57 protein-coding genes and 4 tRNA genes (1 of these 61 cut by a window edge) are annotated in these 55,933 nt (G+C 73.8%); 46 read left to right on the top strand and 15 right to left on the bottom strand.

The window, feature by feature from the left end; genetic code table 11:
• A protein-coding gene (locus FHL79_RS09990; RefSeq protein WP_246080582.1) for a branched-chain amino acid ABC transporter permease crosses the window boundary here: on the bottom strand, positions 1-392 show its 5' portion. 919 nt of this gene lie to the left of the window's left edge; the window shows 392 of its 1,311 coding nt (coding positions 1-392); it begins with the start codon at positions 390-392; its stop codon lies off the left edge, out of view.
• 255 nt (positions 393-647) lie between these two features.
• On the opposite strand from FHL79_RS09990, the gene FHL79_RS09985 reads away from it, so the two are divergent.
• Entirely contained in the window at positions 648-1,289 is a 642-nt protein-coding gene (locus FHL79_RS09985) for a GNAT family N-acetyltransferase (protein WP_171058099.1), read from the top strand.
• A gap of 8 nt (positions 1,290-1,297) precedes the next feature.
• Here the strand turns inward: FHL79_RS09985 and FHL79_RS09980 are convergent, their stop codons facing one another.
• Positions 1,298-1,720, bottom strand: a complete 423-nt coding sequence (locus FHL79_RS09980) for a PaaI family thioesterase (protein WP_138758444.1) — start codon at positions 1,718-1,720, stop codon at positions 1,298-1,300.
• A gap of 80 nt (positions 1,721-1,800) precedes the next feature.
• On the opposite strand from FHL79_RS09980, the gene polA reads away from it, so the two are divergent.
• The gene (gene polA / locus FHL79_RS09975) at positions 1,801-4,542 is read left to right on the top strand and encodes a DNA polymerase I (protein WP_138758443.1); all 2,742 of its coding nucleotides are present in this window, start codon (positions 1,801-1,803) and stop codon (positions 4,540-4,542) included.
• A gap of 194 nt (positions 4,543-4,736) precedes the next feature.
• Here the strand turns inward: polA and FHL79_RS09970 are convergent, their stop codons facing one another.
• Together FHL79_RS09970 and FHL79_RS09965 are read right to left on the bottom strand one after the other, a co-directional pair.
• Positions 4,737-5,579 carry an IclR family transcriptional regulator domain-containing protein gene (locus FHL79_RS09970; protein ID WP_138758442.1) on the bottom strand — a complete coding sequence of 281 codons (843 nt, stop codon included), beginning with the start codon at positions 5,577-5,579 and terminating at the stop codon, positions 4,737-4,739.
• 134 nt (positions 5,580-5,713) lie between these two features.
• The gene (locus FHL79_RS09965) at positions 5,714-7,204 is read right to left on the bottom strand and encodes an amidohydrolase family protein (protein ID WP_138758441.1); all 1,491 of its coding nucleotides are present in this window, start codon (positions 7,202-7,204) and stop codon (positions 5,714-5,716) included.
• A 203-nt stretch (positions 7,205-7,407) separates the two neighbouring features.
• On the opposite strand from FHL79_RS09965, the gene FHL79_RS09960 reads away from it, so the two are divergent.
• The 5 genes from FHL79_RS09960 (at position 7,408) to FHL79_RS09940 (ending at position 11,349) form a co-directional block, all read left to right on the top strand.
• Positions 7,408-8,604 (top strand): CaiB/BaiF CoA transferase family protein, encoded by a 1,197-nt coding sequence (locus FHL79_RS09960; RefSeq protein ID WP_138758440.1) that lies wholly within the window; start codon positions 7,408-7,410, stop codon positions 8,602-8,604.
• Positions 8,601-9,437, top strand: a complete 837-nt coding sequence (locus FHL79_RS09955; protein WP_138758439.1) for a citryl-CoA lyase — start codon at positions 8,601-8,603, stop codon at positions 9,435-9,437. Before FHL79_RS09960 ends, FHL79_RS09955 begins: the two co-directional genes overlap by 4 nt.
• Positions 9,430-10,293: a DODA-type extradiol aromatic ring-opening family dioxygenase gene (locus FHL79_RS09950; protein WP_138758438.1), complete on the top strand. Its 864-nt coding sequence runs from the start codon at positions 9,430-9,432 to the stop codon at positions 10,291-10,293. Before FHL79_RS09955 ends, FHL79_RS09950 begins: the two co-directional genes overlap by 8 nt.
• Before the next feature lie 73 nt (positions 10,294-10,366).
• Entirely contained in the window at positions 10,367-10,726 is a 360-nt protein-coding gene (locus tag FHL79_RS09945; RefSeq protein ID WP_138758437.1) for a hypothetical protein, read from the top strand.
• A gap of 92 nt (positions 10,727-10,818) precedes the next feature.
• Entirely contained in the window at positions 10,819-11,349 is a 531-nt protein-coding gene (locus FHL79_RS09940) for a GNAT family N-acetyltransferase (RefSeq protein ID WP_138758436.1), read from the top strand.
• Between the two features lie 7 nt (positions 11,350-11,356).
• Here FHL79_RS09940 and FHL79_RS09935 read toward each other — a convergent pair whose 3' ends face one another.
• Positions 11,357-12,214, bottom strand: coding sequence for a class I SAM-dependent methyltransferase (locus tag FHL79_RS09935; RefSeq protein ID WP_138758435.1), 858 nt, complete (start codon positions 12,212-12,214; stop codon positions 11,357-11,359).
• Between the two features lie 230 nt (positions 12,215-12,444).
• Between FHL79_RS09935 and rpsA the strand changes: the two genes are divergently transcribed.
• A complete protein-coding gene (rpsA, locus tag FHL79_RS09930; RefSeq protein ID WP_138735728.1) occupies positions 12,445-13,914 on the top strand; it encodes a 30S ribosomal protein S1 in 1,470 nt (489 codons plus the stop codon).
• Positions 13,915-14,113: 199 nt separating this feature from the next.
• Here the strand turns inward: rpsA and FHL79_RS09925 are convergent, their stop codons facing one another.
• Positions 14,114-14,371 (bottom strand): hypothetical protein, encoded by a 258-nt coding sequence (locus tag FHL79_RS09925; RefSeq protein ID WP_138758434.1) that lies wholly within the window; start codon positions 14,369-14,371, stop codon positions 14,114-14,116.
• 189 nt (positions 14,372-14,560) lie between these two features.
• Here FHL79_RS09925 and coaE point away from each other — a divergent pair, with 189 nt between their 5' ends.
• Together coaE and FHL79_RS09915 are read left to right on the top strand one after the other, a co-directional pair.
• On the top strand, positions 14,561-15,157 hold the full coding sequence (coaE, locus tag FHL79_RS09920; protein ID WP_138758433.1) for a dephospho-CoA kinase: 597 nt from the start codon (positions 14,561-14,563) through the stop codon (positions 15,155-15,157).
• Positions 15,158-15,236: 79 nt separating this feature from the next.
• Positions 15,237-15,728 carry a VOC family protein gene (locus FHL79_RS09915; RefSeq protein WP_138758432.1) on the top strand — a complete coding sequence of 164 codons (492 nt, stop codon included), beginning with the start codon at positions 15,237-15,239 and terminating at the stop codon, positions 15,726-15,728.
• A gap of 60 nt (positions 15,729-15,788) precedes the next feature.
• On the opposite strand, the gene FHL79_RS09910 is transcribed toward FHL79_RS09915, so the two are convergent.
• The 5 genes from FHL79_RS09910 to FHL79_RS09890 form a co-directional block, all read right to left on the bottom strand.
• Positions 15,789-15,998 (bottom strand): DUF4177 domain-containing protein, encoded by a 210-nt coding sequence (locus tag FHL79_RS09910; RefSeq protein WP_138758431.1) that lies wholly within the window; start codon positions 15,996-15,998, stop codon positions 15,789-15,791.
• Between the two features lie 125 nt (positions 15,999-16,123).
• Positions 16,124-16,195 (bottom strand) — tRNA-Val (locus FHL79_RS09905).
• Between the two features lie 52 nt (positions 16,196-16,247).
• Positions 16,248-16,318 (bottom strand) — tRNA-Cys (locus FHL79_RS09900).
• A gap of 44 nt (positions 16,319-16,362) precedes the next feature.
• A tRNA-Gly gene (locus FHL79_RS09895) sits at positions 16,363-16,434 on the bottom strand.
• Between the two features lie 121 nt (positions 16,435-16,555).
• Complete coding sequence (locus FHL79_RS09890) at positions 16,556-16,984, bottom strand: SsgA family sporulation/cell division regulator (protein ID WP_246080580.1); 429 nt, start codon at positions 16,982-16,984, stop codon at positions 16,556-16,558.
• A gap of 216 nt (positions 16,985-17,200) precedes the next feature.
• Here FHL79_RS09890 and FHL79_RS09885 point away from each other — a divergent pair, with 216 nt between their 5' ends.
• From FHL79_RS09885 to FHL79_RS09775, 23 genes are all read left to right on the top strand, one after another.
• Positions 17,201-17,827 (top strand): sigma-70 family RNA polymerase sigma factor, encoded by a 627-nt coding sequence (locus tag FHL79_RS09885; protein ID WP_246080578.1) that lies wholly within the window; start codon positions 17,201-17,203, stop codon positions 17,825-17,827.
• Positions 17,824-18,744, top strand: a complete 921-nt coding sequence (locus FHL79_RS09880) for an anti-sigma factor (RefSeq protein WP_138758428.1) — start codon at positions 17,824-17,826, stop codon at positions 18,742-18,744. The genes FHL79_RS09885 and FHL79_RS09880 overlap by 4 nt, the downstream gene beginning before the upstream one ends.
• 14 nt (positions 18,745-18,758) lie before the next feature.
• A complete protein-coding gene (locus FHL79_RS09875; protein ID WP_246080577.1) occupies positions 18,759-19,202 on the top strand; it encodes a TIGR02611 family protein in 444 nt (147 codons plus the stop codon).
• Between the two features lie 26 nt (positions 19,203-19,228).
• A tRNA-Val gene (locus tag FHL79_RS09870) sits at positions 19,229-19,300 on the top strand.
• Positions 19,301-19,406: 106 nt separating this feature from the next.
• Entirely contained in the window at positions 19,407-19,802 is a 396-nt protein-coding gene (locus FHL79_RS09865) for an HNH endonuclease (RefSeq protein ID WP_171058098.1), read from the top strand.
• A 52-nt stretch (positions 19,803-19,854) separates the two neighbouring features.
• Positions 19,855-20,424, top strand: coding sequence for an MOSC N-terminal beta barrel domain-containing protein (locus tag FHL79_RS09860; protein WP_246080575.1), 570 nt, complete (start codon positions 19,855-19,857; stop codon positions 20,422-20,424).
• A gap of 103 nt (positions 20,425-20,527) precedes the next feature.
• On the top strand, positions 20,528-22,567 hold the full coding sequence (gene thrS, locus FHL79_RS09855) for a threonine--tRNA ligase (protein WP_171058097.1): 2,040 nt from the start codon (positions 20,528-20,530) through the stop codon (positions 22,565-22,567).
• Positions 22,564-23,169: an HIT family protein gene (locus FHL79_RS09850; protein WP_218938410.1), complete on the top strand. Its 606-nt coding sequence runs from the start codon at positions 22,564-22,566 to the stop codon at positions 23,167-23,169. Before thrS ends, FHL79_RS09850 begins: the two co-directional genes overlap by 4 nt.
• Positions 23,170-23,832, top strand: a complete 663-nt coding sequence (pgsA, locus tag FHL79_RS09845) for a phosphatidylinositol phosphate synthase (RefSeq protein ID WP_138758426.1) — start codon at positions 23,170-23,172, stop codon at positions 23,830-23,832.
• Positions 23,829-24,806, top strand: a complete 978-nt coding sequence (locus FHL79_RS09840) for a phosphatidylinositol mannoside acyltransferase (RefSeq protein ID WP_138758425.1) — start codon at positions 23,829-23,831, stop codon at positions 24,804-24,806. The genes pgsA and FHL79_RS09840 overlap by 4 nt, the downstream gene beginning before the upstream one ends.
• On the top strand, positions 24,806-26,035 hold the full coding sequence (locus FHL79_RS09835) for a glycosyltransferase family 4 protein (protein WP_138758424.1): 1,230 nt from the start codon (positions 24,806-24,808) through the stop codon (positions 26,033-26,035). The genes FHL79_RS09840 and FHL79_RS09835 overlap by 1 nt, the downstream gene beginning before the upstream one ends.
• An 11-nt stretch (positions 26,036-26,046) precedes the next feature.
• The gene (locus FHL79_RS09830) at positions 26,047-26,586 is read left to right on the top strand and encodes a LemA family protein (protein ID WP_138758423.1); all 540 of its coding nucleotides are present in this window, start codon (positions 26,047-26,049) and stop codon (positions 26,584-26,586) included.
• A 51-nt stretch (positions 26,587-26,637) separates the two neighbouring features.
• Entirely contained in the window at positions 26,638-27,567 is a 930-nt protein-coding gene (pdxS, locus tag FHL79_RS09825) for a pyridoxal 5'-phosphate synthase lyase subunit PdxS (protein ID WP_138758422.1), read from the top strand.
• Positions 27,564-28,232, top strand: coding sequence for a pyridoxal 5'-phosphate synthase glutaminase subunit PdxT (gene pdxT, locus FHL79_RS09820; RefSeq protein WP_138758421.1), 669 nt, complete (start codon positions 27,564-27,566; stop codon positions 28,230-28,232). The genes pdxS and pdxT overlap by 4 nt, the downstream gene beginning before the upstream one ends.
• Before the next feature lie 76 nt (positions 28,233-28,308).
• On the top strand, positions 28,309-29,055 hold the full coding sequence (locus FHL79_RS09815; RefSeq protein WP_138758420.1) for a YebC/PmpR family DNA-binding transcriptional regulator: 747 nt from the start codon (positions 28,309-28,311) through the stop codon (positions 29,053-29,055).
• 124 nt (positions 29,056-29,179) lie between these two features.
• The gene (gene ruvC / locus FHL79_RS09810; protein ID WP_246078828.1) at positions 29,180-29,758 is read left to right on the top strand and encodes a crossover junction endodeoxyribonuclease RuvC; all 579 of its coding nucleotides are present in this window, start codon (positions 29,180-29,182) and stop codon (positions 29,756-29,758) included.
• Complete coding sequence (ruvA, locus tag FHL79_RS09805; protein WP_246080572.1) at positions 29,737-30,393, top strand: Holliday junction branch migration protein RuvA; 657 nt, start codon at positions 29,737-29,739, stop codon at positions 30,391-30,393. The genes ruvC and ruvA overlap by 22 nt, the downstream gene beginning before the upstream one ends.
• Positions 30,390-31,517 (top strand): Holliday junction branch migration DNA helicase RuvB, encoded by a 1,128-nt coding sequence (ruvB, locus tag FHL79_RS09800; protein ID WP_218938409.1) that lies wholly within the window; start codon positions 30,390-30,392, stop codon positions 31,515-31,517. Before ruvA ends, ruvB begins: the two co-directional genes overlap by 4 nt.
• A gap of 158 nt (positions 31,518-31,675) precedes the next feature.
• On the top strand, positions 31,676-32,020 hold the full coding sequence (yajC, locus tag FHL79_RS09795; RefSeq protein WP_138758419.1) for a preprotein translocase subunit YajC: 345 nt from the start codon (positions 31,676-31,678) through the stop codon (positions 32,018-32,020).
• A 14-nt stretch (positions 32,021-32,034) separates the two neighbouring features.
• Positions 32,035-33,729 carry a protein translocase subunit SecD gene (gene secD, locus FHL79_RS09790; protein WP_138758418.1) on the top strand — a complete coding sequence of 565 codons (1,695 nt, stop codon included), beginning with the start codon at positions 32,035-32,037 and terminating at the stop codon, positions 33,727-33,729.
• Positions 33,726-35,141, top strand: a complete 1,416-nt coding sequence (gene secF, locus FHL79_RS25395; protein WP_138758417.1) for a protein translocase subunit SecF — start codon at positions 33,726-33,728, stop codon at positions 35,139-35,141. The genes secD and secF overlap by 4 nt, the downstream gene beginning before the upstream one ends.
• On the top strand, positions 35,138-35,713 hold the full coding sequence (locus tag FHL79_RS25390) for an adenine phosphoribosyltransferase (protein ID WP_138758416.1): 576 nt from the start codon (positions 35,138-35,140) through the stop codon (positions 35,711-35,713). The genes secF and FHL79_RS25390 overlap by 4 nt, the downstream gene beginning before the upstream one ends.
• Before the next feature lie 87 nt (positions 35,714-35,800).
• On the top strand, positions 35,801-38,203 hold the full coding sequence (locus FHL79_RS09775) for a RelA/SpoT family protein (RefSeq protein WP_138758415.1): 2,403 nt from the start codon (positions 35,801-35,803) through the stop codon (positions 38,201-38,203).
• Here FHL79_RS09775 and FHL79_RS09770 read toward each other — a convergent pair.
• Complete coding sequence (locus FHL79_RS09770; protein ID WP_138758414.1) at positions 38,193-38,843, bottom strand: class I SAM-dependent methyltransferase; 651 nt, start codon at positions 38,841-38,843, stop codon at positions 38,193-38,195. The two genes, FHL79_RS09775 and FHL79_RS09770, sit on opposite strands and share 11 nt — an antisense overlap.
• Before the next feature lie 41 nt (positions 38,844-38,884).
• Positions 38,885-39,709 (bottom strand): peptidylprolyl isomerase, encoded by an 825-nt coding sequence (locus FHL79_RS09765; RefSeq protein WP_138758413.1) that lies wholly within the window; start codon positions 39,707-39,709, stop codon positions 38,885-38,887.
• Positions 39,710-39,869: 160 nt separating this feature from the next.
• Here FHL79_RS09765 and FHL79_RS09760 point away from each other — a divergent pair, with 160 nt between their 5' ends.
• Genes FHL79_RS09760 through aspS form a run of 4 tightly spaced genes read left to right on the top strand, consistent with a single transcriptional unit; the run spans position 39,870 to position 44,662 of the window.
• Positions 39,870-40,553 carry an MBL fold metallo-hydrolase gene (locus FHL79_RS09760; RefSeq protein WP_138758412.1) on the top strand — a complete coding sequence of 228 codons (684 nt, stop codon included), beginning with the start codon at positions 39,870-39,872 and terminating at the stop codon, positions 40,551-40,553.
• Positions 40,554-40,590: 37 nt separating this feature from the next.
• Positions 40,591-41,853, top strand: coding sequence for a histidine--tRNA ligase (gene hisS / locus FHL79_RS09755; protein WP_138758411.1), 1,263 nt, complete (start codon positions 40,591-40,593; stop codon positions 41,851-41,853).
• On the top strand, positions 41,850-42,851 hold the full coding sequence (locus tag FHL79_RS09750) for an aldo/keto reductase (RefSeq protein WP_138758410.1): 1,002 nt from the start codon (positions 41,850-41,852) through the stop codon (positions 42,849-42,851). The genes hisS and FHL79_RS09750 overlap by 4 nt, the downstream gene beginning before the upstream one ends.
• Before the next feature lie 44 nt (positions 42,852-42,895).
• Positions 42,896-44,662: an aspartate--tRNA ligase gene (aspS, locus tag FHL79_RS09745; protein ID WP_138758409.1), complete on the top strand. Its 1,767-nt coding sequence runs from the start codon at positions 42,896-42,898 to the stop codon at positions 44,660-44,662.
• 62 nt (positions 44,663-44,724) lie between these two features.
• Here the strand turns inward: aspS and FHL79_RS09740 are convergent, their stop codons facing one another.
• Both FHL79_RS09740 and FHL79_RS09735 read right to left on the bottom strand, forming a co-directional pair.
• The gene (locus FHL79_RS09740; RefSeq protein ID WP_246080570.1) at positions 44,725-45,615 is read right to left on the bottom strand and encodes a DUF559 domain-containing protein; all 891 of its coding nucleotides are present in this window, start codon (positions 45,613-45,615) and stop codon (positions 44,725-44,727) included.
• A 175-nt stretch (positions 45,616-45,790) separates the two neighbouring features.
• Positions 45,791-46,651, bottom strand: coding sequence for an aldo/keto reductase (locus FHL79_RS09735; RefSeq protein ID WP_138758408.1), 861 nt, complete (start codon positions 46,649-46,651; stop codon positions 45,791-45,793).
• A gap of 195 nt (positions 46,652-46,846) precedes the next feature.
• Here FHL79_RS09735 and FHL79_RS09730 point away from each other — a divergent pair, with 195 nt between their 5' ends.
• The 9 genes from FHL79_RS09730 to FHL79_RS09690 form a co-directional block, all read left to right on the top strand.
• Positions 46,847-48,205 (top strand): replication-associated recombination protein A, encoded by a 1,359-nt coding sequence (locus tag FHL79_RS09730; protein WP_246080568.1) that lies wholly within the window; start codon positions 46,847-46,849, stop codon positions 48,203-48,205.
• Between the two features lie 131 nt (positions 48,206-48,336).
• Entirely contained in the window at positions 48,337-48,762 is a 426-nt protein-coding gene (locus FHL79_RS09725; RefSeq protein WP_138758407.1) for a DUF948 domain-containing protein, read from the top strand.
• Complete coding sequence (locus tag FHL79_RS09720; protein WP_138758406.1) at positions 48,762-49,046, top strand: hypothetical protein; 285 nt, start codon at positions 48,762-48,764, stop codon at positions 49,044-49,046. The genes FHL79_RS09725 and FHL79_RS09720 overlap by 1 nt, the downstream gene beginning before the upstream one ends.
• 60 nt (positions 49,047-49,106) lie before the next feature.
• Positions 49,107-51,788, top strand: a complete 2,682-nt coding sequence (gene alaS, locus FHL79_RS09715; protein WP_138758405.1) for an alanine--tRNA ligase — start codon at positions 49,107-49,109, stop codon at positions 51,786-51,788.
• Between the two features lie 53 nt (positions 51,789-51,841).
• Positions 51,842-52,108: a hypothetical protein gene (locus FHL79_RS09710; protein WP_138758404.1), complete on the top strand. Its 267-nt coding sequence runs from the start codon at positions 51,842-51,844 to the stop codon at positions 52,106-52,108.
• Positions 52,098-52,580, top strand: a complete 483-nt coding sequence (gene ruvX, locus FHL79_RS09705; RefSeq protein WP_138758403.1) for a Holliday junction resolvase RuvX — start codon at positions 52,098-52,100, stop codon at positions 52,578-52,580. The genes FHL79_RS09710 and ruvX overlap by 11 nt, the downstream gene beginning before the upstream one ends.
• Positions 52,577-54,631, top strand: a complete 2,055-nt coding sequence (gene mltG, locus FHL79_RS09700) for an endolytic transglycosylase MltG (RefSeq protein WP_138758402.1) — start codon at positions 52,577-52,579, stop codon at positions 54,629-54,631. Before ruvX ends, mltG begins: the two co-directional genes overlap by 4 nt.
• Positions 54,628-55,452, top strand: a complete 825-nt coding sequence (locus FHL79_RS09695; protein WP_138758401.1) for a shikimate dehydrogenase — start codon at positions 54,628-54,630, stop codon at positions 55,450-55,452. The genes mltG and FHL79_RS09695 overlap by 4 nt, the downstream gene beginning before the upstream one ends.
• 7 nt (positions 55,453-55,459) lie before the next feature.
• The coding region (locus FHL79_RS09690) for a prepilin peptidase (protein ID WP_138758400.1) at positions 55,460-55,933 on the top strand (474 nt) is incomplete at its 3' end.

The raw sequence follows: 55,933 nt of genomic DNA, 5'->3' as shown, positions 1-55,933 counted from the left end.
TTCACCGGCTGGGACCGCCCGGTGTCGACCGTGACGTCGCGGCTCGCACCGCCGGTGCCGAGTGCGACGCCGTCGGGCAACGCGTCCTCGTCGAGGCTGATGGTGTAGGTCCCGGCCGCGGGCAGGTCGATGGCGAAGCGGCCGTCCTCGTCGGTCTCGACCGACGCGACCTCCTCGCCGGTCGCGGTCTCGACGGTCACCTCGACGCCCTCGATGGGGCCGCTGCGGCTGGTCTGCAGGGTGCCGACGAGTCGTTCGCCCTGGGCGCTGGCGATCCCGGGGACGAGCGTGGCCAGTGCCATGGCGAACGCGGCGACGAGCAACGCGAGGACCAGCGGCCGCCGTCCGGAGCGCCACCGCTCCGCGCGTCCGCCGGTCGTCGCTGGCGCCACCGGTACCTCTCCGGTGGAGCTGCGTCCACCGTGCCCTCGGGCGCGGTGCTGCGCGTGCGTCACTCGACCTCCCAGCCGTTGGTTGAGCCGGGACAGTAACCCACCCCTGTTACACACATCGACCTGCTGGGACGCACTGTGACCCTTCTGCGACACGCCGCTGTGACAGCAGCTGCCACGCCCCCTGTCGGCGCGTCACAGGCACTCCTCGTGTGTGATCGGACACTCTCGGTACAAACGTCCGAGGAGGGCCCGGTGCCGGTGCACGAGGATGTCAGCAGCGCAGCTCGGTCCCGGGTGTCGACGCGGACCGCACGTCCCGACGACCTCGCAGCGGTGCTCGGCCTGGTCCGTCAGCACCAGGCCGACGCCGGCTACGAGCGCGTGCTGACCGGTCAGACGCCGGGAGGAGCAGTGGCGGCCGGCTTCCGGCAGCTGCTCGAGGACCCCGGCCACCGGGTGGTGCTGGCCGTCGCGCCAGCCCCGCTCCCGGCCGCGGGTGGTACCGGGGCGATCGGGCTGGCGGTGCTCGGCACCGACCCGCTCCCGGCGGTACTCGGCACACCCCGGGTGACCATCGACTGGTTCGTCGTCCACCGGGACCACCGGCGCCGGGGGACCGGCGTCGCACTGCTGGCGGCGGCGGCCGGCTACGCCGCGGAGACCGGGGCCGACCACGTCGTGGCCGCGGTGACCGGCTCCGACGCCGAACGTCAGCGCTTCTTCTCCCGGATGGGCTTCGCCCCGCTGGCCACCCGCCGGATCGTCGGCCGCGAGCAGCTCACCCGCCGGCTGGCGGCCTGGCAGCGCACCGGCCTGGCCGTCCCGGTGCCGCGGCGACCGGCTCCTCGCCGTCCGGTGCGGCTGCTGACCGACCTCGCGGCCGTCGAGGGCTGACCGGGCCGTCAGGGCTGACGCGGGGTGCGGGCGGGGCGGATCAGGCAGGTCAGCCGGGCGCTGGCTGTCGGTCGGCCGGCCTCGTCGCTGACCTGGATGAGGTAGGTGGCCAGCGTGCGCCCGCGGCGCACCGGGGTGCAGACCGCGGTCACCACGCCGGACCGGGCGGCGCGCAGGTAGCTGGCGTTGAGCTCGATGCCGACGACGTCGCCACCGGGCCCGGCGTGCAGGATGGCCGCCCAGGACCCGATGCTCTCGGCGAGCGCGCACGTCGCGCCGCCGTGCAGCAGGCCGAAGGGCTGCTCGTTGCCGGCCACCGGCATGGTCGCGACGAGGCGGTCCGGGTCGAAGTCGACGATCTGGATGCCGAGCTTGTCGTCGAGGGGGCCCTGGCTCGCCGAGGGCAGCCAGTCCGGACGGGGGGTGGTCACCCGGGCACGGTAACCAGCGCACGCGCTGGGCGGCCGCGCGCCCGCCGGACCGTCGGTGCCCGCACATAGGATCCGTGCCGATGTCCGCACCGGTCAGCACCTCAGCGCCCGCTCCCGCCACCGCGCCCTCCGGCGCCCGTCCGCGGCTGCTGCTGCTCGACGGCCACTCGCTGGCCTACCGCGCCTTCTTCGCGCTGCCCGTGGAGAACTTCTCCACCACCACGGGCCAGCCGACGAACGCCGTCTACGGCTTCACGTCGATGCTGATCAACGTGCTGCGTGACGAGCAGCCCACCCACCTCGCGGTCGCCTTCGACGTGAGCCGGAAGACCTTCCGCAGCGAGATCTACGCCGAGTACAAGGCGAACCGCTCGGAGAGCCCGACGGACTTCCGGGGCCAGGTGAGCCTGGTCCAGGAGGTGCTCGGGGCGCTGCACGTACCGGTGATCACCGCGGAGGGCTTCGAGGCGGACGACGTCATCGCCACGCTCACCGTCCAGGCCGTCGAGCAGGGCATGGACGTGCTCATCTGCACCGGCGACCGGGACGCCCTGCAGCTGGTCAACGACCACGTCACCGTGCTGTACCCGCGCAAGGGCGTCTCCGACCTGACCCGGTTCACCCCGGAGGAGGTCGAGACCAAGTACGGGCTGACCCCCACCCAGTACCCCGACTTCGCCGCGCTGCGCGGCGACCCGAGCGACAACCTGCCCAGCATCCCGAGCGTCGGGGAGAAGACCGCCGCCAAGTGGGTCCGTGAGTACGGCTCGCTGGACGCGCTGGTCGACCAGGTCGACACCGTGAAGGGCAAGGTCGGCGAGAAGCTGCGCGAGCACCTGTCCTCGGTGCTGCAGAACCGCCGGCTGACCGAGCTGGACCGCGCCGTGCCGCTGGAGCTCGGCCCGCAGGACCTCGCCGTCCAGTCCTGGGACCGCAACGAGGTGCACACCCTCTTCGACAACCTGCAGTTCCGGGTCCTCCGGGACCGGCTGTTCGCCACCCTCTCCGCACCGGAACCCGAGGTCGAGGGTGGGTTCGACGTCGCGGTCGACGAGGTCCCGGTCGGCGGGCTGGGCGACTGGCTGGCCGCGCACGCCCGCACCGGCCGCACCGGTCTCGTCTTCCGCGGCAGCTGGGGCCGGGGCGCCGGTGAGCTGACCGGGATCGCGCTGGCGGCGGCCGACGACCACGCCACCTTCGTCGACCTCGGCCCGGGCCTGGACCCCGCCGACGAGCAGGCGCTGGCCGGCTGGCTCGCCGACCCGGCGACGCCGAAGGTCGTGCACGACGTCAAGGGCCCGCTGCTGGCGATCTGGGCGCGGGGCTGGGACCTGGCCGGGGTGGTCAGCGACACCGGCCTCGCCGCGTACCTGGCGACGCCCGGGCAGCGGTCCTTCGACCTGGGCGACCTCGCGGTGCGCTACCTGCGGCGGGAGCTGAAGGACACCGCCGAGCCCGAGGAGCAGCTGACCCTCGACGGGCTCGGACCGAGCGAGGACGACGTCGCCCGCGAGGCCGCCAAGGCCGACGTGCTCAAGGCCGTCGCGGTCAACGACCTCTCCGACGCCCTCGAGCAGGTGCTCGGCCAGAAGGGCGGCGACCACCTGCTCGGCGACATCGAGCTGCCGCTGACCCGGGTGCTCGCCGCGATGGAGCACCGGGGCATCGCCGCGGACCTGGACTTCCTGCACGAGCTGCAGAAGGAGTTCGCCGCGGAGGTGGCCGACGCCGCCCAGGAGGCCTACGCGGTCATCGGCAAGGAGATCAACCTCGGGTCGCCCAAGCAGCTGCAGGCGGTGCTCTTCGACGAGCTGGGGCTGCCCAAGACGAAGAAGAACAAGACCGGTTACACCACCGACGCCGACGCCCTGACCTCGTTGCTGGCCTCGACCGGGCACCCGTTCCTCGAGCACCTGCTGCGGCACCGCGACGTCACCCGGCTGCGCACCGTGATCGACGGCCTGATCCCGATGGTCGACGACGTCGGCCGGGTGCACACCACGTACCAGCAGACGATCGCGGCGACCGGGCGGCTGAGCTCGACCGACCCCAACCTGCAGAACATCCCGATCCGCAGCGCCGAGGGCCGGCGCATCCGGCAGGCCTTCGTGGTCGGTTCCGGCTACGAGTCGCTGATGACGGCCGACTACAGCCAGATCGAGATGCGCATCATGGCGCACCTGTCCGAGGACGCCGGGCTGATCGAGGCCTTCACCTCGGGGGAGGACCTGCACTCCTTCGTCGCCTCGCGGGCCTTCGGCATCCCGATCGAGCAGGTCGACCCGGAGATGCGGCGCCGGATCAAGGCGATGAGCTACGGCCTGGCGTACGGGCTGAGCGCCTACGGGCTGTCCCAGCAGCTGCACATCACGCCGGAGGAGGCGCGGGGGCAGATGCACGCCTACTTCGAGCGCTTCGGTGGCATCCGCGACTACCTCGACGGCGTCGTCGACGACGCGCGGCAGACCGGCTACACCGAGACGACGCTGGGCCGCCGGCGCTACCTGCCCGACCTCACCAGCGACAACCGGCAGCGCCGGGAGATGGCCGAGCGGATGGCGCTGAACGCGCCGATCCAGGGCTCCGCGGCCGACGTCATCAAGGTCGCGATGCTGAACGTGGAGAAGGCGATCACGGCAGAGGGCCTGCGGTCGCGGATGCTGCTGCAGGTGCACGACGAACTCGTGCTCGAGGTCGCCGCCGGGGAGCACGACGTCCTGGAGGCGCTGGTCCGCCGTGAGATGGCCGGTGCGGCGCAGCTGTCGGTGCCGCTGGAGGTCTCGGTCGGCTTCGGTGCCAGCTGGGACGACGCCGCGCACTGAGCTGACTGCGACCCTCCGGGCCGCACCGCGGCCACGTGCCGTCCCCGGTCGCGATGAGCCGCTTGGTCGCGCCTACCCGGGACCCTCCGGGCCCCACTCGGCACGACAGAACCAGGCGCGGTCGTCATCGAGGCCCGAGGTGACCATTACGGACCGGGAGGAGTGGAGCCCGGAGGGTCCCGCGATCGAGCGGCTCAGCTCGCGCCGGGAACGGCACCTGGCCGCGGTGCGGCCCGGAGGGTCGCCGTGCGCACAGGTCTCGACTGCCACAGCGCCCACTCGGCGCTGATGTCGCCTGCGGTGCGCAGCAGCTGCGGCAGGTGCTCGCCGAGCAGCCGCTCGGTCGAGGTCTCCGCGGCGTGCACCGTCACGTTCATCGCCGCCCGGACCCGGCCCTCGGCGTCCCGCACCGGGACGGCGACCGAGCGGACCCCCGGCGCGAGCTCCTCGTCGGCCAGTGCCCAGCCCCGGGCACGCACCTCGGTCAGCTCCGCGGCCAGCTGCTCGGCGGTGCGCCCGATGTAGGTGGGCAGCCCGGCGCGGCTGGGCTGGGCCAGGGTGTCCGCAAGCTCCTCGGGGGACAGCGCGGCCAGCAGGACCTTGCCCTGGGAGGTCTGCACGGCGGGGAACCGGGTGCCGATCTCCACCCGCAGGGTGATCAGCTTCGGCACCGCCACCCGGGCGACGTAGACGATGTCCGAGCCGTCGAGCTGGGCCATCGAGGAGGACTCCCCGGTCCAGGCGACCAGTGCCTCCAGGTGCGGCCGGGCGATGTCCCACAGCCCGAGGGCGCCGACGTAGGCCATGCCCAGGGTGAGCACCTTCGGGGTCAGCTGGAAGGCCCCGCCGGAGCTGCGCACGAAGCCCAGCTCCTCCAGCGTGAGCAGCAGGCGGCGGGCCGTCGGCCGGGCCAGCCCGGCCGCAGCCGCCACCTCCGACAAGGTCATCGCCGGGCGGCCGGCGTCGAAGCAGGCCAGCACGTCGAGGCCGCGCGCCAGCGCCTCCACGAAGTCCGGTCCCGTCCCGCGTCCTGCCATCGTCCCGTTGCTCCTGTCGTCGTCCGCCGATCGAGGATGACACGGACGAACCGGTCGTCCGCCCCGCCCGGCACCCTGTCCTGCCCCGCCCGGGGTGACGCACCGGGCGGGCCAGGGGCCTGCGTCGCCAGCCGTCAGCCGGCGACGTCCTCGGCGTCGAAGACGCTGCCCCGGGCACCGTGCGTGGTCGCCGACCGGTACTCGGTGTAGGTGTACGGGTTGTCCAGCACCTCCTCGCCGGGGAGCTCGGGGTTCATCCCCTGCGCCCAGATCTCCTCGCCCATCGTCGAGCGCAGGTGCTCCACCGTGGCTTCCAGCGTCCGGCGCACCGCCGGGAGGTCCGCGTCGACGAGCCGGTGCGCGGACTTCACGACCCGGCCGTCGACGAGCACGGTGTGCACGTCGCCGCGCTGCGCCTGGAAGGCGATGTGCCCGTAGGGGTTGAGCAGTGGGAAGGACACCGGGGAGTGGTCGTTCTTGACCAGGACGACGTCCGCCCTCTTGCCCGGCTCCAGGCTGCCGATGTCGTCCCGGCCCAGGGCCCGGGCGCCGCCGCGGGTGGCCCAGTCGACGACCTGTTCGGCGCGCAGGTGCACCTGGGTGACCGTCTGCCCCGCGGCGTGGGCCTCGAGGTGCTCGCGGGACCGGTCGGCGCCCAGCGTGGCGCGCATCGCGGCGAAGAGGTCGCTGCTCCACCACACGCTGGTGTCCATCGACAGCGACACCGGGATGCCGTGCCGGCGCACCTGCCAGGTGGGCGGGTAGCCCTGGCCGGCGCTCTGCTCGGACTCGGTGGACACCGAGACCGAGCCGCCGGTCGCCGCGATCCGGTGGTAGGAGTCCGTGCTCAGGGTGGCGGCGTGCACGTACACCGTCTCGGGGGCCATGAAGCCGTGCTCGTGCATGAGCCGGATGCCTTCGTCGTTCGTCGCGCCCCAGACGCCGGCGTGCGTGGTCACCGGCAGGCCCATCTCCCGGGCCACCTCGAACGCGGCCTTCTCCGGGAACGCCGGGTCGCCGGTCACGTCGAAGGCCAGCTGCAGACCCAGCCGGCCCTCGTCCTGCCGGCGTCGCAGGAACGACTGCACGGCCGGGTCGGCCGTCCACTCCCACGGTCCCGCCTGGATGTTGCCGTAGGCGAGCACGAACCGGCCGGGGACGGCGAGCAGGGCGTCGGCGGCGGCCTCGGCGTGGTCGACGCTCTGCAGCCCGTGCGACCAGTCGACCGTGGTGGTGACCCCGGCCTCGAGGGCGTCCCACGCGGAGAGGAGGTTGCCCGCGTGCACGTCCTCCGGGCGGAAGGACCGGCCGTGCTCGAGGTAGTACCAGACGAAGTACTGGGTGAGCGTCCAGTCGGCCCCGTAACCCCGCATCGCCGTCTGCCACATGTGCCGGTGGGTGTCGATCATCCCGGGCATCACGATGCCGCCCGACGCGTCGATCTCGGCGGTGCCCTCCGGGACCTCGAGCTGTGGTCCGATGGCAGCGATGCGCCCGTCGACCACGAGCACGTCGGCGCTGGGGAGCACCGTGTGGGCGTCGTCCATGGTCAGGACCGTGCCGCCGCGGAGGACCACGGGCTGGCCGGCCGCCGGGACCGCGACGTCGGCGTCGGGATGGGACATGGACTCCTCCTCAGGTCCCCAGCCGAACGTACGAGTGTCCGCAGAACGGTCAGCCGGGCGACCGACCCACCCTGGCCGTGAGCCGGCGCACATGTCAAGGCATCGGAGAGCACGCTTGACAGTGACCCGCGCGGCGCCGAAGACTCCCCAGCACGGGCGGACGGCCGTCCGCTGCGTGGCAGCGATGAGAGGTGTTCCCTGACATGACCGGTCCCGCGGCAGTGTCGGGCGCCGCGCCCGGCAGCGGCCCGCTCGCCGGCCTGCTGGTCGCCGACTTCTCCCGGGTCCTGGCCGGTCCCTACGCGACGATGCTGCTCGCGGACATGGGCGCCGAGGTGGTCAAGGTCGAGGGTCCGGCCGGGGACGACACCCGCAGCTGGCAGCCACCGGTCCGGGACGGCGTCTCGACCTACTACCTGGGCGTCAACCGCAACAAGCGATCGATCGCGCTGGACCTCAAGGACCCTGACGACCGGGCGGTCGGCCAGGAGCTCGCCCAGCGCGCCGACATCGTCGTCGAGAACTTCAAGACCGGGGGACTCGCCCGGTTCGGCCTGGACTACGACACGGTGGCGGCCACCAACCCCCGGGTGGTGTACGCCTCGATCACCGGCTTCGGCCCGCAGCCCGGTGGCGCGGAGCTGCCCGGCTACGACCTCATCGTCCAGGCGATCTCCGGGCTGATGAGCCTCACCGGCGACGTCGCGGGGGAGCCCTTCCGGGCCGGGATCTCGGTGTTCGACGTGATGGCCGGGCTGCACGCCACCATCGGCGTGCTCGCCGCGCTGAACCTGCGGCAGGAGACCGGCGTCGGACAGCACGTGGAGGTCAACCTGCTGTCTTCCGCCCTCTCCGGGCTGGTCAACCACGCCAGTGCGGTGGTCGCCGGCGGCGTCGTCCCGTTCCGGATGGGCAACAGCCACCCGAGCCTGTTCCCCTACGAGCCGTTGCCCTGCGCCGACGGTGACCTGATCATCACCGCCGGCAACAACGGTCAGTTCCGCAAGCTGGTGGAGGTGCTCGGCGTGCCCGAGCTGGCCGACGACCCGCGGTTCGCCCGCAACGAGGACCGGACGGTGAACCGCGCCGAGCTGCGCCCCCTGCTGGTGGACCGGCTGCGGACCCGGCCGAAGCAGGACTGGTTCGCCGACATCATCGCCGCCGGGGTGCCGTGCGGACCGATCAACACCGTCGACCAGGGCGTCGCCTTCGCCGAGCGGATCGGCCTGGAGCCGGTGGTGATGGTGGGGGACGGCGAAGCGGCGGTCCCCTCGGTGCGCAACCCGATCACCTTCTCCGAGACGCCGGCCGACTACCGGCTGCCGCCGCCGGGCCTGGACGAGCACGGCGACGAGCTCCGCCGCTGGCTCGCCACCCCCGAGACCGGGGTCGCCGGATGACCGAGTACCCGACCGCGCTCGGCGCCTCCAGCCGGGACAGCATCACCCTGCTCGGCCAGGACCTGGCCCGTGACGTGATGGGCAGCGTGGGGTTCGGTGAGCTGGCGTTCTGGCTGGCCACCCAGCGCCGTCCGAGCCCGGGGGAGACCCGGGTGTTCGAGGCCGTGCTCGCCGCGCTGGCCGACCACGGGTTCACCCCGACCGCGATCGTCACCCGGCTGACCTACCTGTCCGCGCCGGACTCGGTGCAGGGCGCGCTGGCCGCCGGGCTGCTCGGCGGCGGCTCCCGCTTCCTGGGCGTGACCGAGGACTGCGGCCGGTTCCTGCACGACGTCCTCACCGGGGTGGACGGCGAGCTGCCCAGCGACGACACCGGCTGGGACGCCCTCGCCCTGGAGACGGTCACCGCCCAGCGGGCGGCGCGCCGGTTCGTGCCCGGGCTGGGGCACCACGTGCACAAGGACGGCGACCCGCGCACCCCGCGGCTGCTGGAGATCGCCGCCGAGGAGCAGCTGGTCGGCCCGCACCTGGCGCTGTTCGCCGCCATCGGCCGCGTCCACCCCCAGGTGCTCGGGCGGACGCTGCCGCTCAACGGGGCCGGGGTGTGCGGCGCCGCGCTGGCCGACCTCGGGCTGCCGCTGGAGCTGTTGCGCGGCTTCGCCCTGCTGGCCCGCACCGCCGGGCTGATCGGGCAGCTCGCCGAGGAGCTGCGCCACCCGGTGGCCAACGAGGTCTTCCTCTCGGTCGACCTCAACAACCGGTCGGTCGACCCTGACCCGTACGTCCCCGACGCTCTCCCGTCCGCCGACACCCACGGAGGTCACCATGGCTGAGCTGGCCGCGGTCATCGCATCCACCCACCACCCGTTCTACCACCGGGCGAGCACGGCGACGGGTGCCGACCGGCCGCCGTTCGCCGACGAGTGGGTTGCCAAGATCGAGCGCTTCCGGGAGACGCTGACCGCTGCGGAGCCGGACGTGCTGGTCATGGTGGGCAGCGACCACTTCCACCAGCTGTGGCTGGACAACATGCCGCAGTTCCTGGTGGGCAAGGCGCCGTTCTTCGACGCGAACTTCTACAACGAGGAACGCGAGTTCGGCCTGCCGAGGATGACGCTGCGCGGGCAGGAGGACCTGGCCGCGCACCTCCTGCGGGACGGGCTGGACCGGGACTTCGACCTGGCGTTCAGCAACGAGCTGCGGATCGACCACAGCATCACCTGCCCGATCATCACGCTGCGGCCGCAGGCCGACCTGCCGATCGTGCCGGTCTACACCAACATCTTCGCCCCGCCGTTGCCCCGGCCCCGGCGCTTCGTGCAGCTGGGCAGGGCGCTGCGGGAGATGGTGGAGTCCTGGGACAGCGACCAGCGGGTGGCGATCATCGGCACCGGCCACCTGAGCCTCGAGCTCGGGGGCCCGCGCCAGTTCGGCGAGCACGGTCCCGACCCCGAGTTCGACCGCAAGGCGGTGGAGTGGATCGCCAGCGGTGACATCGAGGGCTGCCTGGCCGAGGTGACGCTGGACAGCCTGCACTCCCCGGGCAACGCCACCCACGGGTTCATGGACTTCATGCTGATGATGGGCGTCGCCGGCGAGGGTCGGAAGGCCGACCACGTCGACACCCTGGACCTGTTCCACACCATGGAGGCCTACTTCACCTGGTACCCGCAGGGAGACCCGAGGTGAACGAGCTCGCGAGTTCGCCCAGAGGCAGAGCAGCTACGCGCATGCGATCGACGAGCGTCGGCGAGGAGAGCTCATGAGCCGCTACCTGCTGGACAAGTTCCTCTACACGGTCGACCGCGACCCCGAGCTGGTCGAGCGCTACCGCGCCGACCCGGCCGGCACGGTGGAGTGGTGGGAGGCCGAGATGGCCGGCCGGCTGCTCAACTGCACCGGCGACGAGCGGACGACGTGGCTGTCCTTCACCGAGGACGAGCGGCGGGCGCTGCGCGAGCACGACCACGTGACGCTGTTCCAGATGGGCGCGCACCCCTTCCTCACCCTCACGCTGTTCATCGCGATGTTCGAGCGCGACCACGGGCCGCTGGAGTACCAGCGCGCCTACGGCAAGGCGATGGCGCACATCCCGATGCCCTATCCCGACATCACCACCTGACCCCCGCGCGGCGGCGCTGAGGCGGGTGCGCGGGTGGTCGTGCTGGGCCGAGGGGCGAGCCGCGACAGTCGGTGCAGGACCACGATGTGCCGATGGCCGCGACCACCATCGTCCACACCGCGCACCTGGACGCCGCGACGCGGGCGGCCGCCGAGGCCCTGCTGCGTGAGGCCTTCCTCGAGTTCGACGACGAGGACTGGGACCACGCCCTGGGCGGCATGCACGCCCTGGTCCACGACGGGGGCGAGCTGGTCGCCCACGGCTCGGTCGTCCAGCGCCGCTTCCTGCACGCAGGGCGGACCTGGCGCACCGGGTACGTCGAGGCCGTCGGGGTGGCCGCCGGCGTCCGGCGCGGCGGCCACGGCACGGCGGTGATGCGCGGGCTGGAGGCCGTCATCCGCGGCGCCTACGAGCTCGGCGCGCTCAGCGCCACTGCCGACGGGCGGCCGCTGTACCGGTCGCTGGGATGGCAGCTGTGGCAGGGCCCGGTCTCGGCGCTCACCCCCACGGGGACGGTCCGGACCCCTGACGAGGACGGTGCCGTGTTCGTCCTGCCCGTCACCGCGCGGCTCGACCTGACGGGCGAGCTGACCTGCGACTGGCGCGACGGCCCGCTCTGGTGAGCGCAGGTCAGGGCCTGGAGCACACCAGGATCAACGTGCCGGGCACGAGCTGGCCGCGCGCGGGTGACCACTGGCCCCAGGTCTCCGTGCGCCCTGGCGTCCACTCCGGCTCGACCAGGTCGGTGAGCGCGAACCCGGCGCCGACGACGGCCCGCACCCAGTCGCCGATCGTGCGGTGGTGCTCGACGTACACCGTCCGCCCGGAGCCGTCGGTCTCCACGTAGGGCCGGCGGTCGAAGTAGGAGGAGACGACCCGCAGGTCCGCGGGGTCGGGGGAGTCCGGCATCGGCCAGCGCATCGGGTGGTTCACCGAGGCGACGAACCGGCCGCCGGGACGCAGCACCCGGGCCACCTCGGCCAGCACCGCCCGCGCGTCGGAGACGAACGGCAGCCCGCCGAAGGCCGAGCACGCCAGGTCCACGCTGGCGTCGGCGAGCGGCAGGGCGCCGGCGTCGGCCTGCAGCAACGGGACGGCGAGCCCGGTCGCCCGGTTCAGCTCGGCGGCCCGGGCGAGCATGCCGCCGGAGACGTCCAGCGCCAGCGGCTCCGCCCCCGCGCTGCGGAGCCAGCGCGAGCAGGGCGCCGACCCGCAGCCGATCTCCAGCACCCGGGCGCCGGTCACGTCGCCGAGCAGGTGCGCGTCGGCCTCGCGCAGCCCCTCGGGGCACCAGAGGAAGTCGGCGTCGCCCAGGTCGCTGCCGTGCTCGGCGAGGTAGGCGGGCGCGGCGGCGTCCCACCAGTCGCGGTTGGCCCGCGCCGACTCGGCCGGCCCGGCCGCGCGGCGGGTCACCCCGCCGGCCGCCGGGTAGCCGTCGTCGGCCAGGGGGAGGGAGCTGAGCGGGGGTCCTGCCGGGGCGCCGTCCATGACGCGCCGATCGTGACACGCCGCTCCGTCCCGGGCGCCGGGAGGCCGGCCCCGGACCCGTGGTGGACCGGCCCTCACAGCGTCCGTACCATGGGGATCACGCCAGAGGTCTGTGGTGTTGCCTCCCTCTACGGGGGCTCCCCGCGCGTCTCCCGTGTACCTCCCCGCAGCCTCACCGGGCTGCGGGTGATCCTGTCCCTACGCATCCCCCGTCCGGAGCACTCGACCACATGACCTCCACCCAGGTCCGTCCTGACAGCACCCCGCAGATCGCGGTGAACGACATCGGCACCGCCGAGGACTTCCTCGCGGCGATCGACCAGACCATCAAGTACTTCAACGACGGCGACATCGTCGAAGGCGTGATCGTCAAGGTCGACCGCGACGAGGTGCTGCTGGACATCGGCTACAAGACCGAGGGCGTCATCCCCTCGCGTGAGCTGTCCATCAAGCACGACGTCGACCCCACCGAGGTGGTCAAGGTCGGCGACGAGGTGGAAGCCCTCGTCCTTCAGAAGGAGGACAAGGAAGGCCGCCTGATCCTCTCCAAGAAGCGCGCCCAGTACGAGCGCGCCTGGGGCACGATCGAGGCCAAGAAGGAGGCCGACGAGGTCGTCGTCGGCACCGTCATCGAGGTCGTCAAGGGCGGCCTGATCCTCGACATCGGTCTCCGTGGGTTCCTCCCCGCCTCGCTCGTGGAGATGCGTCGCGTCCGCGACCTGCAGCCCTACGTGGGCCGCGAGCTCGAGGCGAAGATCATCGAGCTGGACAAGAACCGCAACAACGTCGTCCTGTCCCGTCGCCAGTGGCTGGAGCAGACCCAGTCCGAGGTCCGCAGCGAGTTCCTCAACAAGCTCGCCAAGGGCCAGGTCCGCACGGGCGTCGTCTCCTCGATCGTCAACTTCGGTGCGTTCGTGGACCTGGGTGGCGTCGACGGCCTGGTGCACGTCTCCGAGCTGTCCTGGAAGCACATCGACCACCCGTCCGAGGTCGTCGAGGTGGGCCAGGAGGTCACCGTCGAGGTCCTCGACGTCGACCTGGACCGTGAGCGGGTCTCCCTGTCGCTGAAGGCGACCCAGGAGGACCCGTGGCGTCAGTTCGCCCGGACCCACCAGATCGGGCAGGTCGTGCCCGGCAAGGTCACCAAGCTCGTCCCCTTCGGTGCGTTCGTGCGCGTCGACGAGGGCATCGAGGGCCTGGTGCACATCTCCGAGCTGGCCGAGCGCCACGTGGAGATCCCGGAGCAGGTCGTGCAGGTCGGCGACGAGATCCTGGTCAAGGTCATCGACATCGACCTGGACCGCCGCCGCATCTCGCTGTCCCTCAAGCAGGCCAACGAGGGCGTCGTCGGCGACGAGGAGCAGTTCGACCCGGCCGCCTACGGCATGGCCGCCTCCTACGACGAGCAGGGCAACTACCTGTACCCGGAGGGCTTCGACGCCGACACCGGCGAGTGGCTCGAGGGCTACGACGAGGCCCGCGAGACCTGGGAGCGGCAGTACGCCGAGGCCCAGGCCCGCTTCGAGGCGCACCGCAAGCAGATCGCGGCCGCCAAGGAGGCCGACGCCGAGGCCGCTGCCGGTGGCAGCTACTCCAGCGCCGCCGAGCCCGAGGGCGACACGTCGTCCGCGGGTGGCGGCACGCTCGCCTCGGACGAGGCGCTGGCCGCGCTGCGCGCCAAGCTCGCCGGCGGCGAGTGACCCCGCAGCTCGCCTGAGCAGCACATGACAGTGCGCCGTCCACCGGTACCGGTGAACGGCGCACTGTCGTCTGCGGGGCAGTCCTGGGACGACGAGACCCCCCGCCGACCACCACGGTCAGCCGGGTCCTCGGTGTCGTCACGGCCCTCCTGCGGGGCCCACCGCAAGCTCGCGAGCGGTGGGGCAGGAGGGTCCTCTCTCAGAGGCTGAGGATGATCGCGAACGCCGAACGCGGCCGCCCGCCGGCGTTGGCCAGGAAGTCCCAGGTGTGCCGGCCGGACGGGACGCTGGGCAGGAGGGCTCGCAGGAACGAGCTCCCGCGGCGGGTCTGCGGCAGCCGCTCACGCACGCCGGGCAGCTCTGAGCAGCGCACACCGGCGGGGTTGTCCAGCCGGTGCCGGCCGCGACGGGGAGTGCCGGCAGCCGACTGAGCGTCATCGAGCGTGGAGCGGGACATGGTCGCTGCCTCTCTGCTGTGGCGGGGGAGGTCCACCGGGACGAAAGCTAATTCGTGTGACGGGTGGGACTGGCGCGACGCGCCGGGATCCGCCGCGCCGTGACCTGCCCGAGACCTCCGGCCCTCCTGCCGGGACCCGCCACGAGCGTGCGAGTGGTGGGGGCAGGAAGGCCCTCCTAGGGTCGGCGCGTGCTGAGGATCGGGTTGACCGGGGGGATCGGGTCGGGGAAGAGCACCGTGGCGACGCTGCTGGCGCAGCGGGGCGCCGTGGTGGTGGACGCCGACCGGATCGCCCGCGAGGTCGTCGAGCCGGGGACGCCGGGGCTGGCCGCCGTGGTGGCCGAGTTCGGCAGCGGCGTGCTCACCGCCGAGGGCGCCCTGGACCGGCCTGCCCTGGCCGCCGTGGTCTTCGGCGACCCGGCTGCCCGGGCACGCCTGGACGCCGTCGTCCATCCCCTGGTGCGTGCGCGGGCCGCCGAGCAGGTCCAGGCGGCCCCGCCGGACGCCGTGGTGGTGCAGGACGTGCCCCTGCTGGTGGAGACCGGGCAGGCCGGGTCCTACGACCTGGTCCTCGTGGTCGAGACCGACCTGGGGACGAGGGTGGCCCGGCTGGGGGAGCGGGGGCTGCCGGCCGAGGACGCCCGGGCCCGGATCGCCAGCCAGGCGACCGACGAGGAGCGCCGGGCGGTCGCTGACGTGGTGCTGCGCAACGACGGCGACCGCGCGGCACTCGAGGCGCAGGTGGAGCGGTTCTGGGCCGAGCGGGTGCAGCCGGCCCTGGGGTGACCCCGGCGATGAGTTCTGCCCTCGCGAGGCGTCTGGACCTGTACGGCCCTCAGGGCGCCGCACACCGAGAGGACCAGCCATGCCCGAGCAGAAGATCATCCCGAACCTGTGGTTCGACACCCAGGCCGAGGAGGCGGCGCAGTACTACATCGACGTGTTCGGTTCCGGTCGCGTCACCAACGTGATGCGGTACCCCGAGGGGGCGCCCGGCCAGGCGGGCTCGGTGATGGCGGTGGAGTTCGAAGCCGGCGGGATGCGCTTCGTCGGCATCGACGGCGGGCCGCAGTTCACCTTCACCGAGGCGGTCTCCTTCGAGATCGGCTGTGCCGACCAGGCGGAGGTCGACCGCTTCTGGGACCGGTTCATCGCCGACGGCGGTGAGGAGGGCCAGTGCGGGTGGCTGAAGGACAGGTACGGGCTGTCCTGGCAGGTCGTCCCGGCCGGCATGGCCGAGCTGTTCGCCGACCCGGACCCGGGTCGCGCCCAGCGGGCGGTGCAGGCGATGCTCGGCATGCAGAAGCTCGACGTCGCCGCCCTGCGGGCCGCGGCGGACGGCGTGCCGGTCGGCTGACCCCGGGGCGGGTGCTCCCGGTCGACCGCGCCCGCGGGGCTGCGACCGGTTCCCTCCGACTCAGCCGACGGGGCGCTCGAAGGTGACGAGGATGCCCTCCACGCCGCCGGGGCCCATCCGGCCCTTGACCTCCACGGAGGTGATGGCCTTCAGCTGCCAGCCCTCACGGGCGCGCTGGTTGAGCGCCTTCTCCAGCTTGTCGCCGGACATCTTGCCGCCGATCATGCCCTCGCGGATCTCGTCCACCGCGTACTCGTAACGCGCCGCCATCGACCGCTCCTCCCACAGGTGCCCGGAGGGGTCAGCCTGCCGAACCCGGCGCCCGGTGTCGATGGACGCCTGCCACGGTCCGCAGACGACGAAGGCCCCGGATCGACTGATCCGGGGCCTTGCTGTGGGCGATACTGGGATCGAACCAGTGACCTCTTCCGTGTCAGGGAAGCGCGCTACCGCTGCGCCAATCGCCCCTCCCGGCTCTGCAGCCGGACCCACCTCCGCGCTCGTGCTCCGAGGAGGACGAGGTGGAGACGGGATTTGAACCCGTGTAGACGGCTTTGCAGGCCGTTGCCTCGCCTCTCGGCCACTCCACCGCACGCCGGGCGCCGGTCTCGCGACCAGCGCCCGGGTAGTTCCGAGCGGACGACGGGATTCGAACCCGCGACCCTCACCTTGGCAAGGTGATGCTCTACCACTGAGCCACGTCCGCGCTGCGGATCAAGTCCGCGTCACGGGGAGAACTCTAACCGACCCGGTCCACGGGGTTGAACAGGGGGGTCCTCGCCGGTGTCCCGGAGGTTGTTCCCGCTGCTCAGCGGCTCGCGGGGGGCTCAGCGCCCCGTCGGGTTGTCGGTGCCGCCGCGCAGCAGTGCGGTGAGCTCGTCGTCGACCCGGAGCAGGTCGCTCTCGCCACCGGCCGGCACGAGCAGCTCCGTCTCGCGCAGGAAGTCGCCGACCACGGCCCCGGACAGCTCGAACATCGCCTCGCCCGAGGGGGCGCGCAGCTGCAGGAAGAGGACGTCCAGCCCGCCGCGGGCCGGCCACAGCCGCACGTCGCCCTCGCCCACCGGACCGGTCAGCCCGGCGCGCAGCAGGTCGCGGCTCAGCAGCCACTCGACACCGCCGTCGTCGTCGGGGTCGTCGTAGCGGGTGGTCTCCTCGTCTGCCGCGCCGTCGCCGAAGCGCACCCGCACCGCGAACGGGTCGGTGGAGTCGTAGACCAGGGCGGCCGGGACCGCCGTCCACGACTGGGGACCCACCAGGTGGAACGTGGTGCGTGCGGTGCAGCCAGACCTCGAAGAACGTGCCATGCCCTCTTAACGACCCAAAAAGCCTCAAGGTCACGCATGGTCTCGGCGTGTCGCGCACCACGAGTCCCATGAGTCCCACGAGGCGTCGCCCGTCCCACCGATCCGGGGGAGCCTGTGGACGCGCTGAACCGCAGGGGGCCGACGGCGCGAACACCGCATGTGACCATGGGCCTCGTGAGTCGACCACCCCGCAGCCAGGAGGACAGCGCAGCTGACCTCGAACTGGTCCGCCGGGTCGCCGCCGGTGACCGCGGTGCCGTCGACGACCTGTACGAGCGGTTCCGCCAGCCCGCCTTCGCACTCGCGCGGCGGGTCCTCGGGGACGACGTGCTCGCCGAGGACGTGCTGCAGGACGTGTTCCTCGGCATCTGGCGCGACCCGGGCGCCTTCGACGGGAACCGCGGCAGCGTGGCCTCCTGGCTGCTGGCGATGGTCCACCACAAGGCGGTCGACACCGTGCGCCGGGAGGAGTCGCACCGCCGGCGCCGTTCCCGGGCCGAGGACGACCTGGTCCTCTCCGCGCCCACCCAGACCACCGACGTCGAGGACGCCGCGTGGCGGCGCATCGTCGCCGACCGGGTGCGGACGGCGCTGCACGAGCTCCCGGCGCCCCAGCGCGAGGCCCTCACGCTCGCCTACTACGGCGGCTACACCCAGCGCGAGGTGGCGGCGCTCACGAACACGCCCCTGGGCACCGTGAAGACGCGCATGCTGGCTGGCATGCGCCGGCTGAAGGACACCCTGGGCACCGGTGTGCCCGGGCAGGCACCGGCCGACGGGAGCTCCCGGTGAACGACAGGGACAGGCACGGGGACGACCACCAGCGCTGGGACGAGCTCGCGGTCGGCTGGGCGCTGCACGCACTCGAGCCGGAGGACGAGTCGCTGTTCGTCGCGCACCTGGCCGACTGCTCCCGGTGCGGCCGGACCGTCGCCGAGGCCGCCGAGGTCATGGCCGCGATGGCCGGTGACCTGCCGCAGGCCGAGCCGTCCGACGGCCTCCGGGAGCGGCTCCGGTCCGCCGTGGAGGAGACCGAGCAGCTGCCGACCGCCCGCCCGCGCACGGAGCGGCCGGGCCCGCCGGTCGCGGTCCCGCCCGTCCCGGCGGACGTCCCGCGGTCGGTGCCCTCGCACGCGAGCTCCGCGCGGACGGTGCCCCCGCTGGAGCCCAGCCGCTTCGGCAACCTGCGCGCCCCGCTGCCGGTCCGCCCCGTCGACCCGCGACCGGCCTGGCGTCGGGTGCTCCCCACCGCACTCGTCGCCGCCGGCGTCGCGGCCGTGCTGTCGCTGGGCGCCTGGAACGTCGCCGTCACCAGCGACCGGGACGCCGCGCAGGCGACGGCGGCGGAGCAGTCGACGGTGCTCGACGACCTGCTGACCCCGGGGCGGGCGACGATCGCGCCGGTGCTCCAGGACGGCACCGCGGTCGCCACCGTGGTCGCCCGCGAGGACCAGGTGCAGGTGGTCTCGCGGACGTTGGCGGTCAACGACAGCGACGACACCACCTACGTCGTGTGGGGCCTGCAGGACGGTGTGCCCGAGGCGTTGGGCACCTTCGACGTGGTCACTCCCCAGACGGACCTGCGGACCGTAGGCTCGACGGCGACCGGGCTGGACGACTACTCGGAGTACGCGATCAGCATCGAGCCCGGTCGAGAGGCTCCGTCGTCCCCGACGGACATCGTCGGTCAAGGGCAGGTGGCCAGCTGAACGGACAACACACCGTGTCGGCGCCCGATGGGGAGGTCCCCGTCGCGGACGCCGATGCCCAGCGCAGCCTGCGGGAGCGGGTGGCCGACTACGACTGGCGCCGGCGCATCGCCGGCAGGCGCAGCCTGGACGCGCCCTACCGCGTCCTCGTGGGCGTGGCCGGGGCGGTCGTCGTCGCCTTCGGGATCGTCACCATCCCGCTGCCCGGTCCCGGCTGGCTGACCGTCATCGCCGGTCTGTTCGTGCTCGCCACCGAGTTCGCCTGGGCCGAGCGGTTGCTGGAGTACACCCGCCGCCAGGTGGCCGGGTGGACCGAGTGGTTGGGCCGGCAGTCGGTGGTCGTGCGCCTCGGCGTCGCCGTGCTGACCGCGGCGTTCGTCTACGCGGTCCTGCTGGTGACGCTGCACGTCACGGGCGTGCCGCACTGGGTGCCGGGGTGGGTGCCGCTGTGGCACTGAGCATCTGGCAGACTCATCACCACTCCGGGCGATTGGCTCAGCGGTAGAGCGCTTCGTTCACACCGAAGAGGTCACTGGTTCGATCCCAGTATCGCCCACCGGAGGCAAGGCCCCAGGTCATCGACCTGGGGCCTTCGTCGTCCCCGGGCCACGGCGGCTGCCGGACCGAGCGGAGCCGCCCGCCGGGGCGCACCATGGACGGCGATGGCACTGGACCGGGCTGCGCGCCTGCGGGCCGCCGTCGAGCGCGACGGCCCCACCTGCATCTGGTGCGGCCGGACGTTCTCCGACCAGGTGGCCCCCAGCACCGAGCACGTCGTGCCGAGGGTCAAGGGCGGCCCGTCCTGGCTGGAGAACGAGGTCGCCGCCTGCCGCCGGTGCAACTCCGAGCGCGGTCACACCGCGCCCGTCGAGTGGCTGGAGGAGTGCGACCGCCGCGGCTGGCAGCCCGACGAGGCCCGGCTGACCGCCGTGCTCAGCACGCTGGCCACGGCGATCGCCGAACGGGGCGGGCAGCGCCGGGCGCGTCCGTACCTGGACGCGCAGCTGCGCCGGCTGCGCCGCCGCGGCAGCGGCCCCGCCCCGCGCGCCGTGGGCTGACCGCCGCTCCTCGTCCCGCGAGCCGGACCCGGCCGCGCGTAGCGTCGCCGGGGTGAGCGAGAGCGGAGACGTGGTCGTCGGGCGGGTGGCCTCGATCGCGGTCTACCCGGTGAAGTCCCTCGCCGGCCGGACGGTGCCGGCGGCCCGGGTCGACACCGCCGGGCTGCGCGGCGACCGGGCCTGGTCGGTGGTCGACGCCGACACCGGGGAGCGGGTCACCGTGAAGACCACGCCGCAGCTGTCCTCGGTGGTCGCCACCGGCGACGACGAGGCGGACACGATCACCCTCACCGAGGTGCTCGGGCGCCCGGTGCGGCTGGTGCGCTCCGCCGACGGCCCGCGGACCGACGCGGCGGCGGTGCACCTGGTCTCCCGCGCCGCGATCGACCGGGCCGCCGCCGGCGAGGTCCCCGAGGGCTGCTCGGCCGACGACCCGCGGGCCAACCTGGTGCTCCAGCTGACCGGCGGTCAGGACGAGCGGGCGTGGGTGGGCCGCCGGTTGCGAGTGGGGGAGGCGGTGCTCGACGTGGTCCGCACCCCCAAGCACTGCCTCGGCGTGTACGCAGAGGTCCGCACCCCCGGCCGGGTCGTCGACGGGGACGCCGTCTCGTTGCTGGGCTGACGGTCCCGGCCGGGGAAGTCGTGCCAGGCAGCCCCGCCCCGCGCACTAGTCTCGGGAGTGCCCGGCCGCACGGTCGGGAGCTGCCGATCCCCAGGAGATGCTCGTGTCCGCGCCGCCCTTCCCGTCCACCGCCGCCCCGATCCGGGTGCCGGCCGGGACGACGGCCGTGCAGGCGCTCAAGGAGTCCGGTGTGCCGCTCAAGGGCCCCGACGGCGCGGTCGTCGTCCGTGAGCTGGCCTCGGGGGACCTCAAGGACCTGGCCTGGACCCCGGACGCCGACGCCGAGGTGGAGCCGGTCCCGGCAGCCAGCGCCGAGGGGCGCGCGGTCATCCGGCACTCCGCCGCGCACGTGCTCGCCCAGGCGGTGCAGGAGCTGTTCCCCGGCACCCGGCTGGGCATCGGCCCGCCGGTGGAGAACGGCTTCTACTACGACTTCGACCCGGAGCGGCCGTTCACCCCCGAGGACCTGCAGGTCCTCGAGAAGAAGATGACCGAGATCGTCCGGGCCGGCCAGCACTTCAGCCGGCGGGAGATCAGCGACGACGACGCCCGCGCCGAGCTGGCGCACGAGCCCTACAAGCTCGAGCTGATCGGCCTCAAGGGCGGGGCCGGCGACGAGGCTGCCGAGGGCGCCGAGGTCGAGGTCGGCGGGGCGCAGCTCACCATGTACGACAACCTCGACGCCCGCACCGGCGACCGGGTGTGGACCGACCTGTGCCGCGGCCCGCACCTGCCGCGCACCTCGAACATCCCGGCGTTCTCCCTCACCCGCAGCGCCGCCGCGTACTGGCGGGGCAGCGAGAAGAACCCGCAGCTGCAGCGGGTCTACGGCACCGCGTGGGAGAGCAAGGACGCGCACAAGGCGTACCTGGAGCAGCTGGCCGAGGCCGAGCGCCGCGACCACCGCCGGCTCGGCGTCGAGCTGGACCTGTTCAGCTTCCCCGACGAGATCGGTTCCGGCCTGGCGGTGTTCCACCCCAAGGGCGGGGTGGTCAAGCGGGAGATGGAGGACTACGTCCGCCGTCGGCACCTCGAGGAGGGGTTCGACTACGTCGGCACCCCGCACATCGCCAAGCGCGGGCTGTTCGAGACCTCCGGGCACCTGCCCTACTACGAGGAGACCATGTTCCCGGCCATGGAGCTGGAGAACAGCGAGTACTTCCTCAAGGCCATGAACTGCCCGATGCACAACCTGATCTATCGGTCCCGCGGGCGCTCCTACCGTGAGCTGCCGCTGCGGTTCTTCGAGTTCGGCTCGGTGTACCGCTACGAGAAGTCCGGCGTCGTGCACGGCCTGACCCGGGTGCGCGGTCTGACCCAGGACGACTCGCACAGCTACGTCACCCCTGAGCAGGCGCCCGGCGAGGTCCGGCACCTGCTGGCCTTCGTGCTCGGGCTGCTGCGGGACTTCGGGATGGACGACTACCACCTGGAGCTGTCCACCCGCGACGACGGGCCCAAGTTCATCGGCTCGGACGAGGAGTGGGCGACCGCCACCGCCGTGCTGGAGGAGGCGGCGAAGGAGACCGGGCTGGAACTGGTCCCGGACCCCGGTGGCGCGGCGTACTACGGCCCGAAGATCTCCGTGCAGGCCCGGGACGCGATCGGCCGCACCTGGCAGATGTCGACCATCCAGTACGACTTCAACCAGCCGGCCCGTTTCGGCCTGGAGTTCAGCGCCGCCGACGGCACCCGCCAGCAGCCGGTGATGATCCACTCGGCGAAGTTCGGCTCGATCGAGCGGTTCTTCGGCGTGCTCACCGAGCACTACGCCGGCGCCTTCCCGGCCTGGCTGGCCCCTGTGCAGGTCGTGGCCATCCCCATCACCGACGAGCAGGTGCCCTACCTGACCGACGTGGCTCTGCTGCTGCGGGAGCAGGGCATCCGGGTGGAGATCGACGACTCCGACGACCGGATGCAGAAGAAGATCCGCACTGCCAGCAAGCAGAAGGTGCCCTTCGTGCTCATCGCCGGGGCCACCGACGCCGAGGCCGGCGCGGTCTCCTTCCGGTACCGCGACGGCTCGCAGCGCAACGGCGTCCCGATCGCCGAGGCGGTGGCGCAGGTCGCCGACTGGGTCACCGCCCGGCACAACGCCGACCCGACCGCCAGCACCCCAGGTGCAGGGGCCACGCTCGGATGAGCTCGATCCCCGGCACCGACCCCGCGGACCGTCCGGCCGCCGTGGACAACGACCACGGCGGCCCGTCGTCGGTCTTCGAGCACCTGTGGACGCCCTACCGGATGGCCTACATCCGCGGTGCGGGCAAGCCCACCGGTGACCACGACTGCCCGTTCTGCCTCATCCCGCGGATGAGCGACGAGGAGGGCCTGATCGTGGCCCGCGGGGACACGGTCTTCGCCGTGCTCAACCTCTACCCGTACAACGCCGGCCACCTGATGGTGGTCCCGTACCGGCACGTGCCCGACTACACCGACCTGACCGTCGCCGAGGTCGCCGAGCTCGGCGCCTTCACCCAGACGGCGATGCGGGTCGTCCGCGCGGTCAGCGGTGCGCACGGCTTCAACATCGGGATGAACCAGGGCTCGGTCGCCGGCGCCGGGATCGCCGACCACCTGCACCAGCACGCCGTGCCGCGCTGGGGCGGGGACACCAACTTCATGCCGGTCGTCGGGCTCACCCGGGTGCTCCCGCAGGTGCTGTCGGAGACCCGGCAGCTGCTGGCCGCCCGGTGGCCGCTGGCTCCCGACGAGCTCGGTGAGCCCGGCGCAGGGGTGGCCTGAGTGCTCGGCGTCAACCTCCGCCCCGCCGTCGGCCGCTTCTGGGCCCCCGTGGTGCGCGGGCTCGTCCGCGTCGGGGTCACCGCCGACGCGGTGACCCTGACGGGCACGCTGGGCGCGGTGGCCGCCGCGGTCTTCGGCATCGGCAACGGTGCGCTGTTCTGGGGCGCCTTCGCGGTGACCGTGTTCGTGCTGCTGGACATGCTCGACGGCGCGCTGGCCCGGGCCCGCGGCGGTGGCTCGGTGTTCGGCGCCGTGCTGGACTCGACCGGCGACCGGGCGGCCGACGCGGCCATCTTCGCCGGGCTGGTCTGGTGGTACAGCGGGGAGGGCGACAACCGGCTGATCGTCGGGCTGTCGCTGGTCTGCCTGGTGCTGGGCGTGCTCACCTCCTACGTCAAGGCGCGCGCGGAGGGCATGGGGCTGCGGGTCGAGGTCGGCATCGTCGAGCGCACCGAGCGGCTCATCCTGGTGCTGGTCGGCACCGGCTTCACCGGGCTGGGCATCCCGTACGCGCTGCACGTCTGCCTGTGGCTGCTGCTCGCGGGCAGCGCCGTCACCGTCGTGCAGCGCTTCGCCGCCGTCCGGAGCGCGTCGCGGGGCATGCGCCTCCCGGCTCCCCGCGACCGGTCCGCCGACGAGCCGGCCGGCCCGACCCTGCCATGACCCGCCCCGCCGAGCTGCGCGACCGGCTCACCGACGCCGGCTACGCGGCCGGGTGGCGGGCGGTCCGGCTGCTGCCCGGCCCGGTCGCCCGCGGGCTGTTCGCCGGTGGGGGAGCGCTCGCCGCCCGCCGGGGCGGCCGCGGCGTGCGCCAGCTGCGCGCCAACCTCGACGTGGTCACCGGCGGCACCCTGGACGACGCCGCGCTGGACGCCCTCACCCGGCGGGCCGTGCAGTCCTACGCCCGGTACTGGCAGGAGGCGTTCCGGCTGCCGGTGCTCGACCGGGAGCGGATCGTCGCCGCCTCGACGATGCTCGGTCAGGAGCACCTGGAGCGGGCCCGGGCGGAGGGCCGGGGCGTCGTCTTCGCCCTGCCGCACAGCGGCAACTGGGACGCCGCCGGGGTGTGGCTGGTCGACTGGCTCGGCGGCCCCTTCCTCACCGTCGCCGAACGGTTGCGGCCGGAGTCGCTGTACCGCCGGTTCGTGGAGTTCCGGGAGGGTCTGGGCATGCGGGTGGTGCCGCTGACCGGCGGTGAGCGGCCCAGCTCGACGGTGCTCCGGGAGTGGCTGGCCGCCGGTGGGACGACCTGCCTGCTGGTCGACCGCGACCTGTCCGGCTCCGGTGTCCCGGTCACCTTCTTCGGCCGGCGGTCGGCGATGCCCGGCGGCCCGGCACTGCTCGCCGCACAGACCGGCGCGGCGCTGCTGCCGGCCGTCTGCCAGTTCGACGGCGACGGCTGGCGCTTCGTCGTCCACCCCGAGGTCCCGGTCGCCGGGCCGGGCCGGCTGCGGGAGCGGGTCGGGGCGGCGATGCAGCAGGTCGCCGACGCGTTCGCCGCGACCATCGGCGAGCGGCCCGAGGACTGGCACGTGCTGGGCCGGATCTGGCCCGACGTCGGGCCGGACGGCCGGCCCGTCCCGGCCGGCGCCCGCGCGCCGGGACCGGTGGCCCAGGAGTCGAGGGAGCCGGCCTGATGCGCATCGGTCTGGTCTGCCCGTACCAGTGGGACGTCCCCGGCGGCGTCCAGTACCACGTGCGCGACCTCGCCGACACCCTCCGCGGGCGGGGGCACCACGTCGAGGTGCTGACCCCGGCCGAGCACGAGGAGAACCTCCCCGCCGAGCACGTCACCTGGGCCGGCCGCGCGGTGCCGGTCCCGTACAACGGCTCGATGGCCAGCTTCCAGTTCGGTCTGGTGTCGGCCGCGCGGGTCCGCCGCTGGCTGCGGGACGGCGCCTTCGACGTCGTCCACGTGCACGAGCCGGCCCCGCCCTCGGTGTCCCTGCTGGTCTGCATCATCGCCAAGGGGCCGATCGTGGCGACCTTCCACGCGGCGACCACCCGGTCGAAGTTCCTGGCCGCCTGGGGCCCGTGGGTCCGGCCCTGGCTGGAGAAGATCGGCGGCCGGATCGCCGTCTCGGACTTCGCCCGGCGGGTGCAGGTGGAGCACCTCGGCGGCGACGCGGTGGTGATCCCCAACGGCGTGCACGTCGCCGGCTTCGCGGAGGGGCCCTCGCTGCCCGGGCACGCGCGCGGGCAGGGCGGCCCGACAGTCGGCTTCCTGGGGCGCTACGACGAGCCGCGCAAGGGCCTGCCGGTGCTGCTGGAGGCGATGCGCAGCGTCGTCCGCGACCACCCGGACGCCCGGCTGCTGGTCGCCGGCCGGGGCGACCCGGGGGACTTCGCCGACCTCGTCGGGGCGGAGCTGGCGCCGCACGTGACGCTGCTCGGCGAGCTGACCGAGCCGGAGAAGGCAGCGTTCCTGCGCTCGGTCGACGTCTACTGCGCACCCAACCTGCTGGGGGAGTCCTTCGGGGTGGTCCTGCTGGAGGCGATGGCCGCCGGCGCGCCGGTGGTCGCCAGCGACCTGGACGCCTTCGCCCGGGTGCTGGAGGACGGCGCGGCCGGGGTGCTGGTGCCCCGGGGCGACGCCGCCGAGCTGGCCGGTGCGCTGTCCGGCCTGCTGGGGGACCCCGGGCGGCGGGCGCAGCTGACCGCGGCCGGCCGGCAGGCCGTCGCCGACTACGACTGGTCGGTGGTCGCCGACCGGATCCTCGCCGTCTACGAGACGGTCGCCCCCACCGGCGGCCTCGGGGTGACCGCCTCGCACGAGGACGACGCCGCCCTGCTCGGTGCCCCGCCGCACGACCCGGTCGGCGATCCGAGGACCGCGGGGCCGTTCCGCAGGCGGGTGCGGCGCTAGCCTGGTCCGCTGTGGACCCCGGGACCTGGCTGCTGAGCGCCATCGCGGTCCTGCTCGTCCTGCTGCTGGCCTGGACCACCTTCACCCTCACCCGGCTGCGCCGGCTCGCGGGCCGGGTGCGGCGGGCGCGGGAGGTGCTCGACGGGGCGCTGCTGCGCCGGGCCGAGCTCACCGCGGCGCTGGCCCGCGAGCGCGCCGACGACCTCGGTGCCGACCTCGCCGGCGAGCTCGCCGACGCCGCGGCCGGTGCCCGGGCCCCCAGCGCCGGCGACCGGGAGGCCGCCGAGAACCGGCTCGGTCGGCTGCTGCGCCGGGTGCCGGAGCCGCTGCTGAGCCCCGAGCTCGGGGACGCCGGGATGCGGGTGGCCCTGGCGCGGCGGTTCTACAACGACGCCGTCCGGGACACCCGTGCGCTGCGCCGCAGCCGGCTGCCCCGGGTGCTCCGGCTGCACGCCCGCCGTCCGCTGCCCCGCTACTTCGACATCGACGACGGGCTGGACGCCGTGCTCGCCGGGTTCCCGCACACCGGCGGCGCGCAGCCGCACGGCTGACCGGTCGTAGGCTGGGCCGTCCGCCCCCCGCCCGACCGAAGGCAGCACCCCGTGACCCAGAACGACCCCAGCACACCCGACCTCCCCACCGGCACCGGCACCGGCACCGGGACCGACCGGGTCAAGCGCGGCATGGCCGAGCAGCTCAAGGGCGGCGTGATCATGGACGTCGTCACCGCCGAGCAGGCCAGGATCGCCGAGGACGCCGGTGCGGTCGCCGTCATGGCGCTGGAGCGCGTCCCCGCGGACATCCGAGCCCAGGGCGGCATCGCCCGGATGAGCGACCCGGACATGATCGAGTCGATCATCGACGCGGTCTCCATCCCGGTGATGGCCAAGGCCCGGATCGGCCACTTCGTCGAGGCCCAGGTGCTGCAGGCGCTCGGCGTCGACTACATCGACGAGTCCGAGGTGCTGACCCCGGCCGACGAGGCGCACCACATCGTCAAGACCGACTTCACCGTGCCCTTCGTCTGCGGCGCGACCGACCTGGGCGAGGCGCTGCGCCGCATCGCCGAGGGTGCGGCGATGATCCGCTCCAAGGGCGAGGCCGGCACCGGCAACGTCGTGGAGGCCACCCGGCACATGCGCGCACTGCGCCGGGGCATCCTGACCCTGGGCAACCTGGACGAGACCGAGCTGTTCGTCGCGGCCAAGGAGCTGCGCGCCCCGCACGACCTGGTCGTCGAGGTCGCCCTCACCGGCAAGCTCCCCGTCGTCCTGTTCACCGCCGGCGGCATCGCCACCCCGGCGGACGCGGCGATGATGATGCAGCTGGGTGCCGAGGGCGTGTTCGTCGGCTCGGGCATCTTCAAGTCCGGTGACCCGGCGCAGCGCGCCGCCGCGATCGTGCAGGCCACCACCTTCTTCGACGACCCGGCCGTGGTCGCCAAGGTCTCCCGCGGGCTGGGTGAGCCGATGGTCGGCATCAACGTCAGCACGCTCCCGGAGTCCGAGCGCTACGCGACCCGCGGCTGGTGACCGCGCCGGTCATCGGCGTGCTCGCGCTGCAGGGCGACGTCCGGGAGCACCTGGTGGCGTTGCGCGCCGGCGGGGCCGAGGCGGTGACCGTCCGCCGTCCCGCGGAGCTCGCCGACGTCGACGGGCTGGTCGTCCCCGGTGGCGAGTCCACGACGATGGCCAAGCTCGCCGACCGGTTCGGCCTGCTCGGTCCGCTGCGCGACGCCGTCCGCGGTGGGCTGCCCGCCTTCGGGTCCTGCGCCGGGATGATCATGCTGGCCGACCGGGTGCTGGACGCCCCGGCCGACCAGCAGACCGTCGGCGGCCTGGACGTGGTCGTCCGGCGCAACGCCTTCGGCCGACAGGTCGACTCCTTCGAGACCGAGGTCGAGGTCGAAGGGGTCCCGGGCGGTCCGGTGCACGCGGTGTTCATCCGCGCCCCGTGGGTCGAGGAGGTCGGCCCCGGCGTCGAGGTCCTCGGCCGCGTCGTGGGCGGACCGGCCGACGGTAAGATCGTCGCGGTCCGCCAGGGTCGCCTGGTGGCCACCAGCTTCCACCCCGAGCTCACCGGCGACAGCCGGGTGCACGCGATGTTCGTGGGACTGGTGCGGGCAATCCTTGCCCGAGACCTGAGTTCGGACGGTGCCGGCGTCGGCGCCGGCAGTGAGGGGAGAGTGTCGCTGTGAGCGAGCGTGCGAGCTCACCAGGAGACACGGTTGCCCGGTCGCGAGTGCGGCCGACGAGCGTCAGCGAGGAGACCAAGTGAGCGGCCATTCCAAGTGGGCGACGACCAAGCACAAGAAGGCTGGCATCGACGCCAAGCGGGGCAAGCTCTTCGCCAAGCTGATCAAGAACATCGAGGTGGCCGCCCGCACCGGTGGCGGCGACCTCTCGGGCAACCCGACGCTCTACGACGCCGTCCAGAAGGCGAAGAAGAGCTCGGTGCCCAACGACAACATCGACCGCGCGGTCAAGCGCGGGTCCGGTGCCGAGGCCGGCGGTGTCGACTACCAGGGCATCACCTACGAGGGCTACGCCGCGGGCGGGGTCGCCGTCCTCGTCGAGTGCCTCACCGACAACAAGAACCGGTCGGCGATGGAGGTGCGCACCGCGATGAGCCGCAACGGCGGCACCATGGCCGACCCCGGCTCGGTGTCCTACCTGTTCTCGCGCAAGGGCGTCGTGGTGGTCCAGGCCGCCGGCAACACCGAGGACGACGTGCTGATGGCGGTGCTGGACGCCGGCGCGGAGGAGGTCCGCGACCTCGGGGACACCTTCGAGGTGGTCTGCGAGCCCGGCGACCTCATCGCGGTCCGCACCGCCCTGCAGGACGCCGGCATCGACTACGACTCAGCCGACATGGGCTTCGTGCCCAGCGTGCAGGTCGAGCTGGACGAGGACTCCGCGACCAAGGTGTTCAAGCTCATCGACGCGCTCGAGGACCTCGACGACGTGCAGAACGTCTACGCCAACTACGACGTGTCCGACGAGGTCATGGAGAAGCTGTAGCCGGAGGACCCCCCTGCACCGGGGTCGCGGGCCGGTGGCGTGTCGTGCCCGCGTCCCGCCCCGATCTCCGGTTAGCGTTTCGTCGAACAGGTGTTCGTGCGAGACTGGGGAGGTGGGCGTCGCGATGGTCGGCCTGCGTGTGCTCGGCATCGACCCGGGCCTGACCCGGTGCGGGTGGGGTGTGGTCGAGGGGCGGCCGGGTGCCCGGCCCACGGCCCTGGGGGTCGGCGTCGTCCGCACCTCTCCGGACCTCGACCTGGAGCTCCGGCTGCTGGAGGTGCACACCGCGGTGACCGCCCTGCTGCGTGAGCACCGGCCCGCCGCGGTCGCCATCGAGCGGGTGTTCCACCAGAACAACAAGGGGACGGCCACGGGCACGGCGCAGGCCGCCGGGGTCGCCGCCCTCGCCGCCGCGCAGGCCGACCTCCCGGTCGCCTGGCACACCCCGAGCGAGGTCAAGGCCGCGATCTCCGGCAGCGGCCGGGCCGACAAGGAGCAGGTGACGTTGATGGTGACCCGGGTGCTGGGGCTGGCGACGCCGCCCAAGCCGGCCGACGCCGCCGACGCGCTGGCCCTGGCCATCTGCCACGTCTGGCGGGCGCCGGCGCAGCAGCGGCTGCGGGTCGCCGCGCTCGCCGGCGGCATCGGTGCGCCGGTCCCCGCCGCGCGCACCCTGCCGCGGTGGACTGGGATCTCCCGGTGATCGCCTCGGTCGCGGGCCGCGTCGCGGCGGTGTCGCCGGACGGCGCCGTCGTCGAGGTCGGCGGGGTGGGGCTGTCGGTGCAGTGCACCCCCGGCACGATCGCCCGCCTCACGGTCGGGGAGCAGGCCCGGCTGGCGACCAGCCTCGTCGTCCGCGAGGACTCGCTCACCCTCTACGGCTTCGCGGACGACGACGAACGCCAGCTGTTCGAGTTGCTGCAGACCGCCAACGGCGTCGGCCCGCGGCTGGCCCAGGCGGTGCTGGCCATCCACCCGCCCCGTGAGGTGCGCCGCGCCGTCTCGATGGGCGACCTCAAGGCGCTCATGCAGGTGCCGGGGATCGGCAAGAAGGGCGCCGAGCGGCTGGTCCTGGAGCTGCGGGACCGGCTCGGCAGCACCCCCAGCGACACCTCGCTGGACGGGCCTGCGACCGCCGGCCTGCCCTCCGTCACCGCGGTCGCGCCGTGGCGTGACCAGCTGACCGCCGCCCTGGTCAGCCTGGGGTGGAGCGGCAAGGAGGCCGAGGGTGCGGTCGGCCAGCTGGCGCCGGTCGCCGACGAGCAGGTGGCCGCCACCGGTGCCGTCGAGATCGCCGTCCTGCTGCGCCAGGCCCTGCGGTTGCTGGGCCGGGCATGAGCTCGCCGTTCGACCGCGGGCTGCCCGCCGCCGACGCCGGTCCCGGCCGGCTGCCCGACGACGCGGTCGACCCGCGGGCCGGGGACGAGGAGCGGGTCGTCGAGTTCGCGCTGCGGCCGCACTCGCTGGCCGACTTCATCGGCCAGCCCAAGGTCGCCCGGCAGCTGGACCTCGTGCTGGAGGGCGCCAAGCGGCGGGGCCGCCCACCGGACCACGTGCTGCTGTCCGGCCCGCCCGGCCTGGGCAAGACCAGCCTGGCGCTGATCATCGGCTCGGAGCTCGGCACCGCGGTGAAGATCACCAGCGGTCCGGCGATCGAGCGGTCGGGTGACCTGGCGGCCATGCTGTCCAACCTCGGGCACGGTGACGTGCTGTTCATCGACGAGATCCACCGCATCGCCCGGCCGGCCGAGGAACTGCTGTACATGGCGATGGAGGACTTCCGGGTCGACGTCGTCGTCGGCAAGGGCCCCGGGGCCACCGCGATCCCGCTGGAGATCAACCCCTTCACGCTGGTCGGCGCGACCACCCGGGCCGGGCTGCTCACCGGCCCGCTCCGTGACCGGTTCGGCTTCGTCGGCCAGATGGAGTTCTACGACACCGCCGACCTGGAGCGGGTGCTGACGCGCAGCGCCGACCTGCTCGGGGTCGAGCTGACCCCGGCCGGGTCGGCAGAGATCGCCGGCCGGTCGCGGGGCACGCCGCGGATCGCCAACCGGCTGCTCCGCCGGGTGCGGGACTACGCCGAGGTGCGCGCGGACGGGCGGATCACCTTCGAGGTCGCTCAGGCCGCGCTGGCCCTCTACGACGTCGACGACCTGGGGCTGGACCGGCTCGACCGGTCGGTCCTCGAGGCCCTGGTCAGCCGGTTCGGCGGCGGACCGGTCGGCGTGGCCACCCTGGCCGTGGCCGTGGGGGAGGAGCCGCACACCGTCGAGGAGGTGTGCGAGCCGTTCCTGGTGCGCGCCGGGCTGCTGGCCCGCACGTCCCGCGGCCGGGTCGCGACCGAGGCGGCCTTCCGGCACCTGGGGCACCCGGTCCCGCGCGGCGGCCTGCCGCTCAGCGGCGGCACAGCCGACCCGCCGTCGGACGGGCCTTCGTCACAGACGCTGTTCGACGCCTAGACTCCACCGCGCTGGCGCGCAATCCGGGCTGTCCGGGGTGCGGCGCCCCCGGACGCCCCGTGTGCTCAGGGGAGCGAGCCGGCGCCGATGTACCCGAGCGGCCCGCCCTGGGCCGCACCCACCGCGCGTTGACGCTGCGGTAGAGAGGCTCACCAGTCGTGGAATCCTTGCCGTTGCTCATCCTCGTCGCCCTGGCGTTCGTGGTCCTCTTCGTGCTGCCCTCGCGGCAGCGCAAGAAGATGGCGGCCAACGCCCAGGCCCTGCAGGACTCGTTAACCGTGGGGACCCCGGTGATGCTCACCAGCGGGATCCACGGCACGGTCGCCGGTCTCGGTGAGGGCACCATCGACCTGGAGGTCTCGCCCGGCGTGGTCATCACCGTCGCCCGCCCGGCGGTCCTCGAGGTCCGCAAGCCCGCTGCCGGCACCGTCGATCCGGGGAACTCCACCGGCGCGACGGGCTTCGTCGACGGCGACGGCGACCCCACCGACCCCACGCGCTGAGCCGGGTACCCCGCATGGCCGCCCGCCAGTTCCCCGCCCGGCGCTACTTCGCCGTACTCGCCTTGATCATCGCCGGGATGTACGCGCTGATCTTCTTCACCGGCGACTCCCGCACCCCGCAGCTCGGCCTGGACCTCCAGGGCGGGACGACGGTCACCCTCACCGCCCGCACGCCGGACGGCCAGGCGCCCGACCCGGCCGACCTCGAGCTGGCCCGGCAGATCATCGAGCAGCGCGTCAACGGGCTCGGTGTCGCCGAGGCCGAGGTCGTCACCGAGGGCAGCAGCAACATCGTCATCTCGGTGCCCGGTGACAACGGCGAGAAGGCCCGTGAGCTCGGTGCCACCGCCCAGCTGCGCTTCCGCCCGGTCCTGACCGGGCCGGAGGCGGCCACCCCGGCCGCCACCGACTCCGCCGCGCCCACCGACAGCGCGGCGCCGACGGACCCCGCCGCGCCCACCGACAGCGCGGCGCCGACGGACCCCGCCGCGCCCACCGACAGCGCCGCTGCGCCCACCGACAGCGCCGCTGCGCCCACCGACAGCGCCGCTGCGCCCACCGACGCCGCGGGCACGACCACCGGTGCGGTGACCGACACGGCCGCCCCCGACGCGGACGCGCCCACGGTGACCCAGGAGCAGGCCACGGCCGAGTACGCGACGCTGGTCTGCGACACGACCACCACGTCGGTCGACCGGCCCCAGGACGCCATCGCCGCCTGTTCCGACGACGGCAGCGCCAAGTACCTGCTCGGCCCGGCCGTCATCGAGGGCACCGACATCACCGACGCGACCGCCGGCACCGAGACGGCGACCGGCGCGTGGGTGGTCAACGTCGACTTCAACTCGACCGGGTCGGCGACCTGGGCCACCTACACCGCGGCCAACGTCGGCAACGCCGTGGGCATCACCCTGGACGGCCGGGTCGTCTCGGCGCCGACCATCAACGGTGCGATCAACGGCGGCACCACCCAGATCACCGGCAACTTCAGTCAGACCGAGGCCACCGACCTCGCCAACCAGCTGAAGTACGGCGCGCTGCCGCTGACCTTCTCCCAGGCGACGGCACAGTCGATCTCCACCGAGCTGGGCAGCGAGCAGCTCCGGGCCGGGCTGATCGCCGGCGCCATCGGGGTCGCCCTGGTGTTCGTCTACGCGCTGCTCTACTACCGGCTGCTGGGCCTGGTGATGATCGCCAGCCTGATCCTCTCTGCGGCGGTCGTCTACGCCAGCCTGGTGCTGCTCGGCCGGCAGATCGGCTTCGCGCTCAGCCTGGCCGGCATCGCCGGGTTCATCGTGTCCATCGGCATCACCGCGGACTCCTTCGTCGTCTACTTCGAACGACTCAAGGACGAGGTGCGCGAGGGCCGCAGCCTGCGCAGCGCCACCCCGCGGGCCTGGGTCCGCGCCCGGCGCACGATCCTGTCCGCGGACGCGGTCAGCTTCCTCGCCGCGGCGATCCTGTACTGGCTGGCCATCGGGGACGTGAAGGGCTTCGCGTTCACCCTCGGCCTGTCCACGGTGCTGGACCTGGTCGTCGTCTTCCTCTTCACCCACCCGCTGATGGCGGTGCTGAGCCGGGTCAAGAGCTTCGGGACCAACCGCTTCTCCGGCCTCGGCCAGGTCGACCACAGCCGCCGTCCGGCTCCGCCGGCCCGCCCCGACCGCGAGTTGGTCGGCAGCAGCAGCACGAACGGGAGCAACCGATGACCCCCCGCGACCCCCACGATGCCGCGGACGTCCCGCTGGGCACCGACGCCGACGAGACGGTGGACGACGGCGCCGTCCTGACCGAGGCCGCCGACGACAGCACCGGGGACCAGGCGCTGGCCGACGCCGGGCTGCCCGCCGAGGGCGGGTCCGCGGCGACCTCCGGGCGGCGCGCGCCGGCCCGCAGCTCGCTGGCGCACCGGCTCTACAACGGCGAGGCCGGGCTCGACGTGGTCAACCGGCGCCGTACCTGGTTCCGCGTCACCGCCGTCGTCGTGCTGCTGTGCGCCCTGCTGATGGTGTTCCGCGGGTTCAACTTCGGCATCGAGTTCGCCGGCGGCAACAGCCTGCGGGTGCCGGCGAGCAGCGAGCAGCTCGCCGACATCCGGCAGGCCGCCGAGGACGCCGGCGCCGAGGTGTCCAGCGCGCAGGTGGTCGGCGGCAACTCCGTGCTGCTGCGCACCGAGGCACTGGACAACGCCACCGAGGACACCGTCGTCGCCGCCGTGGCGCAAGCCGCAGGGGTGAGCGCCGAGGAGGTCAGCCCGCAGTCGGTGAGCGCCGACTGGGGCGGGGACGTGACCAACAAGGCGCTGCTCGCGCTGGCCGTCTTCCTGGTCGCGGTGGTGGCCTTCCTGGCGGTCCGCTTCCAGCCGAAGATGGCGGTCGCCGCGATCGTCGCGCTGCTGCACGACATCATCGTCACCGCGGGGGTCTACGCGCTGATCGGCTTCGAGGTGACGCCCTCGACGGTCATCGGGCTGCTGACGATCCTGGGCTTCTCGCTGTACGACACCGTGGTGGTGTTCGACAAGGTCGACGAGAACACCAAGGACCTGGCCAAGAGTGCCCGTTCGACCTACGGCGAGGCGGCGAACCTGGCGGTCAACCAGACGTTGATGCGCTCGATCAACACCTCGGTCATCGCCCTGCTGCCGGTCGCCGGGCTGCTGTTCGTCGGCGCCGGCCTGCTGGGCGCCGGCACGCTCAAGGACCTCGCCCTGGTCCTCTTCGTCGGTCTGGCCGTCGGCACCTACAGCTCGATCTTCCTGGCCACCCCGGTGCTGGCCGAGCTCAAGGAGCGCGAGCCCGAGCAGCAGCAGCTGCGCAAGCGGGTGCTCGCCCGGCGGGCCGCCGAGGCACGCGCGGCGGCCACCGGCGCAGCGCTCGGTCCGGTCGCCAGCGCCCGCCGCAGCCGGGGTGCGACCAGCACGGCCCGCGGGTCGTCGGTCGCCGTCGCCGAGCGGCCGCAGGCGCTGCCGGACCGTCCCGACGCCGACGTCCCGGTGGAGTCGCCGGCCTCGGTGCAGCCGACCAGCACCGGCGCGACGGCGGCCCCCCGGCCCGGCCAGCGTCCGCAGCGACCCGGTGCCAGGCCGGGTCAGCGGCCGGCCGGCAAGAAGCGTCGGTGACCGCCGCCGCCGAGCGGCCCGTCGACGAGCTGATCGCCTCGATCGCCGTCGACGTCCCGGACTTCCCCGAACCCGGGGTGCTCTTCCGCGACCTCACCCCGGTCTTCGCCGATGCCGGGGCGTTCCGGCGGGTCGTCGACGCCCTCACCGAGCCCGCCGACGTCGACCCGCGGGCCGCGGCGCTGTCCGGAGGCGGCGTGGGGTTCGACGTCGTCGCCGGCGTCGAGGCCCGCGGGTTCCTGCTGGCGGCCGCGGTCGCGCTGGACGCGGGAACCGGGGTCGTGCCGATCCGCAAGGCCGGCAAGCTGCCCCGGGAGCACGTCTCGGCCGAGTACGAGTTGGAGTACGGCACCGCCACGCTGGAGCTGCACACCGACTCGATCCGGCCGGGGCAGCGGGTGCTGCTGGTCGACGACGTGCTGGCGACCGGTGGCACCCTGCTGGCGGCGATCGCGCTGGTCGAGCGGCTGGGCGGAGTGGTGACGGCGGTGTCGGTGGTCATCGAGCTCGCCGCGCTCGGTGGCCGTCAGCGGATCGCCCCGCACCCCGTGCACGCCCTCTGGACGACCTGATCATCTCGGGTGAGCGCGGGGGGCAGCCCCGAGCGCACCGCGGCTAACATGGGGAGGGTCAACCTCCTCGACAGGGCAGGAGCACCCGTGGCCTCTGACGTCGTCGCGCCCCAGACGTCTGACGCGCCTCCTGCGCAGGAGGCAGCGCCGCGGGCCCCCCTGCCCGAGCGCCCGGTCGTCCGCCGTCCCGACGACGTCGCCGCCGAGCCGGGCGGGGAGAGCGAGACCGTCCCGCGCCGGCGGGTCCGCGACCGGCTGGCCCGGCGGATCGTCGCCGGGCAGCGCTCCACCGGGATCCGCCCGGTCCTCGAGCCGCTGGCCGCCCTGCACCGGCAGAGCCACCCCAAGGCCGACCTCGCGCTGCTGCAGCGGGCCTACGACGTGGCCGAGGAGGCGCACGCCGAGCAGCGGCGCAAGAGCGGCGACCCCTACATCACCCACCCGCTGGCGGTCGCCACGGTCCTGGCCGGCCTGGGCATGGACACCACGACGCTGGTGGCCGCGCTGCTGCACGACACGGTCGAGGACACCGGGGTCGACCTGGAGTCCATCCGCGCGGACTTCGGGCCTGAGGTCGCCCACCTGGTCGACGGCGTCACCAAGATCGACAAGGTCAAGTTCGGGGACGCGGCCCAGGCCGAGACCATCCGCAAGATGATCGTGGCGATGTCCCGCGACCCGCGGGTGCTGGTCATCAAGCTGGCCGACCGGCTGCACAACATGCGCACGCTGCGCTTCCTCCCGCCCGAGAAGCAGGAGAAGAAGGCGCGCGAGACGCTGGAGATCCTCGCCCCGCTGGCGCACCGGCTGGGCATGAACACGATCAAGTGGGAGCTCGAGGACCTCGCGTTCGCCACCCTGTACCCCAAGCGGTACGACGAGATCGTGCGGCTGGTGGCCGAGCGGGCGCCGTCCCGGGACACCTACCTGGCCGAGGTCGCCTCGGCGGTCACCGAGCAGCTGAAGTCGGCCAAGATCGAGGCGGTCGTCACCGGCCGGCCCAAGCACTACTACTCGATCTACCAGAAGATGATCGTCCGCGGCCGGGACTTCACCGACATCTGGGACCTGGTCGGCATCCGGATCCTGGTCGACTCGGTGCGCGACGTGTACGCGGCGCTGGGCATCATGCACGCCCACTGGCAGCCGGTACCCGGCCGCTTCAAGGACTTCGTGGCGATGCCGAAGTTCAACATGTACCAGTCGCTGCACACCACCGTCATCGGTCCGCAGGGCAAGCCGGTCGAGCTGCAGATCCGCACGCACGACATGCACCGCATCGCCGACTACGGGATCGCCGCGCACTGGAAGTACAAGGAGAACGCCCGCGGCGGCGGCAGGACCGAGGCCGGCCCGACGCCCGGCTCCGCCGGCGACGACATGCTGTGGCTGCGCCAGCTGCTGGACTGGCAGCGCGAGGCGCAGGAGCCCGGCGAGTTCCTGGAGACGCTGCGCTACGACCTCGGTCCGCAGGAGGTCTTCGTCTTCACGCCCAAGGGCGACGTGATCAGCCTGCCGGGGGAGTCGACCCCGGTCGACTTCGCCTACGCCGTGCACACCGAGGTCGGGCACCGCTGCATCGGCGCCCGGGTCAACGGCAACCTGGTCTCCCTGGACAGCAAGCTGTCCAACGGTGACGTCGTGGAGGTCTTCACCTCCCGCTCGCCCACGGCCGCCCCGTCGAAGGACTGGCTGTCCTTCGTGGGCAGTTCCCGGGCGCGGACGAAGATCCGCCAGTGGTTCACCAAGGAGCGCCGCGAGGACGCCGTCGAGGCGGGCAAGGACGCGCTGACCAAGGCGATGCGCAAGGCCGGGCTCCCGCTGCAGCGGCTGCTGGGCGGGGAGTCGCTGGCGACGCTGGCGGCGGACCTGCACTACCCCGACATCAGCGCGCTGTACGCCGCGGTGGGGGAGAACCAGGTCTCGGCGCACTCGATCGTCGAGAAGCTGCTCATCGCGCTCGGCGGCACCGAGGGCGCGGCCGAGGACATCGCCGAGACCGCGATCCCCACCAAGCGTTCGGTGACCCGCTCCGCCGGCGGCGACCCGGGGGTCGTCGTCCACGGGATGACCGACGTGTGGGCCAAGCTCGCCAAGTGCTGCACCCCGGTCCCGGGGGACGACATCCTCGGCTTCGTCACCCGGGGCGGCGGGGTGAGCGTGCACCGCACCGACTGCACCAACGCCGAGGACCTGCAGCGCAAGCCCGAGCGGCTGGTGGAGGTCGACTGGGCCTCGCAGCCGGGCTCGGTCTTCCTGGTCGCCATCCAGGTGGAGGCGCTCGACCGGCACCGGCTGCTCTCCGACGTCACCAGGGCGCTGGCCGACGAGCGGGTCAACATCCTGTCCGCGTCGGTGCAGACCAGCCGGGACCGGGTGGCGGTCAGCCGGTTCACCTTCGAGCTGGCCGACCCGGCCCACCTGGGCTCGGTGCTGCAGACGATCCGCAGCGTCGACGGCGTCTTCGACGTCGAGCGCGTCACCGCCTGACGAGGCGCGCCGCGACCACGGCGTGGAGCGGGTCGCCGCGGCCCGGCGGGGTCCGCAGCGAGACGGTCGGCTCGGTGAACCGGCCGCTGCGGCGCACCAGCTCGGCGACCACGGCCCCGTGCTGCGCGTCGTCGGTCGCCAGCCAGCCGCGGACGGCCTTGGTGGGGAAGCAGCGGTCGGAGAAGGTGACCGCCAGCTGCCCGCCGGGGCGCAGCACCCGGCCGACGTCGCGGAGCACCTCGATCGGCCGGGTCAGGTAGTCGATCGACACGCAGCAGACCGCGGCGTCCACGTCGTCATCGGGGAGCGGGATGCGCGGGTCGGCGTTCAGGTCGTGCACCAGCCGGTCCGTGGCCGCCGGGTTGGCCGCCAGCTCCTCGGCGTTCATGCCGAGCACCACCAGCTCGGCCGGGGGCGTGCGGAAGTGCGACACCCACGAGGACATCAGGTCCAGGACCCTCGTCGGCGCCGGCGCGTCCCCGTCGATGCCCAGCTCGGCGTACAGCTCCCCGACGGCGGCGATCGCGCGGTCGTCGATGTGCGTGACCAGCCGGGGCCGGTCGTAGAACCCGGCGTCCGGCCCGTCGTCGCTGCGGTCGAAGAAGCCCGGTGGGAAGCCCGCGTACAGGTCGGCGTCCATCGCGCCCAGTGTGCCGGTGCGGACCCGCCGCCGCGCGGCGCTCAGGCGGCGGGGGTCATCGCGGTGATGGTGACGGGCTGGGTGGGTGCGCCGTCGCCGGTGCCGTTGGCGCCGTCGTTCCCGTTGGCAGCGATGGTGTCCAGGACGGCGAGCCCGGGGTCGTCGATCCTGCCCACGACGGTGTAGTCCGGCGGCAGCGTGCTGTCACCGAAGACCAGGAAGAACTGGCTGCCGTCGGTGCCCGAGCCGCTGTTGGCCATCGCCACCGTGCCGCGCGGGTAGGTCTCGGACCCGGTCACCTGGGTCGGGAAGGTGTAGCCGGGGCCACCCCTGCCGGTGCCGCCGGGGTCGCCGCACTGCAGCACCTTGAGGCTGTCGGAGTCGGTCTCCCGGTGGCAGGGCGTGCCGTCGAAGTAGCCCTGCTGGCTGAGGGCGGCGAAGCTGGCCGACGCGCAGGGGGCCGTGGCCTGGTCCAGGGCGAGCCCGATGTCCCCGAAGTTGGTCGCCATCGTCAGCGCCAGCGTGCCGGTGGTCGCGATGTCCCCGGACGGGGGAGTGACCTCGGCGCCGGCGCTGGCGGTGCCGTCGGTCGTGTAGGTGCAGGGCCCGGCGACGGTCGTCTGCCCGGCGGGCGCAGCGGACGCCGAGCTGGCGGCGCTGGTGCTGCTCGGGGCCGCGGTGCTGTCGGGATCGTCGTCGGCGAGCCCGGTGATGATGAAGAAGGCGCCGACCACGGCGAGGACGGCGAGCACCGTCACGCCGATGAGCAGGTTGCGGCGGCGCGTGCGGGCGATCTGCTCGCGGCGCTCCAGCTGGCGCTGCAGCCGTCGCTGGGCCTGCTCGCGGCGCTGCTTGTTCGTCGGCACTCTTCTCGGGCTCCTCGTGCGTGTGCTCGGGCGCGGGGGCGGCCCGCTCCTCGAGCTGACGCCGTCCACCCCGCGGTGTCGAGTGCGCAGTGTAGGGCGGCCACCTGTCCGCTCCCTGGCAGCGCGGCTGGGCGGTGATCTCCCCGCGTAACCTGCACAGGTGCTCATCCGCTCCTTCCCCGCCGGCGCGTTCGGCACCAACTGCTACGCGGTGGCCTCCGCACCGGGCGCCGAGTGCGTCGTCGTCGACCCGGGCATGGACGCCGTGGTACCGCTCGCGGAGATGCTCGCCGCCGACGGTCTGAAGCCGGTGGCCGTCGTGCTCACCCACGGCCACCTGGACCACACCTTCTCGGTGCTCCCGGTGTGCGAGGGCTACGACATCCCCGCGTACCTGCACCCCGCCGACACCGGCATGCTGTCGGACCCGGCGCGGTGGCACGGCCCGCAGCTCGCGCCGCTGATCACCGGCGTGCGGCTGCCCGACCCCTCCGACGTGCTGCCGCTGGACGACGGCGCACGGCTGTCGCTGGCCGGGGTCGATCTCACCGTGCGGCACGCGCCCGGACACACCCAGGGCTCCGTGGTGTTCTCCCTCGACCTGGACGACTCGCCGGGGCTGCTGGCCGGCGACGTCCTGTTCGCCGGCTCCGTCGGCCGGGTCGACCTGCCCGGCGGGTCGTGGGAGGCGATGCTCGGCTCGCTGCGGGACGTCGTCCTGCCCTTGGCCGACGAGACCGTCGTCCTCCCCGGCCACGGCGCCGCCACCACGATCGGCCGCGAGCGCGCCACCAACCCGTACCTCGCCGAGGCGGTCGGCGCACCGAGGGGACGAGGGTTGTGAGCGAGCACAGCAGCGAGCGCCAGCGAGTGATGACACCGTGAGCGGGCTGACCGCGCCGAAGGGCACCTTCGACACGCTGCCGCCGGCGTCGGCGGAGTTCCTCGCCGTCCGGGACACCCTGACCGCGCCGCTGCGGCGGGCCGGGTACGGCTACATCGAGACGCCCACGTTCGAGGACACCGCGGTGTTCGCCCGCGGGGTGGGGGAGTCGACCGACGTCGTCTCCAAGGAGATGTACACGTTCACCGACCGGGGTGGCCGCTCACTGACCTTGCGGCCCGAGCTCACCGCCGGGCTGATGCGCTCGTTCATCGAGCACCGGCTGTACTCCGGCGCGCTGCCGGTGAAGCTGTGGGCGGTCGGGTCGGCGTTCCGCTACGAGCGGCCGCAGGCCGGCCGGTACCGGCACTTCACCCAGGTCGACTGCGAGGCCCTCGGCGTCGACGACCCGGCGCTGGACGCCGAGGTGGTCGCCCTGGCCGTGCAGGGCTTCCGCGACCTGGGGCTGACCCAGTTCGAGCTGCTGCTCACCTCGCTCGGTGACGCCACCTGCCGGCCGCAGTACCGCGAGCTGCTGGTCGACTTCCTGGCGGGGCTGGACCTGGACGAGGACACCCGCCGCCGGGCGGAGATCAACCCGCTGCGGGTGCTGGACGACAAGCGCCCCGAGGTGCAGGCCCAGCTGGACGACGCCCCGCTGATGGTCGACCACCTGTCGGACTCGACCAGGGCGCACTACGACGCCGTCCGGCAGCACCTGACCGACCTGGGCGTGGCCTGGACCGAGGCGCCGCGGCTGGTGCGCGGGCTGGACTACTACACGAAGACGACGTTCGAGTTCGTGCACTCCGGGCTGGGCGCGCAGTCCGCGATCGGTGGCGGCGGCCGGTACGACGGGCTGTCCGCGGCGCTGGGCGGTCCGGACCTGTCCGGCATCGGGTACGCCGTCGGGGTCGACCGGACGCTGCTCGCGGTGCAGGCCGAGGGGCTGGACATCGCGGCGTCGGCCGGGGTGCAGGCGTTCGTCGTCCCGTTGGGCGCGGAGGCCAAGCGGTTCGCGGTGACGCTCGTCGGGCAGCTGCGCGAGGCCGGCGTCCCGGCCGACACCGTCTACGGCGACCGCGGGCTCAAGGGCGCGATGAAGGCCGCCGACCGCTCGGGTGCCTCGCACGCGGTGGTCGTCGGCGACCGCGACCTGGCCGAGGGCGTGGCGCAGCTGCGGGACCTGCGGACGCACGAGCAGGTCGCCGTCCCCCTGGGTGAGCTGTTCGACCGGGTGCGTGCGACGGTGGGCGCATGACTTCCAGCACCCCCCTCGAGACCCGGCCGCTGGGCCGGACCGGCGCCGACGTCTCGGTCGTCGGCCTGGGCACCTGGCAGCTGGGCGGTGACTGGGGCGACGTGACCCAGGACGACGCGGCCGCCGTCCTGGACGCGGCGCTGGACGCCGGCGTCACCCTGCTGGACACCGCTGACGTCTACGGCGACGGCCGGTCGGAGGAGCGCATCCGCAAGGCGCTGGCCGCCCGCGGCGAGCGCCCGTTCGTGGCCACCAAGGCCGGCCGGCGCGCCGACCCGTTCGCCGCCGAGACCTACACGCCGGAGAACCTGCGCGCCTGGATCGACCGGTCCCGCCGCAACCTCGGCGTGGACACCCTCGACCTCGTGCAGCTGCACTGCCCGCCGCCGGCCGTCTACTCCGACGAGCGGGTCTACGAGACCCTCGACGCGCTGGTCGAGGAGCAGGCGATCGCCGCCTACGGCGTCTCGGTGGAGACCGTCGCCGAGGGCCTGACCGCGCTGCAGCACCCCGGCGTGCAGTCGATCCAGGTCATCCTCAACGTCTTCCGGCGCAAGCCGCTGGAGCAGCTGCTGCCGGCAGCAGGGCGGGCCGAGGTCGGCATCCTGGCCCGGGTGCCGCTGGCCAGCGGGCTGCTGTCGGGCAAGTACTCCACCGACACCACCTTCGCCGCCGACGACCACCGGAACTTCAACCGCAACGGCGAGGCCTTCGACGTCGGTGAGACCTTCTCCGGCGTGCCGTTCGAGATCGGTGTCGCCGCCGCCCGCGAGGTCGCCGAGATCGCCGGCCCGGACGTCTCGACCGCGGCCTTCGCGCTGCGCTGGGTGATCGACCAGCCCGGCGTCACCACCGTCATCCCCGGCGCCCGCAACGTCCAGCAGGCGTTGGGCAACGTGGCCGCCGCCAACATCCCGTCCCTCACCCCCAGCCAGCTCGCCGACTGCGAGCGCGTGTACGACGAGCGCATCCGCGCCTCCGTGCACGACCGCTGGTAACGACCCATCCGGCACACCTCACCGCCCACCTGAGAGGCACTTCCTTGCTCCGCACCCACGACGCCGGCACGCTGCGCGCGACCGACGCCGGTTCCACGGTCACCCTCGCCGGCTGGATCGCCCGCCGGCGCGACCACGGCGGGGTCGTCTTCCTCGACCTGCGGGACGCCTCGGGCTACGCCCAGGTCGTCGTCCGCGAGGAGGAGGCGCACGCCTTGCGCAACGAGTACTGCGTGCTGGTGACCGGGGAGGTGCAGCAGCGCCCGGCGGGCAACGAGAACCCGGAGCTGCCGACCGGGGACATCGAGGTCGTGGCCTCCGAGCTGCAGGTGCTCTCGGCGTCCGCGCCGCTGCCGTTCCCGATCGAGACCGCGCAGGCCGCCGGCGACGACGTCCGCTACCGGTACCGCTACCTCGACCTGCGCCGGCAGGGCCCGGCCGCGGCGCTCCGGCTGCGCTCGGAGATCAACCGGATCGCCCGCGGGGTGATGGCCGGCCACGGGTTCACCGAGGTCGAGACGCCGAACCTGACCCGGTCGACGCCCGAGGGGGCGCGGGACTTCGTCGTCCCGGTGCGGCTGCAGCCGGGCTCCTGGTACGCGCTGCCCCAGTCGCCGCAGCTGTTCAAGCAGCTGCTGATGATCGGCGGGCTGGAGCGGTACTACCAGATCGCCCGCTGCTTCCGGGACGAGGACTTCCGGGCCGACCGGCAGCCGGAGTTCACCCAGCTGGACTTCGAGATGAGCTTCGTCGACCGGGACGACGTGCTGGCCGTGGCCGAGGACGTCATCCGGTCGCTGTGGCGGGAGCTGGCCTCCTACGCCGTCCCGGAGGTCCCGCGGATGACCTACCGCGAGGCGATGGACCGGTTCGGCTCCGACAAGCCCGACCTGCGGTTCGGTGTCGAGCTGACCGAGCTCACCTCCTACTTCGCCGAGACGCCGTTCCGGGTGTTCCAGTCGCCCTACGTCGGGGCGATCGTGATGCCCGGCGGGGGCTCGCAGCCGCGGCGTGCCTTCGACGCGTGGCAGGACTGGGCCCGCTCGCGCGGGGCCAAGGGCCTGGCCTACGTGACCGTCGCCGACGACGGCACCCTCGGCGGCCCGGTGGCCAAGAACATCTCCGAGTCCGAGCGGGCCGGGCTGGTCGAGGCCGTGGGCGCGGCCCCCGGCGACTGCGTGTTCTTCGCCGCCGGCCAGCGGCGGTCCTCCCAGGAGCTGCTCGGCGCCGCCCGCAACGAGGTGGCCAAGCGGCTGGAGCTCATCGCACCCGGCTCGTGGTCGTTCCTGTTCGTCGTGGACTTCCCGATGTTCGAGGAGACCGAGGACGGCGACTGGACCTTCATGCACCACCCCTTCACCTCGCCCACCCCGGAGTGGCGGGAGCGGTTCGCCGAGGACAAGGGCGCGGCGCTGTCGGACGCCTACGACCTGGTGTGCAACGGCAACGAGCTGATGAGCGGGTCGGTCCGGATCGCCGACGCGACGCTGCAGGAGCGGGTGTTCGAGGTCATCGGCATGTCGACCGAGGAGGCCCGGGAGCGGTTCGGGTTCTTCCTGGAGGCCTTCGCCTACGGTCCGCCGCCGCACGCCGGTGCCGCGATCGGCTGGGACCGGCTCACCGCGCTGCTGGCCGGCGTCGATTCGATCCGCGAGGTCATCGCCTTCCCCAAGACCGGGGCCGGCTACGACCCGCTGACCGGTGCTCCGACGCCGATCTCCGACGCCCAGCGGGTCGAGGCCGGCATCGACGTCGTCCCGGAGGCCGACCCGCTGCCCGGCGAGCCCGGCAGCCCGTCTGCGCGCGGTTGATCATGGGCGTCGTGCCACGGACTCGCCGTGCATCGGCGCGTCATCGCGCACGACGCCCATGATCAACCGAGGCCGGGACGCCAGCCGCGGCTGAGCAGGGCCCGGCGGGTCCGCCCCAGCACGGCAGCCGGGCCGGTGAGGTGCTGGTCGGCGAAGCGCAGGACCAGCCAGCCATCGGCGCCCATCAACGAGTACCGGTCGACGTCCCGGCGGAACTGCTCCCGCTCCGCGTGTTGCCGGCCCTCGTACTCCAGCAGCACCTTCCAGCGGCGGTACCCCAGGTCGCCGTGTGCGACCTCCCGGCCGCGCCCGTCGAACAGCGGGACCTGCGGCTCCGGGTCGGGCAGCTCGCTGGTGGCCAGCCAGTACCGCATCAGGCTCTCCGGCCGGGACTGCGCCTGCGGGCTGAGCAGCGGAGCGCAAGCCCGTGCGCGGACGACGCCCCGCACCCGGTCCGCGCGCGCCAGGCGTTCGGCGAGACGGTCGGCGTCCAGGTGCCGACCGCGGTAGAGGGCGTCGCCCACGGTCACCAGGTCGTGCGGCGGCAGCAGAGCGGCCAGGTCGAGGAACGTCTGCGAGCCGGACGTGACCTGCAGGCCGTGGATCGTGCCCAGGTCCACCGGGGTCAGCGTCCGGACGAGCCGCACCAGCTCTGGCCGTGCCGGGACGACGGCGTGTGGTGGCAGCACGACGGTGGGCCGAGGAGGCTCGGCCAGGGGCGCTCCCAGCAGCACGGCCGCGGTGGCGCCCCCGAAGGCTGCCGTCGGCGGGAGGACCCGCGCCCAGGCCCGGCAGCGTTCCGTCAGGCTCGGCTCCACCGCCGTGGACAGGTACAGCCCCTGTCCGATGCGGTGCCCGTCCCGCTCGACCTGTCGCCGGGTGACGCCCATCGCTCGCGCCGTTGCCCAGGTGTAGCTGCCGCCGAGCCGGATGCCGTCCACACCGCCGACCATCGGCGACCCGACGGTGCGCCGACCAGCAGTTCAGCTGATCTGTGGACGACAGCTCAGGCTGTGGATGCAGTGGCTGTAACCACCGTGGCCGTTGTTGACCATGGGCGTCTCGCCGGCGGACACGCCGTCCGCCGGCGTGTCCGTGGCAGGACGCCCATGATCAACGAGAGGTGCCTCAGGCGGCGTCGAGGCGGGCGAGTTGGTCGGGGGTCAGGACGACGTGTGCGGCGGCTGCCGAGTCGACGATGGACGCCGGACGCGAGGCGCCGGGGATCGGGACGACGACGTCGGCCTGGGCCAGGTGCCAGGCCAGCGTCACCTGGTACACCGACACCCCGAGCTCGTCGGCGACGGCGGCGAACGCGTCGGCCGTCGAGCCCAGCGACCTGGCCGCCGACACCCCGCCGAACGGGCTCCACGGGATGAAGGCCAGCCCGTGCGCGGCGCAGTGCGCGAGCTCGCCGGCCGAGGACCGGTAGCCCGGGGAGAACTGGTTCTGCACGCTGACCAGCGCCTCGCCGACGATCGCCCGGGCGGCGTCGATCTGGTCGACGTCGGCGTTGGAGATGCCGGCCATCCGGATCAGCCCGTCCTCGTGCAGCGACCGCAGCGCGCCCATCGACTCCTCCCACGGCGTCGCCGGGTCGGGCCGGTGGAACTGGTAGAGCCCGATCGCCTCGACGCCGAGCCGGCGCAGCGACCCCTCGCAGGCGCGGCGGAGGTAGGACGACGTCCCGTCCAGCCCCCACTCCCGGCCGTCGCGGGTGTGCCCGCCCTTGGTGGCGACCAGCACCGACGTTGTGTCACCGCCGTAAGCCGCCAGCGCGCGGGCCACCAGCTCCTCGTTGTGGCCGAACTCGGCCTCGTCCGCGGCGTAGGCGTCGGCGGTGTCGATGAGGGTGACCCCAGCGTCCAGGGCGGCGTGCACGACGGCCACCGCGTCCTCCGGCGAGGGCCGGTCCTCCTTGCTCGACAGGGGCATCGCCCCGAGGCCGATCGCGCTGACGGTGGTCGACCCGACGGTCCGCTGCTGCATGGGGCTGTCGTGCCCCGCGGGTAGCGTCGCAACCGTGAGCGGACAGGGGCGTGAGCATCGCAGGGAGCGCCGGAGCCGACAGGGAGTGAGCATCGCAGCGAGCGCCAGCGAGCGAGGAGCGGAGCAACCGCGGAGGCGACCCGTGTCACGGCGACCGAGGAGCGGAGCGCCCCGCGGGGGCGGACCGGAGGCACCGTGAGCGTGGGCGACGCGGGTCTGTTCGGCGAGGGGTTGTTCGCCGACGACGAGGCAGCGCGCCCGGTCGTCGACCCGGGTGCCCCGCTCGCCGTCCGGATGCGCCCGCGCTCGCTGGACGAGGTCGTCGGCCAGCAGCACCTGCTCGGCCCCCGCGCGCCGCTGCGCCGGCTGGTCGAGGCCGACGAGCCGATGTCGCTGGTGCTGTACGGCCCGCCCGGCACCGGGAAGACCACGCTGGCCCACGTCATCTCGCTGGCCACCAAGCGGTCCTTCGTGCAGCTCTCCGCCCTGGACGCCGGGGTCAAGGAGGTCCGCGCGGTCATCGCCAGCGCCAAGCGGGAGCTCACCCACGCCGGACGCCGCACGGTGCTGTTCATCGACGAGGTGCACCGCTTCTCCAAGACCCAGCAGGACTCGCTGCTGTCCGCGGTCGAGGACCGGATCGTCAGCCTGATCGCCGCCACCACCGAGAACCCGTTCTTCTCCGTGGTGAGCCCGCTGCTGTCCCGCAGCCTGGTGCTGGCGCTGCAGCCGCTGAGCGACGGGGACGTCCGCACCCTGCTGCACCGGGCGCTGACCAGCGACCGCGGGCTGGCCGGCGCGGTGACGCTGAGCGCGGAGGCCGAGGAGCACCTGGTCCGGGTCGCCGGCGGCGACGGGCGCAAGGCCCTCACCGCGCTGGAGTCCGGCGCCGGTGCCGCGCTGGCGGTGGGCGCCACGGAGATCGACCTGCAGACCCTGGAGACGGCGGTCGCCCAGGCGGCGGTGCGCTACGACCGGTCCGGTGACCAGCACTACGACATCGCCAGTGCCCTGATCAAGAGCATCCGCGGCAGCGACGTCGACGCGGCGCTGCACTACCTGGCCCGGATGGTCGAGGCGGGGGAGGACCCGCGCTTCATCGCCCGCCGGCTGGTGATCTCCGCCAGCGAGGACATCGGCATGGCCGACCCGACCGCGCTGCTCACCGCGGTCGCCGCCGCCGACGCGGTCGCCTTCATCGGGATGCCCGAGGGGCACTTCCCGCTCGCGCACGCCGTCGTCCACCTGGCCACGGCGCCGAAGTCGAACGCGGTCACCACGGCGATGGGCGAGTCGGTGGCCGACGTGCGGGCCGGCCTGGCCGGCCCGGTGCCGGCGGGGCTGCGCGACGCGCACTACTCCGGGGCCAAGGCGCTCGGCCACGGCAAGACCTACGTCTACCCGCACGACCACCCCGACGGCGTCGTCCCGCAGCAGTACCCGCCCGACGCCCTGGTCGGCCGCGACTACTACCGGCCGACCAACCGCGGCGTCGAGGCGGCGATCTCGACCCGGCTGGCCAAGCTCCGGGCGATCGTCCGCCGCCGCGGCTGAGGCCCGTCGACGGCGAAGGCGACGACGACCGTCGGCCCCCGCGGCTAGTGTTGCCCCACCGGCAGGCACGACGGCCGGGAACAGGACCATCCGAGACGTCGACGAGAGTCGAGACCCGAGGGAGTGCACGCGTGTCCGCAGGAGAGTGGGCGGGGTTGGTCGCAGCCCTTGCCGTGGTGGTGCTGGTCCTCCTGTTGGCGGTGCCGTTGCTGAAGCTCGGGCGCACCTTGGACGAGACCACGCTGACCATCCGCCAGGTCCGGGAGCAGAGCCAGCCGATCCTCAGCCAGGCGTCGACGACGGTCACCCACGTCAACGCCAACCTCGAGCGCGTCGACGACATCACCGGCAACGCGGCCAACGTGTCCAGCAACGTCGCCGCGCTCACCAGCGTCTTCGCAGCCACGCTCGGCAGCCCGCTGATCAAGGTCGCCGCGTTCAGCTACGGCGTGCGCAGCGCGGCGCGCAAGAAGCGTGAGGGCCAGGCCCTGGCCGACGCGCAGCGGTCGTCCAAGGACGAGCGGCGGGCGCGGCGCGCCTCGCGGCGGGCCGACTGATGCGCCGGCTGTTCTGGCTGGCCATGGGCGTCACGATCGGCGCCCTCGTCGTCCGCCGGCTGTCCCGGGCCGCGGAGAAGCTCACCCCGCAGGGCATCGCCGGCCAGTTGGCCGACGGCCTGCGCGACCTGGCCGAGGCGATCGGTGACTTCGGGGCCGACGTGCGGGCGGCCGCAGCGGCCCGGGAGGACGAGCTGCGGGCCGGCACCGGGCTGGACGCGCCGCTGCCCGACCGCAGCCAGGTCGAGCTGCCGCGGCGCGGCGCACACGCAGCGGACAACTGACCCTCCTCCCTGGTCGGCGTCCCGCCGGCCACCTCGCTCGCTGAAGGACCGAGACCCCGCATGCAGACCGCCGAGATCCGCCGCCGCTTCCTCGAGCACTTCGAGAAGCGCGGTCACACCGTGGTGCCCAGCGCCTCGCTGGTGTCGCCCGACCCCTCGCTGCTGTTCACCGTCGCCGGCATGGTGCCGTTCATCCCGTACCTGACCGGCCGGGAGCCCGCCCCGTTCCCGCGGGCCACCAGCGTGCAGAAGTGCGTCCGCACCCTCGACATCGAGGAGGTGGGCAAGACCACCCGGCACGGCACGTTCTTCCAGATGAACGGCAACTTCAGCTTCGGCGACTACTTCAAGGCCGAGGCCATCGGCTTCGCCTGGGAGCTGGTCACCGGCCGCGTCGAGGACGGCGGCCTGGGCCTGGACCCCGAGCGGATCTGGCCGACGGTCTACCTGGACGACGACGAGGCGTTCGACGCCTGGCGGGCCCACGTCCCGGCCGAGCGGATCCAGCGCCGCGGCAAGGACGACAACTACTGGTCGACCGGTGCCGCCGGGCCGGCCGGCCCGTGCTCGGAGATCCACTACGACCGCGGGCCGGAGTACGGCCCCGGCGGGGGGCCCGAGGTCGACCCGACCGGCGACCGGTACCTGGAGATCTGGAACCTGGTCTTCATGCAGTACGAGCGGGGGCCCGGGGAGGGCAAGGAGTTCCCGATCCTCGGCGAGCTGCCGAAGAAGAACATCGACACCGGCATGGGCCTGGAGCGGGTGGCCTTCCTGCTGCAGGGCGTCGACAACATGTACGAGATCGACGAGGTAGCCCCGGTGCTGCACCGGGCCGCCGAGCTGGCCGGCCTGCGCTACGGCGCCGACCACGAGTCCGACGTCCGGCTGCGGGTGGTGGCCGACCACGTGCGCAGCGGGCTGATGCTCATCGCCGACGGGGTCACCCCCGGCAACGAGGGGCGCGGCTACATCCTGCGCCGGCTGCTGCGCCGCGCCGTCCGGTCGATGAAGCTCCTCGGCGTCGACGCGGCGACCCTGCCCGAGCTGCTCCCGGTCTCCCGCGGCGCGATGAGCGCCAGCTACCCCGAGGTCGCGTCCGACTTCGCCCGGATCTCCGGCATCGCCTACGCCGAGGAGGAGGCGTTCCGGCGCACCCTCGTCGCCGGGACGGCGCTGTTCGACACCGCGGTGAGCCAGGCCCGGGCCGCGGGCACCCCGGCGCTGTCGGGCACCCAGGCGTTCAGCCTGCACGACACGTACGGCTTCCCGATCGACGTCACCCTCGAGATGGCCGCCGAGCAGGGTGTCACCGTCGACGAGGAGGGCTTCCGGGCCCTGATGAAGGAGCAGCGCGACCGGGCCCGCGCCGACGCCCGGGCCAAGCGCACCGGGGCGGTCGACGTGCTGGCCTACCGCCGGCTGCTGGCGGAGTTCGGGCCCACCGACTGGCGCGCCTACGACACGCTGCACACCGAGTCCCGGGTGCTCGGCGTCGTCGACGAGGGCGACGACGCCACCTCCGACGACGGCGACCCGGTCGTCGGGCCCGGCTCGCTCACCCGCGTGGTGCTGGACCGGACGCCGTTCTACGCCGAGTCCGGTGGCCAGGTCGCCGACGCCGGCGAGCTGACCTGGGACGGCGGCCGGGCCGAGGTCATCGACGTCCAGCGCCCGGTCAAGGGCCTGGTCGCCCACCAGGTGCGGGTGCTCGAGGGCGAGCTCCGGGCCGGCACCGAGCTGACCGCGCAGGTCGACCGCGAGTGGCGGCTGTCGGCCTGCCAGGCGCACTCGGGCACGCACGTGCTGCACGCCGCGCTGCGCCAGGTGCTCGGCCCGCAGGCGCTGCAGTCCGGCTCCTACAACCGGCCCGGCTACCTGCGCCTGGACTTCGCCTGGCAGGGCGCGCTGTCGGCGCAGCAGCGCATCGACGTCGAGGACGTCGCCAACGCGGCTGTCCGCGCCGACCACGGTGTCCGCGCGCTGTACATGACGCTGCCCGAGGCCCGCGAGTTCGGCGCGATCGCGCTGTTCGGCGAGACCTACGGTGAGCAGGTCCGGGTCGTCGAGATCGGTGGCGAGTGGTCCCGGGAGCTGTGCGGTGGCACCCACGTGCGGGGCAGCGCCCAGATCGGCACCCTGGCGCTCACCGGCGAGAGCTCGGTGGGCTCCGGCGCGCGCCGGGTCGAGGCGTCCGTCGGGCTGGAGGGGTTCCGCTACCTGGCCCGGGAGCGCGACCTGGTCCGTCAGCTCGCCGACCTGCTGAAGACCCCGCAGGACGGCATCGTGGACCGGGTGAACGGCATGCTCGACCGGCTCCGGGACGCCGACCGCGAGCTGGCCGCGCTCCGCGGGCAGCAGACGCTGGCCGCTGCCGGAGACCTGGCCGCCTCCGCCACGGACCGGGGCGGGGTCGCCGTCGTCACCGGGGCGCCGGCCGGCCTGTCCGGCGGCGACCTGCGCAGCCTGGCGCTGGACGTGCGCGGACGACTGGGTGACGAGCCCGCAGCGGTGGTCCTGGCGTCGGCGGTCGACGGCAAGGTGGCGGTGGTCGCGGCGCTGAACCCCGCCGCCGTGGGCCGAGGGCTCGCGGCCGGCCGGTTGATCACGCTCGCCACAGGTCACCTGGGTGGCAAGGGGGGCGGGAAGCCGGACCTCGCCCAGGGCGGCGGGACCGATCCGGCGGGCATCCCGGCGGCCCTCGCGGCCGTCGAGCAGACGATCGGAGCGGCCACTTCGTGAGGAACGCGCCCGACGGACCGGACGGGGACCCGGCGGCAGAGCCGGTCCCGCAGATGCTGCGGCCACCCGTGCCGCCGCGTCCGGTGCCGTCGGACGCCCCCGCCGAGGAGGAGGCACCCGCCGGGCAGCACGCCACCGAGCGGGTGCCGTTCCCGCTGCCCCCGCTCGACCGGCAGGGCGCCCCGGCGCTGGACCCCCAGACGGGGCAGCTCGACCTCGGCGGCTACCCGCCGCGGGTGCCCGGCCGTCCCCGGCCCGTCCCTCCCCGGCCCGTCCGGCCCGAGCCCGACACCGACGGCGGTGGCCGGCATGGCCGCTGACGACGGCGGGCCGGTCCGGTCGCCAGGGAGGAGACTGGGCGTCGACGTGGGGACCGTGCGCGTCGGAGTGGCCCTCTCGGACGCCACCGGCACCCTCGCCAGCCCGCTGGAGACGCTCCGGCGAGCCAAGGACCAGAGCGATCTCGACCATCTCGCTGGGCTGGTTGTGACACACGAGGTGGTCGAGGTGGTTGTGGGTCTGCCGAGACATCTGTCCGGAGCGTCGGGCGCCTCGGCACAAGATGCCAGTGCATACGCTGCATCCCTGGCCAGTCGCATCGGGGACGTCCCGGTGCACCTCGTCGACGAAAGGCTCTCCACCGTGACCGCTGCGAGTCATCTGCGCGCCGGAGGCATCTCCGCCCGCCGGCAGCGCCCGGTGATCGACCAGGCGGCCGCCGTGGTCATCCTGCAGAGCCATCTCGACGGGCGACCTCGCACTGGCCCTGAGACCAGGGGGCGCCACTCGTGACGGACCCGACCCAGCCGCGTCCGCGCGGCCGCCACTCCCAGCCCGACGGCGACGCCGGCCGTCCGGCTTCCGAGCTGCTCGCCGCCTGGACGAGCGCCGGCGCGAGCACGCTGCAGCTGGCCGACGACACGATGCGTCCCCGCCGCGGCCGCCGCTCCGCGCCGGACACCGACGCCACCGGCGTGCAGGTGCTCTCGCCCCGCGGCCCCGTCGACATCGCCGACGTCGAGATCACCGGGCTCGCCGCCGGGGGCATCGCCGACGTCGGCCTGGCCGCCGCCGGTCTGGACCTGAGCGCCTTCGGCATCGACCCGACCGAAGGTACCCGTCGCCCCGCCGGGGCCTCCGGGCCCAAGTCGTGGTCCTGGGACGACATGACGGCCGCGAGCGCCGCCGCCGAGACGGCGCCCCGCACCACGGAGATGCTGGCCGTCGCACCGGCCGTGCCGAAGGCCGACACCGACCAGCGCCCGGGCCGCTCTCCCGGGTCCGACCGCCGGTCGGCCCCCGCACCCCGGGCAGCCACCGAGCCGACGATCGCCGACCGGGTCGCCGCCGACCGGTTCGCCGACGCCGAGACCGACCCCGGCTGGCTCTCCGCGAACAGCCGGCCGGTGCTCGACGCCCCGCAGCCGGCCGGTCGCGGCTCGCTGGCCTCGCTCGTCACCGCCGAGCCCCGCACCGCGGCGCCGGCCGACGAGCCCGCGACCGAGATGCACCCTACCGACTGGGACGGCGACACCGGCACGTGGCTCGCCCCGGCGTCCCGGCACCGGGGCACGGAACCCGACGACGGCGACGACGTCGGGCCGCAGCCCGACGAGCACCCGTACGAGCTGGCCGGTCCGGCCACTGTCTTCGACGAGACCGGTGGGCTGGAGCTCGTCACCGACGACGACCACCACGGCCCGCTCGACGACCACCACGACGACGCCGACCTCGACGACCACCTGCTGGGCGGCGGTGGCGGCCGCCGTGGAGGTCGCGGCGGCGATGGCTCGGACCGGCCGCGCAAGCGCCGGCGGCCGATCACCATCGTGCTGTCGCTGATCGTCCTGGCCGCGCTGGTCGTCGGGATCGGGATCGGCGGCAAGCAGCTGTGGAGCACGATCAACCCGGTCGCCGAGGACTACACCGGCACCGGGACCGGCACCGTCGACGTCCGGGTGAACGACGGTGACTCGCTGCGCGCCATCGCCGGCACGCTGGTGAGCGCGGGCGTCATCGCGTCCGCCGACCCCTTCGAGGACGCGGCGAGCGCCAACCCGGCGGCGACCGGCATCCAGCCCGGGGTCTACACGCTGCGCTCGCAGATGTCGGGCGAGGCGGCGCTGGACCTGCTGCTCGACCCGGCGTCCCGGCAGGTCACCCGGGTGACCCTGCCCGAGGGCCTCACCGTGACCCAGGTGCTGCAGAGGCTCGCCGACCAGACCGGCATCCCACTGGCCGACCTGGAGGCCGCTGCCGCCGACCCGGCGGCGCTCGGGCTGCCGGCGTATGCCAACGGGCTGCTCGAGGGCTTCCTGTTCCCCGCCACCTACGACATCGAGCCCGGCGACACCGCGGTCGGGATCCTCACGGACATGGTGGCCGGCACGGTGGCCGTGCTGGACGAGCTGCAGGTCCCCGAGGACCAGCGGCTGGGCCTGGTGACCGAGGCCAGCATCGTGCAGGCCGAGGCCGGCAGCACCGAGGACATGGGGAAGGTCGCCAGGGTGCTGGACAACCGGCTGGCCGACGGCATGCCGCTGCAGCTGGACACCACGGTGAACTACGCCAACGGCAAGAGCGGCATCACCACCACGAGCGAGGACCGGGCCAACCCCTCGCCGTACAACACCTACGCGCACTCCGGCCTGCCGCCGGGCGCCATCAGCAACCCCGGGCAGGAGGCGCTGCGAGCGGTGCTCGACCCGACCCCCGGCGACTGGCGCTTCTTCGTCGTGGTGGACCCCGACACCGGGGAGACCCGGTTCGCGGTCACCGCCGATGAGCACCAGCAGAACGTGCTGCTGTTCCAGCAGTGGCTGCAGGACAACCCGGGGAATTGAGCTCCCGACACGCGGACGGGCCGGTCCTGAGGGCAGCAGTCCTCGGCCGGCCCGTCGGCCACTCGCTGTCCCCGCTGCTGCACCGGGCGGCGTACGCGGCCCTGGGACTCGACGACTGGACCTACGACGCGCTGGACGTCGGCGCTGAGGACCTGCCCGTGCTGCTGGCCGGCCTCGGCCCGGAGTGGCGGGGCTTCTCCGTGACCATGCCGTGCAAGCGGGCGGCGGTCGAGCTCGCCGACGAGGTCGACGCCCTCCCGCGCCTGCTGCGCGCGGCGAACACCCTGGTGCGCACGGAGGCCGGGGGCTGGCGGGCGGAGAACACCGACGTCCTCGGGGTCGGCACCGCGCTGCAGGGTGGCGGGGTCGAGCAGGTGGAGCACGCGGCCGTCCTCGGCGCGGGCGGGACGGCGGTGGCCGCGGCCGTCGCGCTGGCCTCCCTGGGCGCCCGCCAGGTCGACGTCGTCGTCCGGGAGCCGGCCCGCGCCACCGAGCTGCTGCGGGTCCTGGAGATGCTGGACGTGACCGCGGAGGTGCAGCGGCTGGACGCCACCACCTCGGTGGCCGCGCCCGTGGTGGTGAGCACGGTGCCCGCCGACGGGCAGGCGGACGTCGCCGACCTCGACTGGCGACCCCGCCAGACGGTGCTCGACGTCCTCTACGCCGGCTGGCCCACCCCGTTGGCGCAGCGGGTCGACCTGGCCGGCGGCCATGCCATCAGCGGCATCGAGGTCCTGTTCTGGCAGGCGACCGCCCAGGTGGAGCTGATGACCGGGCAGCCCGCGCCGATCGCGGCGATGCGCGCCGCGCTGGGCGCCTGACCGGCCGGTGCCCAGCGCGCTGACGCTCGCCGGTGCGGTCGTGGGCCTGCTGTTCGGCCCGTGGCTGGCCGTCACCACCGTGCGGCTCGCCGAGCGCGACCCGGCGGCCCGGCCGACGCCGGTCCGGGTCGCGGTCACGTCGCTGCTGGCGGCGGTCCTCGTCGCTGCCGGGCCGGCACTGGCCGGCGACCGCCCGGCGGCGGTGGCGCTGGCCTGGTTCGGCGCGGCCGCCCTCGTCCTTGCCGACGTCGACCTGCGCCGGCACCGGTTGCCCGACCCGGTCACCTGGCCGGCGCTCATCGGTTGCGGTGTCGCGCTGCTCGCCGACGCCGTCGTCACCGGCGAGGCGGGTGCCGTGCTGCGCGCCGGGGTGGCCGCCGTCGCCGCCGCCGGTGCAGGGGTCGCGGCGCGGGTGGCGTCCCCGGCGGCCCTGGGCCGCGGGGACGTGAAGCTGCTCGGCCTGCTCGGGGTGGTCCTCGGC

Source organism: Modestobacter altitudinis (assembly GCF_005930475.1).
In the GTDB taxonomy this organism is placed as follows: domain Bacteria; phylum Actinomycetota; class Actinomycetes; order Mycobacteriales; family Geodermatophilaceae; genus Modestobacter; species Modestobacter altitudinis.
This window is presented reverse-complemented; position numbering and strand designations above follow the sequence as displayed.

What these genes read in the sequence shown, in the direction of transcription:
- FHL79_RS09865 (WP_171058098.1), top strand. Translation starts at nt 19,407, where the DNA reads ATGGCACTGGACCGGGCTGCGCGCCTGCGGGCCGCCGTCGAGCGCGAC.
- FHL79_RS09770 (WP_138758414.1), bottom strand. Translation starts at nt 38,843, where the DNA reads ATGGACGCCGACCTGTACGCGGGCTTCCCACCGGGCTTCTTCGACCGC.
- FHL79_RS09960 (WP_138758440.1), top strand. Translation starts at nt 7,408, where the DNA reads ATGACCGGTCCCGCGGCAGTGTCGGGCGCCGCGCCCGGCAGCGGCCCG.
- FHL79_RS09750 (WP_138758410.1), top strand. Translation starts at nt 41,850, where the DNA reads ATGACTTCCAGCACCCCCCTCGAGACCCGGCCGCTGGGCCGGACCGGC.
- FHL79_RS09835 (WP_138758424.1), top strand. Translation starts at nt 24,806, where the DNA reads ATGCGCATCGGTCTGGTCTGCCCGTACCAGTGGGACGTCCCCGGCGGC.
- rpsA (WP_138735728.1), top strand. Translation starts at nt 12,445, where the DNA reads ATGACCTCCACCCAGGTCCGTCCTGACAGCACCCCGCAGATCGCGGTG.
- FHL79_RS09850 (WP_218938410.1), top strand. Translation starts at nt 22,564, where the DNA reads ATGAGCTCGATCCCCGGCACCGACCCCGCGGACCGTCCGGCCGCCGTG.
- FHL79_RS09970 (WP_138758442.1), bottom strand. Translation starts at nt 5,579, where the DNA reads ATGGCAGGACGCGGGACGGGACCGGACTTCGTGGAGGCGCTGGCGCGC.
- secD (WP_138758418.1), top strand. Translation starts at nt 32,035, where the DNA reads ATGGCCGCCCGCCAGTTCCCCGCCCGGCGCTACTTCGCCGTACTCGCC.
- FHL79_RS09945 (WP_138758437.1), top strand. Translation starts at nt 10,367, where the DNA reads ATGAGCCGCTACCTGCTGGACAAGTTCCTCTACACGGTCGACCGCGAC.
- alaS (WP_138758405.1), top strand. Translation starts at nt 49,107, where the DNA reads ATGCAGACCGCCGAGATCCGCCGCCGCTTCCTCGAGCACTTCGAGAAG.
- secF (WP_138758417.1), top strand. Translation starts at nt 33,726, where the DNA reads ATGACCCCCCGCGACCCCCACGATGCCGCGGACGTCCCGCTGGGCACC.
- FHL79_RS09740 (WP_246080570.1), bottom strand. Translation starts at nt 45,615, where the DNA reads ATGGTCGGCGGTGTGGACGGCATCCGGCTCGGCGGCAGCTACACCTGG.
- ruvX (WP_138758403.1), top strand. Translation starts at nt 52,098, where the DNA reads ATGGCCGCTGACGACGGCGGGCCGGTCCGGTCGCCAGGGAGGAGACTG.
- FHL79_RS09710 (WP_138758404.1), top strand. Translation starts at nt 51,842, where the DNA reads ATGCTGCGGCCACCCGTGCCGCCGCGTCCGGTGCCGTCGGACGCCCCC.
- FHL79_RS09910 (WP_138758431.1), bottom strand. Translation starts at nt 15,998, where the DNA reads ATGGCGGCGCGTTACGAGTACGCGGTGGACGAGATCCGCGAGGGCATG.
- ruvB (WP_218938409.1), top strand. Translation starts at nt 30,390, where the DNA reads ATGAGCTCGCCGTTCGACCGCGGGCTGCCCGCCGCCGACGCCGGTCCC.
- FHL79_RS09840 (WP_138758425.1), top strand. Translation starts at nt 23,829, where the DNA reads ATGACCCGCCCCGCCGAGCTGCGCGACCGGCTCACCGACGCCGGCTAC.
- FHL79_RS09965 (WP_138758441.1), bottom strand. Translation starts at nt 7,204, where the DNA reads ATGTCCCATCCCGACGCCGACGTCGCGGTCCCGGCGGCCGGCCAGCCC.
- FHL79_RS09940 (WP_138758436.1), top strand. Translation starts at nt 10,819, where the DNA reads ATGGCCGCGACCACCATCGTCCACACCGCGCACCTGGACGCCGCGACG.
- FHL79_RS09950 (WP_138758438.1), top strand. Translation starts at nt 9,430, where the DNA reads ATGGCTGAGCTGGCCGCGGTCATCGCATCCACCCACCACCCGTTCTAC.
- FHL79_RS09935 (WP_138758435.1), bottom strand. Translation starts at nt 12,214, where the DNA reads ATGGACGGCGCCCCGGCAGGACCCCCGCTCAGCTCCCTCCCCCTGGCC.
- FHL79_RS09915 (WP_138758432.1), top strand. Translation starts at nt 15,237, where the DNA reads ATGCCCGAGCAGAAGATCATCCCGAACCTGTGGTTCGACACCCAGGCC.
- FHL79_RS09885 (WP_246080578.1), top strand. Translation starts at nt 17,201, where the DNA reads ATGGGCCTCGTGAGTCGACCACCCCGCAGCCAGGAGGACAGCGCAGCT.
- polA (WP_138758443.1), top strand. Translation starts at nt 1,801, where the DNA reads ATGTCCGCACCGGTCAGCACCTCAGCGCCCGCTCCCGCCACCGCGCCC.
- FHL79_RS09925 (WP_138758434.1), bottom strand. Translation starts at nt 14,371, where the DNA reads ATGTCCCGCTCCACGCTCGATGACGCTCAGTCGGCTGCCGGCACTCCC.
- FHL79_RS09955 (WP_138758439.1), top strand. Translation starts at nt 8,601, where the DNA reads ATGACCGAGTACCCGACCGCGCTCGGCGCCTCCAGCCGGGACAGCATC.
- ruvC (WP_246078828.1), top strand. Translation starts at nt 29,180, where the DNA reads ATGGTCGGCCTGCGTGTGCTCGGCATCGACCCGGGCCTGACCCGGTGC.
- FHL79_RS09735 (WP_138758408.1), bottom strand. Translation starts at nt 46,651, where the DNA reads ATGCAGCAGCGGACCGTCGGGTCGACCACCGTCAGCGCGATCGGCCTC.
- FHL79_RS09720 (WP_138758406.1), top strand. Translation starts at nt 48,762, where the DNA reads ATGCGCCGGCTGTTCTGGCTGGCCATGGGCGTCACGATCGGCGCCCTC.